This is a genomic window from Halomonas sp. DQ26W (assembly GCF_003339685.1).
Taxonomy (GTDB): domain Bacteria; phylum Pseudomonadota; class Gammaproteobacteria; order Pseudomonadales; family Halomonadaceae; genus Halomonas.
Window position 1 is genome coordinate 1 of record NZ_QPKI01000030.1, and the last position, 48,956, is coordinate 48,956.

Sequence of the window (48,956 nt, forward strand, 5' to 3'; positions counted from 1 at the left end):
CGGCTATACGCCGCTGATCGCCTCGCGCATCCGCTCGGGCCTGCCCATCGTCGGCCTGGCCCACAGCCCGGTAGCGCAGCGGCGCATGGCGCTCTATCGCGGCGTGGTCTCGCTGCCCTTCAACACCAGCGACATGGCGCCCACCGAACTCAATGAGCGGGCGCTGGCGCTGCTGGTGAAGCAGGGCATTGCCAAACCGGGGGAAGATGTCATTCTGACCCGGGGCGATCACATGAACGCCCATGGCGGCACCAACACCCTGAAGATACTCGAGGTGGGAAGACCATGACCGACCCGCGTCCGCGGCGCACCGTGCAGCGCACCCTCCCGGCCCGCAAGCGCATCGCGCTGATCGCCCACGACGGCAAGAAAGAGGAACTGCTGGAGTGGGCCACACGCTGGCAGCAGACCCTGGCCGACCATGAACTGGTCGGCACCGGCACCACTGCCGGACGCATCTCGGCGCAGCTGGGCCTGACGGTGGAAGGCCTGATGAGCGGCCCGCTGGGAGGCGACCAGCAGATCGGCGCTCGCATCACCGAACAGCGGCTGGACCTGCTGGTCTTCTTCTGGGACCCCTTCGCACCCCAGCCCCACGACCCCGACGTCAAGGCGCTGCTTCGGCTCGCTGCCCTGTGGAACATTCCCGTGGCCTGCAACGCCGCCAGTGCCGACTTCCTGATCAGCTCTCCTTGGTTGTCAGAGCCCTACGAGATGACCATTCCCGATGCCCAGGCATGGGTGGCATCACGCAATTCACAGGGCTGACAGGCGGCCCGCGCCAGCCTCGCCCGACTATCGCGTCTGAGGAAACCGCATGTTCCAACTTACCCGCAGCGTCACCTGGCAAGCCCTGAAGCGACTACAGCAGGAAACCGCCAACGACCGGATCAAGGATTACTTCACCGCCGACCCCCAGCGCTTCGAGAAGATGAGCCTGCGAGTCGGCGGGCTGTTTCTCGATTACTCCAAGCATCAGGTCTCCGATGCTGTGCTGGCCAAGCTGCTCGAGCTCGCCGACCACTCGGCACTGGTCCAGCGGCGCGCCCAGATGTTTTCCGGCGACATCATCAATGTCACCGAGGACCGCCCGGTACTGCACGCCGCCCTGCGCAACCTGGGCGACAGCCCGGTGATGGTCGATGGCAAGGACGTGATGCCGGAGATCCGTCGCTCCTGGGAGCAGCTGCGCCAGTTCGCCGACGCCGTACGCAGCAGCGAGTGGAAGGGCTTCAGCGGCAAGCGCATCAAGGACGTGGTCAACATCGGTATCGGCGGGTCGGACCTGGGGCCCAACATGGCGTGCCGGGCGCTGCTCAAGCACCGCCACCCGGAGCTCGCCTTCCACTTCGTATCCAATGTCGACGGCGCCCATATCCAGAAGGTGCTTTCCCGCCTCGACCCGGCCACCACGCTGTTCATCGTCTCGACCAAGACCTTCTCCACCCAGGAGACGCTGCTCAACGCCAAGACGGCCCGCCGCTGGTTCGTGGAACAGGCCGGCGAAGACGCCGACGTGGGTGCCCACTTCGTCGCCGCCTCGACCAACCGCCGTGCCGCCATGGAGTTCGGCGTGCGCGAGGAGAACGTCTTCGAGTTCTGGGCCTGGGTCGGCGGGCGCTACTCCATGTGGTCCTCCATCGGCCTGCCGATCGCCCTTTCCGTGGGCTTCGACGGCTTCATGGAGATGCTCGAAGGCGCCTACGAGATGGACCAGCACTTCCTCTCCGCCCCCTTTGACCGGAACATGCCGGTGCTGATGGCGCTGGTCGGCATCTGGAACCTCAACTTCCACGGCGCCGAAACCCAGGCCATCGTGCCCTACGACCAGGCACTGCATCAGCTGCCCGCCTTCCTGCAGCAGCTGGACATGGAATCCAACGGCAAGTCGGTGGATATCTTCGGCCACCCGGTGGACTACAAGACCGGCCCCATCGTCTGGGGGCAGACCGGCTCCAACGGCCAGCACGCCTTCTTCCAGCTGCTGCACCAGGGTACCCGCTACGTGCCCATCGACTTTATCGCCTCACTCAAGCCGGAGCCCGGCGTCGAGGAGCACCACTTCGCCCTGCTTACCAACATGCTCGCCCAGGCCAACGCCTTCATGGAGGGCAGCCAGACCGGCGGTCGACTCGACCCCTACAGCTGCCCCGGCAATCGCCCCTCCAGCGTGCTGCTGCTCGACGAGCTGACACCCAAGAACCTCGGCGCGCTGATCGCGCTCTACGAGCACAAGGTCTTCGTCCAGGGAGTGATCTGGAACATCAACTCCTTCGACCAGTGGGGGGTGGAGCTGGGCAAGCGTATCGCCGGCGAGATCAGCGAGCGCCTGGACACCCAGACCCAGGACTTCGATGCTTCCACCCAGGGGCTGCTGGCCCTGGTGCGCGAGCATTTCCACGCCACGCCCTCGACCACTCCACCACCTGCAAGGAGTGAGAACAAGGCACGCAAGAAGAAGAGCTGAGTCTACCCAGGACGACCGAGCGCCAACCGCGTCCGGACCGTGCGGTCGCCCAGCCAGGCGGCGGCGAGCCACAGCGGCACGCTGCCCAGTCCATAGAGCAGCGCCAGCCACGGCAGGCCGGCCTCGATCAGGTAGAGCGTCTCGAGGCTGAACAGCGAAAAGGTCGTGAAGCCGCCACAGAAGCCGGCCACCAGGAAGGGCTGCCAGCGTGCCACCCGCCCTCCCTGGCGGCAGGCCGCATAGGCGGCGAAGACGGCAATCAGCCAGGAGCCGGCCAGGTTCACCACCAGCGTGCCCCAGGGAAAGGCCGGACCCAGTGCCGCCAGCGAGGCAACCGACATCAGATAGCGCAGGGCGCTGCCCAGGGCGCTGCCCACCCCCACCGCCGCATAATCGCGCCAGCCGCTCACAGCACCCCTCCTGCCAGCCACCAGCCCAGCCAGGCCAGTACGAGACCCGCCAGGCAGGTAGCGCCGACATTGGCCAGCGCCGCCGGTGTCCTGCCGCTCTGCCACAGCATCAGCGTCTGCAGGCTGAGCGAGGACACCGTGGTATAGCCGCCCAGCACGCCGATCATCAGGCCCAGCCAGGCCGAAGAGAGATCGAGACCCTGCGGTACGCCCAGGCGGCCGGCGAGCCAGCCGGCCAGCAGCGCCCCGCTGAGATTGACCGCCAGCGTGCCCCAGGGAAAGCGGGTGCCCAGCCAACGGGCCAGGAGCCGGGAAGCCGCCAACCGGGCCATGCCCCCCGCGGCCCCTCCCACCGCCACCAGCAATACCGCGGCCCATCCGACGCTCATGCTGTATCCCCAGCGGACCCTATGATGCCAACCAATGCCAGGCTATGTACGAAAACTGCCTGCGCTCGGCCATGCTGCGTTAAAAACCGGCTCAAAATACTCATTTACACCCCGTAAACTCCGCTTTTTCGCCGATTTTTGCCTTGCCTGACCTTCGCTCGCCGACTTTTCGAACATAGCCTAACGAAGTCATTGCGAACACACAAAGAAAAGCCACCCGCAATACGGGTGGCAAGAGGATCGAGCATACTCAAGGGAATCATGCCTAGGGGACAAGCAACCGAAATATGACACACATTGCATTACATGTACAATTTATGTATCGGAAAAACACAACCCCACCGCCGTTCGCTCCGTGGTGACAAAGTCCGTATCATATGCGAACGGGAACATGACGAATTCCTGCCTACACGCCCGAGATGGAGGCCCCCGCGTGATGCTGACACGTTTCATCCCCTGGCTGCTTGGCTGGCTGCTGCTGGCCTGCCTCGCTGCGACGCCCGCCCTGGCCCAGCCGATCGAGGCCGCCAATGGCCCCGCCTATTCGACGCTGGCCGACTTGCTCGAAAATGAGTCATCTCGGCAGCAACTCATTGACCACTTGCGTCAACAGGCGATTGATGAGGGCGCCCTGGCAAGCACCGAAGCCGTCCAGATGGGACATCCCCCGGAACAGGTATCACTGCCAAGGCAGCTGGCGGAGATGACCAGCCGCATTGTCAGCGATATCGGCGGGGAGTTCCGCAACCTGGTGAGTATCGTGACCGGCCTGTTCTCCGGTGAGACCAATGCCACCGCCTTCGACACGGCGGCCTTGGCCACTGCAACGATCAACCTGGGCCTAGTGATACTTGCCACGTTCTTTTTCTTCATTGCATTCCGCCGCCTGGTAAAGCCACTGTTCACACGCATCAGCGGCTGGTCGTTGCAGGCCAGCAGCCTTACGCCGGTGGTGCGTCTGGTACTCTGCGTGGCCCTGGCAGCCCTGGTGGACGTACTGGTCGTGGTGCTGGCCTATATGGCTGGCAATCTGATCGCCACCTTTGCCATCGGCGAGGCCGGTGAACTTTCTACGCGCGCGTCACTGTTCCTCAACGCCTTTTTGATCATCGAGCTGCTCAAGGCTGCCGTGCGGATGCTGTTCTCGTCACGCTACGAGGGGCTGCGCCTGCTGCCCATCTCGGCCGCGGAAGCCTTTTACTGGAACCGCTGGATAGCCCGGCTCATCGGTCTGGTGGGCTATGGCCTGATGGTGGTGGTGCCGCTAGCCAATTTCTACCTCGCCCCGACCCTGGGGCAGGGTATCGGCGCCCTGGTCATCTTCGGTGCCTTCTTCTACGCCGTGGCCGTAGTGCTAAAGAATCGGGTGCGAATCCGTGACAATCTCGACCAGTTGGCAGCCCGCAGCGACCTGACAGCGAGCCGGGTCTCTCTGCAGCTGTTCGCTCGCACCTGGCACCTGTTCGCCATGGCGTACTTCCTGATGGTGCTGGTGCTAACCCTGACCCGGCCAGCGGATGCCCTGCCCTTCGTGCTTCTCGCAACGCTCAAGACACTGGCCATCGTGGTGGTCGGAATGCTCTTATCGAGCCTGCTGACCCAGACCATCGGGCGCCGCATACGCCTTTCCGACGACTTGCGCCGCAAGCTTCCTCTTCTGGAGCCACGCCTCAACAGCTATGTACCCAATGCCCTGCGTGTCATTCGTACCGTCATCCTGATCGCAGTGATTCTGCTGGTACTCAACGCCTGGGGGGCCTTCGACCTTCTGGCCTGGTACGCTTCCGAACCGGGTCGTGGTCTGGTGGGCATGCTGGCAAGCGTCGCGACGATTCTGGTCGTCGCCATCGCCGTCTGGCTGGGCCTGGCCAGCCTGATCGAGCACAAGCTGAACCCGGAGACCGGCACCGGCGAGCCCACGGCGCGTGCCAAGACCCTGCTCTCGCTGTTCCGCAACGCCCTGGCCATCGCCCTGATCACCATGACGATGATGATCGTACTGGCCGAGATCGGTATCAACATCGGCCCGCTGATCGCCGGTGCCGGTGTGCTCGGCCTGGCCATCGGTTTCGGTGCCCAGAAGCTGGTACAGGACATCATCACCGGGATCTTCATCCAGGTGGAGAACGCCATGAACACCGGCGACGTGGTCACGGTCGGCGGCATCACCGGCACCGCCGAACGGCTCAGCATCCGCTCGGTGGGTATTCGCGATATCTCGGGCACCTACCATATCGTGCCCTTCTCCAGCGTCGACACCGTCTCCAACTATATGCGTGAGTTCGGCTACCACGTGGGTGAGTACGGCATTGCCTACCGCGAGAGCATCGATGACGCCATCGTCACCCTGCGCGAAGCCTTCGATGAACTGGCGGCCGACGAAGCGCACAAGATGAACATCCTGGCTCCTCTGGAAGTGGCCGGGGTAACCGGCCTCGGCGACAGTTCGGTGAATATCCGCGTGCGGATCAAGACTACACCGGGCACCCAGTGGAGCACCGGCCGGGCCTTCAACCGGCTGGTCAAGCTGCACTTCGATGGCAAGGGCATCGAGATCCCCTTCCCCCATACCACGCTCTACTTCGGCGTGGGCAAAGAGGGCGAGGCGCCCCCGGCCAACCTGCGTGTCATGCAGCAGCCCTTCGATATCAACGGGCGTCCGGGCGGCCAGCCAAGTTCCGGTGAGAGCAGTCGTTCCGGCGAGGAGGACCCGCGCTCGAAGCCCAACCCTACGTTCAAGGGCGACTACGAAGACAAGGACTGATAGCGTCGGCAAACGAAACCGCGGGGGCTGCCATTGGCAGCCCCCGCGGCGTTATGGGCACGTAATACGGATAGGTGAAAGGGGCACCTGGGCGCCCCTTTCCATGACGGTTTCCCCATGACGGTTCTACGGTTTCTTCTTGCCTGCCTTGCCGACTTCATCCTGTGGCTGAGGCTCGACCGGCTGAGGCAGCGATGGCAGCGACTTGTCGAGCAACTCGACGCTCTGGCGATAGTAGAGTTGGCTCTTGTTGTGCTCGCCCAGGTTGGCGAAGAGCCGCGCCAGCTCGGCGCAGACCACGCCGCTGGGGCGCTGACGCTGACTCGTCTCGAAATACTCCTGCGCCTTGCCCCAGTAGGCGTTGCGGAGCGCCAGTCGGCCCAGCGTGAGGAGCAGGTCCGGATCGTTGGGACGCTCCTGCAACCATTTCTCGGCATGCACCAGTTGACGCGCCGGGTCCACGTTGAGCAGGCCGTAGCGCAGCACCAGGCGGTTGTCCCAGTGCTCTTTGAGCGAATGCCTAAGTAGACGCTCGGCGATACCCTCCTCGTTGCCGCGCACCAGCGCCTCGGTGTAGAGCACCACCAGCTCGACGTTGTTGCGCAGCGGGTCCGGCATGTCGGCCCACAGGCTGCGTACCCGCTCCACGTTGCCGGGATCGCGAGCCTCGTGAATCAGCAGCTCCTTGTAGGCGCGCTGCTCCAGTTGCTGGCGCTCCTGAGGGGAGATCAGCTGACGCGCTGCGAGCCGGGGCATCAGGCGACGCAACCCTTCCCAATCGCTGACGCTCAGATAGGCCTGCTTGAGCTGCTTGAGTACCTGCGGATGGTTTGGCAGCTGACGGTCCAGCCGTGTCAGGATCGCCAACGCCTCCTCATACTGCTGGCGATCCAGCATCAGTTGCACCTGCATCAGGCCGACCGGGGTCTCGGCCCCCTCGGTGCTGAGATGGGCCCGCTTCAGCAGCTTGTCCGACTGCTCATAGTGACCCTGATAGTGGGCCGCCAGCGCGGCGGATAGGTAGTTGACCAACGGCGTGCCGGAATCATCGGCGGCCTTGACCAGCGATTTCTCGGCTCGCTTCCAGCGCCCTTCGGCCAGGGCCACCAAGCCTTGCACGGTCCGTTTCATGGCATTGCGATGACGGGTCCGGCTGTTCCATACCTTCAGCCGGCTAACCGGATGACTCATGCGCATCAGCAGCCGTAGTGCAAAATGCAGCACCAGGAATAGCGCCAGCAGCAGTATCAAACCGAACCAGAAGGAGGTTTGGAAGGAAGTGTCGCCGACTCGCACCAGCCAGTAGCCGGGCACTGAAACCATCAGCTGGCCGAACAGCGCTCCCAGCGCCAGCCCCAGGAGTACGATCAGAAGCAGTTTTCTCATGCGTCATTTCCCCGCTCGCCACGCGTACCGAATCGACGCTCGATGAACTGGGCCAGCGCCTGCTGGGAGCCGCTGATGTCGGGTAGTTCGGGGCGAATGACTTCTTTCTTGAGCGCTTCCAGCCGCTCGATCACGGCCTGAACTTCGCTACGCTCGGTGTCATAATAGCCATCTATCAGCGTCAACGCCTTGTCGAGACTGGCCTCATAGAGCTCCTGATCTTCCTGTAGCAAGGCCAACTGGGCCTGTTCCAGTATCAGGCGGGAGCTCTGGCGCAGGTAGGATTCCTGCTCGGGCGTGACCAGGGTTTCCAGTGCCTCGTCATGATGACGAATGACCACCAGATCCTTGAGCTCCTGGCCGAAGCGCGAGAGCTGATCCTGCCAGCCACCGGCGGGCGCCTCCTGCATGCCGGAACGGGCCGGGATCTCCTCCAGCTCGCGGGAGAGCGGCAGCTGTGCCAGGCGCTCCTGCTGGGCGTTCAGCGCCATATAGAGCCCGGAGCGGTCGACCCGCGGCACGCTGTCCAGCACCGACAGCTCCGAGGCTATGGCACGGCGAACGGAGAGCAGCGCCGGGTTGTCGGCTTCGTTCAGGCGATCGTCGGCGGTACGCAGAAGAGCCGCTGCCCCTTCCACGTCACGCTCCAATTGGAGACGCTGATTGGCCAGGCGCAGCAGGTAGGCGGCTTCGGCATGTAGCCATTCGCGCTCGTCGGGCTCCTGCTCGCGGGAGAGCTCGTCGAGGACGTGGTCCAGGGCCGAATCGACTTCGTTGCGATAGCTGGCGAACTCGCTGCGCACCCCCTCAACGGCTTCGACGCTCTCGCTCTCGGCACTATCCAGGCGACTCTCCACACGGCTTTCCAGCTCAGCGAACTGGTCGGCCGAGGCGGCGGAGCCGGCACGCTCTTCGAGTTCTGCCAGGTGCTGCTGCTGGCTGTCCATACGCTCCCAGGCCTTCCAGGCAAACAGCCCCGCCCCGATGCCAAGGAACAGCACCAGCACCAAGGCCAGGGTACCCTTGCCGCCGCCATTGCGGCCACCCGTGGTGGCGCCAGCTGCCGGGGGCGCAGCGCTGCCCACTCCGGAAGCAGCCGGCTTGGGCCTGCCATCGCCAGGCTTATCGCTCGGCTTGGGACTCGCCTTACCGGCCGAGACCTTGTCGTCGGCGGGCTTGTCGTCGGCGGGCTTGTCGTTTGGCTTGTCGTCCGGTTTAACTGCGGACGACGTATCGGTAGGGGCGTTGGTCTCGGCGCTCCCGGCGGGGGGGGCGGCCGGCTGGTCGACGCCACCCCCAGGCTGCGACGATTTGCCGCGCTTCTTCGAGCGATATTTTTCCGCGGAGCCACCGGCCTTGCCGGTGGCGTCGGCCTTGCCGGTGGCGTCGGCCTTGCCGGTGGCGTCGGCCTTGCGGCGACTGCCGTCTTGAGCCTCACCGGATGGCGACTTCTGTTCGTCCTGCTCGTTAGTTTGCTTGCTCATCTGTCGCTAGCCCTTTTCGAGATCGTCGTGATCGACATCGGCATCCTCCGGTTCGCAGGCTTCTGCCACTGCAGCGGCTAATGCAGCCGGCGTGGCACCCGATGCCACCACAGGTGTGCAAAACCCCAAGTCGTCAGCCAGTGTAGCTAAACGGCGACTGGACACGATTAGCGGTTGGTTCAAGGTAGTCTCGGAACACCATCTTGCCAGATGTTCCAGCAATTCTCCGCTACTGACCACCAGGGCGAGAAAATCGCCCTTGGCGAGCCTGGCCTGCATGGCTGTAGATGGGGGGAGGAGACGGCGCCGATAGAGGGAGAAGCGGGTCACGCGACCGCCACGGGCTGACAGGGTATCGGCCAGCAGGGTACGCCCCCCCTCGCCGGCCACCAACAGAATTCGCTGGCCCTCGAGATCACGCAGCGATGCCAGCTGCAGCAGCGCTTCACTGGTGTCCTCGCCGGCCTGCACCGGCGGCACGTGCACCCGCACACCTAGCCGGTCATGCAGCGTTTCTGCCGTAGCCGCCCCCACTGCATACCAAGTCGCTCCCTGCGGAAGTGCGGGCCAGTAGCGATCGAGCGCCTCGCAGAGACAGTCTGCGGCAAAGGGGCTAACTACCATGACCTTGTGGAAATGGTCAAAATCGAGCCAGGCACTGCGCAGCACCGGGGTTTCCGGCACGGGCTCCAGAGACATCACATCGAGGTTGGCCACCGGCAGGCCGATGCCCTCGATGGCTGCGGCCAGGGCGCGGGAGCGCTCGCCCGGGCGGCAGATCAATACCGGCCGAGTGGCAGGCATCAGCCGCCGTACACCTTCGCCAGGATCTCGCCAGCGCCCTGATCCAGCAGCTCTTCGGCTACCCGGATGCCCAGCGCCTCGGGCTCGTGAATGGACCCGCGGCCTTCAGCACGCAGCACCTCGGTCCCCTCGGGGTTACCCACCAGCGCACGCAGCCAAAGGGTTTCACCGTCGTTCTCGAAGGCGGCGTAGCCGCCGATCGGGACCTGACAGCCCCCTTCCAGGCGCGTGTTCATGGCACGTTCGGCGCGTACCCGGGTCGCCGTGATGGGATCGTCCAGCGGGGCCAGCAGGCTGACCAGTTCGGGGTCGTGGATGCGACACTCGATGCCCAGTGCGCCCTGCCCACAGGCGGGCAGACACACTCCCGGCGGAAGCTCCTGGGTGATGCGCGCCTCGAGACCCAGTCGCTTGAGCCCCGATGTCGCCAGCAGGATGGCATCGAACTCGCCGGCATCGAGCTTGCCCAGGCGGGTCTGAACGTTGCCGCGCAGGTTGAGAATTTCCAGGTCGGGGCGCGCCTCACGCATCTGCAGGCCGCGACGCAGACTGGCGGTGCCGATACGCGCGCCCTGAGGCAGCTCGTCCAGCGAGGCGTAGTGGTTGGAGACGAAGGCGTCGGTGGGCTCGGCTCCGGCCAGGATCACCGATAGCCCGAGTCCCTCCGGAAAGTGCATGGGCACGTCCTTCATCGAATGCACGGCGATATCGGCCCGACCATCGAGCAACGCCTCTTCCAACTCCTTGACGAATAGCCCCTTGCCGCCGATCTTGGCCAGCGGCGTGTCGAGGATCTTGTCGCCGCGGGTCGACATCGCCACCAGCTCCACCTCCAACCCTGGATGCTGGGCCATGAGCAGGTCGCGAATGTGTTCGGCCTGCCACATGGCCAGTTGGCTCTTGCGGGTCGCAATGCGCAGCGTATTAATGGATCGCACGTGGTTCTCCCCATGCAGCGGGCCCGAGAGGGCCTTGTTCTGCTGTTGGCGCCGCAAAATAGTCGCGGCCAATGATAGTCTCTGTCTCTCATCATAAAGCACCTGGCGAGACAGGAAAAACTGACGTGATGTCGGGCAGCCCCACTATTTGGCGCCCCTCGCCACTTTCGCCGACTCTGGTACACTGCAAAACCATGATCCGGGGCCGCTGCGCGCAGCCCCCTCCGTGAATACATAGCATGCACCACGCAGGATGCCCACGCCGATGAGCCTTAGTTCCACAACCCCCGGGACCAACCAGTCCTGGGGCGGTCGCTTCAGCGAACCCACCGACGCCTTCGTCGAACGCTTCACCGCTTCGGTCACTTTCGACCAGCGCCTTGCCCTGCAGGACATCCAGGGCTCCGTCGCCCATGCCACCATGCTGGCCCAGGTTGGCGTGTTGACCGACCAAGAGCGCGACGCCATCGTCACTGGCCTTGCCGAGATCCGTGGTGAAATCGAGCGCGGTGAGTTCCAGTGGTCGGTGAAGCTCGAGGACGTGCACATGAACATCGAGGCGCGACTCACCGAGAAGATCGGCATCACCGGCAAGAAGCTGCACACGGGCCGCTCACGCAACGACCAGGTGGCCACCGACATCCGCCTGTTCCTGCGCGACGAGATCGATGTGGTGGAGGCAGAGCTGATCCGGCTGCGCGAGGGCCTGATCGCACTCGCCGACCGCGAGGCAGACACCATAATGCCCGGCTTCACCCACCTGCAGACCGCCCAGCCGGTGACTTTCGGTCATCACCTGCTGGCCTGGCAGGAGATGCTGGCCCGCGACCACGAGCGGCTGCTTGACTGTCGCAAGCGCGTCAACGTGTTACCACTGGGCGCCGCGGCGCTGGCCGGCACCACCTACCCCATTGATCGTCACGTCACCGCCGAGCTGTTGGGCTTCGAGCGCCCCGCCGAGAATTCGCTGGATGCCGTGAGCGACCGCGACTTCGCCATCGAATTCACCGCCTTCGCCAGTATCCTGCTGATGCATCTCTCGCGCATGAGCGAGGAACTGGTGCTGTGGACCAGTGCCCAATTCGACTTCATCGACCTGCCCGACCGCTTCTGCACCGGCAGCTCGATCATGCCGCAGAAGAAGAATCCTGACGTGCCCGAGCTGGTACGCGGCAAGACCGGGCGCGTATATGGCCACCTGATCGGCCTGCTGACGCTGATGAAGTCCCAGCCGCTGGCCTACAACAAGGACAACCAGGAGGACAAGGAGCCGCTGTTCGATACCCTCGACACGGTGCGTGACTGCCTCAAGGCCTTCGCCGACATGACGCCGGCTATCACACCGCGCAAGGCGAGCATGTATGAAGCCGCACGCCGCGGCTTCTCCACCGCCACGGACCTGGCCGACTACCTGGTACGTCGCGGCGTGGCCTTCCGCGACGCCCACGAGATCGTCGGCCAATCGGTGGCCTTCGGCCTGCGTGAAGGGCGGGATCTGTCCGAGATGAGCCTCGACGAGCTGCGCCAGTACTCCGACATGATCGACGAGGACGTGTTCGAGGTACTGACCCTGGAGGGCTCGGTGGCGGCGCGTAATCATATCGGCGGCACCGCGCCCGACCAGGTGCGCGCCGCCGCCCAGCGTGCCCAGGATGCCCTGGCCGCACTCTGCTCCCACGGCCGCCAGGTCAGCCGGGCATGAAGCGCCAACCGACCCTGGCTGTGCTGATGCTTGCCACGCTGATGCTGCTGGCCGGCTGCGGCCAGAAAGGGCCGCTCTACCAGCCGGACGACGAGCAGGCCGCCGAGCGCTACGGCAGCCCCGCCTCCTCCGTTGAGGCCAACTCCGAAGACGAGAGCTGAACATGGACCACTTCGAATACCGCGACGGCGTGCTCTACGGAGAGGAGGTCCCGCTGTCGCGGGTGGCCGACGAGGTCGGCACCCCCTGCTATATTTACTCCAAGGCAACTCTGGCCAGACACTTCCGTGCTTACACCGAAGCGCTGGGCAGCCACCCGCACCTGATCTGCTATGCGGTGAAGGCCAATGCCAACCTGGCGGTGCTGGACCTGCTGGCCCGCCTCGGCGCGGGCTTCGACATCGTCTCCGTGGGCGAACTGGAGCGAGTGCTGGCGGCGGGCGGCGATCCGGCCAAGGTGGTCTTCTCCGGCGTGGCCAAGCAGGAAGCCGAGATGGCTCGCGCGCTGGACGTGGGCATCAAGTGCTTCAACGTGGAGTCACGGCCGGAACTCGAGCGTCTCAGCGCCGTGGCCGAACGGCTGGGCAAGGTGGCTCCGGTGTCGCTGCGGGTCAACCCGGACGTCGACGCCGGCACCCACCCCTATATCTCCACCGGCCTGAAGGGCAACAAGTTCGGTATCCCAGTGGAGGAGGCGCTCTCAGTCTACGAACTGGCCAGCACCCTGCCCGGCATCAAGATCGTCGGCTTGGACTGTCATATCGGCTCACAGCTTACCGAGCTCGCCCCCTTTCTCGACGCCCTGGACCGACTGCTGCTGCTGCTGGAGCGCCTGCGCGAGCGTGGCATCACGGTGGAACACCTCGACCTGGGTGGCGGCCTGGGCGTGCCCTACCGTGACGAGCGCCCGCCCCAGCCCTTCGATTACGCAACCTCGCTACTGGAGCGCCTGGCACAGTGGCCCCATGGCGCAAACCTGACCCTGCTGTTCGAGCCGGGCCGCTCGATCGCTGCCAATGCCGGCGTGCTGCTGACCCGGGTGGAGTACCTCAAGCACGGCGAGACCAAGAACTTCGCCATCATCGATGCCGGCATGAACGACCTGATTCGCCCATCCCTTTATCAGGCGTGGCAGGCGATCATGTCGGTGGACACGCGTCACCGCCGGAACAGCGCGCTCTACGACGTGGTGGGCCCGGTGTGCGAGACCAGCGACTTCCTGGGCAAGGATCGCGAGCTTGCCATCGCCGCGGGTGACCTGCTGGCGGTACGCTCGGCCGGCGCCTACGGCTTCACCATGGCATCGAACTACAACAGCCGACCACGCCCCGCCGAGGTCATGGTGGACAACGAGCGCTACCACATTGTGCGCCGACGCGAGTCGATCGAGGACCTGTGGGCCGGCGAGTCGCTGCTGCCCGACGCCGCACCCGAGGAGACACGCTGATGCTGCTCCACTTCACCAAGATGCATGGGCTTGGCAACGACTTCATGGTCATCGACCTGGTCACCCAGCGCGCCCGGCTGCGGGACGAGCAGGTTCGACAGTTGGCCGATCGCCGTTTCGGCATCGGCTTCGACCAGCTGCTGGTGGTCGAGCCGCCGCGGGACCCGGACATGGATTTCCGCTACCGCATCTTCAATGCCGACGGCAGTGAAGTGGAGAACTGCGGCAACGGGGCGCGCTGCTTCGCCCGCTTCGTGCGTGACCAGCGCCTGACCCACAAGCACGAGATCCATGTGGAGACCGCCGGCGGCCCCCTGACCCTGCTGGTCGAGGACGACGGCCAGGTGACGGTGGACATGGGCGTCCCGCGCTTCGCCCCCCAGGCGCTGCCCTTCGAGGCCGACGGGGACCTGCTGCGTCATGAGCTGGAGGTGGACGGTGAACGCGTCGAGGTGGGCGCGGTCTCCATGGGCAACCCTCATGTGGTACTGCGGGTCGACGACGTCGAGCGGGCGCCCGTCGAGCGCCTCGGACCCGCCATCGAACATCACCCGCGCTTTCCACGCCGGGTCAATGTAGGCTTCATGGAAGTCGTGTCGCCCCACGAGATTCGTCTCAGGGTTCATGAGCGCGGTAGCGGGGAGACGCTGGCCTGCGGCACCGGCGCCTGCGCCGCGGTGGCCTGTGGCATTCGGCAAGGGCTGCTGGAGAGCCCGGTCACCGTGCACCTGCGTGGCGGCGACCTGCGTATCGAGTGGCCCGTCGAGGAGGCCCCGCTGCGCATGACCGGCCCCGCCGAGAGCGTCTTCGACGGGCGCGTCGCCCTGGCTTGAGCCGCCTGAAGCCCATCAATTCGAAGGAGCACCTGCATGACCCGAGTCGCCCCCGAACCGCGCAAGACCCTGGATCCTGATCGGGTAGCAGAATGGCTGGCACGCCATCCGGACTTCTTCGTCGGCCGCGAGGGGCTACTCCAGCAGCTTAAGGTGCCGCACCCCGAGGCCCAGGGCACCACCTCGCTGCTGGAACGCCTGGTCTACGATCTGCGGCGGCGTGCCGAGCAGGCCGAATGGCGCCTGGAGCAACTGCTGGAGTCGGCGCGCCACAACGAGTCCCAGTTCCGCCGCACCCGCGAACTGGTGCTGGCGCTGCTGGAAGCCGAGGATGCCGACGCCCTGGGCCAGGCCCTCTCCACCCAGATGGCCGAACGCTTTCAGATTCAAGCGGTGGCGCTGTGGTGTCCCGCGGAACTCACCGACCATGAGCCGATGCCGCCCCAGGCTCCGCGCCAGATTCTCGACGATCATGCCGGCGTTCGCCTGGCCGCCCTGCTCGACGGCCGCGCCAGCCGTTGCACGCGGTTGACGCAGACCGACTGGAGCCGACTGCTGCCCCATGCCCCGGCGCCCCGTCAGGCCGGCTCCTGCGCACTGGCGCGCCTGACCCTGGGGGAGCCGATGGGCTATCTGGTACTGGCCAGCCCCGACCCGGACCACTTCCGCGCCAGCATGGATACGCTATTCACCGAGTACCTCGGCGACGTGCTGGCACGGCTGCTGATGCGCCTGAGCCCTTCGCCCCATGGCTGACAACGCCCTGCGCCGCCAGCTCGACGCGTGCCTGGGCGAACTGGCGCGCACCGCGAGCCCCGCCACCGTCAAGGCGTATCGCCAGGACCTGGCGGCCCTGGCCGCCTTCCTGGACACCCACGGCATCGACGACGGGGCCGAACTGAAGGTCGGCATAATCCGCCGCTTCCTGGGGGCCGAACGTGGCCGTGGGCTGGCGCCACGCAGCCTGGCGCGACGCCGTGCGGCCGCCTCCCACTTCGCCAACTTCCTGCGCCACGCCGGCCTGCTGGGCCACAACCCGGTCGAACTGGTGCCAACACCGCGCCAGCCCGGTCACCTGCCCAAGCCATTGGACGTGGACCAGTTGGCCCACCTGCTCGACACCCCCCACGACGGCTCTCCGCTGGCGACCCGCGACCAGGCGATGCTGGAGTTGTTCTACTCCAGCGGGCTGCGCCTGGCCGAGCTGGCCGGACTCGACCTGAGCGACCTGGAGCCGCGCCGGGTCCGGGTGATGGGCAAGGGCAGCAAGCCGCGTCAGGTGCCGGTAGGCAGCAGTGCCAGGCAGGCGCTCGAACGCTGGATGAGCTTGCGCCCCGCGCTGGCGGCACCCGGAGAAGCGGCGCTGTTCGTCGGCTCGCGGGGAGCCCGGCTGGGTCATCGTGCCATCCAGAAGCGCCTGGCCGAACTGGCCCGGCGCCGCGGCCTGCCGGAGCACCTTCACCCGCACCGGTTACGCCACTCCTTCGCCAGCCACTTGCTCGAATCGAGCCAGGACCTGCGCGCCGTTCAGGAGCTGCTGGGGCATGCCAACCTCTCCACGACCCAGGTCTACACCAAACTCGACTGGCAGCACCTGGCCGCCACCTACGACGCGGCCCACCCCCGCGCCCGCCGACGCCCCGCCGACCGGCCCGGGGAGTGACCATCATGTGCGCAGCAATCCGACTCCAGGCCCTGACCTTCGACCTCGACGATACCTTGTGGGACAACCATCAGGTGATGGTCGAGACCGAGACCGGACACTACGCCTGGCTCGACGAGACGCTGGAGGTGTGGCAACGCAACCGCGGCCGGGCGCCAGTACGGCGATTCGCCGAGCGTTTTCCGCTGAAAGCCTTCTTGGACCGACGCCGGGAGCTGGCCGCTGCCTACCCGCTGCGCCGAGGGGATTTCACCTGGCTGCGTGAACAGGCCCTGCAGTGGCTGCTGCAAGATTATGGGCTGGACGGTGACGACGCCCGGTCGTGGGCCAGTGCAGCCATGGATCGCTTCATGCTGCTGCGCCATCAGGTCACGCCACATCCGGAAGTTGAATCGCTGCTGTCGATGCTCGGCCAGCACTATCGGCTCGCCAGCATCACCAACGGCAACGTGGACATACGTCGACTACCACTCGGCCGCCACTTTCCGGTGGCCATCGCCGCGGGAGAGCTGCTCGCCCCCAAGCCAGATCCACGCCCCTTCCTGGCCGCCCTGGCTCGGCTCGGCGCATCACCCGCCCGAACCCTCCATGTGGGCGACTCCTGGCGAGAGGACGTCGAACCGGCTCGCCGCCTGGGCATGCAGGTTGCCTGGATTTCACCACATATCGATGACACGCCCCTGCCAGCCGGCATCCACCGGCTGGACCACGTGAGGGAGTTGCCCGAACTGCTGCGTTCGCTGGTCGGGCCGAGGCAAGGCTGTTAACGTACCGTGACGACTATTCGGGACCGGACAACCAGCCGTCGAGTCGCCGGCTGGCCTCGTCGACGCCTTCGCGCTTGAGCGAGGAGAAGAGCTGGAGGCTCACCAGGTCCTCCCACTCGCGAAGGCGGGTTCGCACCTGCTGAAGCGCGCTCTTGGCGGCACCGGACTTCAGCTTGTCCGACTTGGTCAGCAGGATATGTACCGGCATCTCCTGTTCATCGGCCCAGCCCAGCAGAGTCTGGTCGAACTCGGTGAGCGGATGGCGTACGTCCATGACCAGCACAACGCCCTTGAGCGACCGACGCGCGCGCAGGTACTCCGCCAGGTGGCGCTGCCACTCGCGCTTGACCTCCTCGGGCACCTTGGCATAGCCGTAGCCGGGCAGGTCGACCAGCCGTCGCGTGGTGTCGTCGCCCAGCGAGAAGAGATTGATCAGCTGCGTGCGCCCCGGGGTACGCGAGGTTCGCGCCAGGGACTTCTGCTGTGTCAGGGTATTGATGGCGCTGGACTTTCCCGCATTGGAGCGCCCGGCAAACGCGACCTCGGCCCCTTCGTCTGGCGGGCACTGGGCGAGAGTCGGCGCACTGGTCATGAAGCGTGCAGTCTGGTAGTTGAATTGGGCCATGGCGTCGAGGTCCTGCCAAAAGGAGTAGATGTATCGCGTCGCCGGGGGCTTGACCTGCATTCCCGAGACGGGCTTGATTCGTTATAATGCAGCGTCTTTTTCTCTGCGACCTGGGCGCGCTAGTGTACCACCGCGCTCTTGCCATCAGCGACCGGCGCAACCGGCGCTTCGACAGCAGGGCGAACCCGGCCTGGAATCTGCCAGGCCCGGTGGCGCTCAGGATGCGTACTGGTAAACAACACAACGGCATAGTGAAACTGCGATGAGAAAGTTACTGGCAAGCCTGGCACTGACCATGGGCGCCGTTGGCGCCGTCCACGCGGATCTTGAAGCGGATGCCGATGCGGCAGCCGGACGCGAACTGGCGCAGCCCTGCGCCGCCTGTCATGGAGAAAGCGGCATCAGCCCTTCCGGTGCCTTCCCGAACCTGGCCGGCCAGCAGATGAGCTACACGGCCAAACAGATCATGGATATCCGTGACGGCAAGCGGCTGGTCCCGGTGATGGTCGGCCAGGTGGACGACTTCTCCGATCAGGACGCCTGGGACGTGGCCGCCTTTTATGCCGGACAGGATACCAACATCGGCCAGGCCAACCCCGACGAAGCGCTGATCGCCCGCGGTCAGGAACTCTACCGCGCCGGCGACATGGCCAAGGGCATCCCGTCATGCGCAGCCTGCCACGGCCCTGCGGGCGAGGGCATCCTGACTGCCATTTACCCGGGCCTCTCCGGCCAGTACGCGGAATATACCATTGCCACCCTGCAGGACTTCGCCTCAGGCGAGCGAGCCAACGACCCCGGTAACATGATGGGCGATATCGCCGCCAAGATGAGTGACGATGACATGGAAGCCGTTGCCAACTACATCCTCGGCCTGCACTGATTTTGACGTCAGCATGGCCAGACTAACCGTCCGAGACAGCGAAGGCGGCTCATGGCCGCCTTCGCTGTCTCGGACGGGTTCGGAACACTGGCCGCTCGCGAGGCTCCAAGTCACCAGCGCAACCTGCGCTGACCCACTATTCGCCAGGCGAACACGGCACCTCCAAGGAGTGACAACGCAATGCCCCAGTCTTTCCGTTTCATTCAGACAGCAGTGATGGCCCTGGCCGGTATCGGCCTCTCGACGCTGGCTTCGGCCGCCACCCTAGTGGAAGGCCAGCACTACGAGGTGCTACCGGAGCGCGTCGAGACTCGTGTCGCCGACGACCAGATCGAAGTCACTGAGGCGTTCTGGTACGGCTGCCCGCACTGCTACAACCTGCAGGGCTCCGTCAAGGCCTGGTACGAAACGCTCGACGACGACGTCAGCATCGTTCATCTGCCGGCCACCATGGGCGGTGACTGGAACACCCATGCAGCGGTCTTTTATGCCGCCGAAGAGCTGGGTATTCGCGAAGAGGCGCATGCCGACATCTTCGACGCTATTCACCAGAATGGCCTAAAAATGACCGATCCCGACAGCATTGCCACCTTCTTCAGTGACTACGGGGTCAGCGAGGACGAAGCCCGTCAGGCGCTGGACGCCTTCGCCGTCAAGTCCCAGGTCAACCAGGCCCATGCCCGCATGCGTGCCATGCGCCTGATGGGCGTTCCGGCGCTTATCGTGGATGGCCGCTTCTTGGTGACCCCCAGCAGCGCCGGCAGCCTGGACAACATGCCCCAGATCGCCGATGCCCTGGTCGAAAAGGTTCGTCAGGAACGCGACGAATAAGCGGTATCGAAAGCGATGTCCCGGCTGGCCGACGCGAAGACACCGCCACTCGATGGCGGTCACCTGAAGCTCCTCACCTTCAATATGCAGGTGGGGATACAGACGTCGGCCTACCATCACTATCTGACCCGCAGCTGGCAGCACCTGCTGCCGCACCCCCAGCGCATGAACCGTCTCAACATGGTCAGCGAGGTACTGGGGCGCTTCGACATCGTGGGGCTGCAGGAAGTCGACGGTGGCAGCTTTCGCTCCAGCCATGTCAATCAGGTCGAGTACCTGGCCACCCATGGCGGCTTCCCCCATCACTACCAACAACTGAATCGCAACCTGGGGCGCTTTGCCCAGCATAGCAACGGGCTGCTCTCGCGCCTTACTCCCACACAGGTCGAGGAGCATCGCCTTCCCGGCACGCTTCCCGGACGGGGCGCCATCCATGCTCGCTATGGGGACGGGCCGGATGCGCTCCACCTGTTTGTTGCCCACCTGGCCCTGAGCCATCGCGGCAGGGTTCGCCAGCTCGACTATCTCAGCGAGATCATCAAGCCGCTGCGTCATGTGGTGGTGATGGGTGATCTCAACTGCACCCCGGACCAGTTGCACAGCCATACCCGCTTCTGTGCCTCGCTGTCGTTGCACACGGTGCGCCCGCTGCTCAGCTACCCGTCCTGGCAGCCTCGTCGTGCTCTGGATCACATTCTGATCTCCAACTCGCTGGAGGCTCGAGACGTGCGCGTACTCGATCACCTCTTCTCCGACCACCTGCCAATCGCCGTCGATCTGGCGCTTCCTGCGGCCTGCCGGGATATTCTCAACGATCTTCTCAAGCACCATACCCGCTGGCACTCGGCCTGAGTCTGACGCCTATTGTTGAGACGCAGGGATGACGCATCACGCCGAATCGGCGATGATGCGACCCCTATCCGTTTCGACAACGAGAGACCCCCATGCCAACCGCGACCCGTGATCCGGTCCTGCTCGCATGGCTCGACGGCTTTACCGAGGTCGTGGGCCGCTTTATCGCCTGGCTGGTCATCGCCATGATGCTGGTGCAGTTTGCCATCGTGGTGATGCGCTATGTGCTGGGCATTCATAGCGTCGTGATGCAGGAATCGGTCATGTATATGCACGCCATGGTCTTCATGCTGGGTGCCGCCTGGACCCTGCGCCACGATGGCCATGTGCGCGTCGACATCTTCTATCGCAAGCTGTCAGACCGTGGCCGCGCCTGGATCGACCTGCTGGGAACGCTTTTCCTGCTGTTCCCGGTGGTGCTCTTCATCGGCATCGGCAGCTACGGCTACGTCCGGAGCAGCTGGGCCATTCTCGAGCGCTCGCCGGACGCCGGCATACCCGGTGTCTATCTGCTCAAGTCGCTGATCCTGATGATGATGGCCCTGTTGCTGATCCAGGGCGTTGCCCAGGTGATCCGTCAGGTGCTGATACTGCGTGGCAAGGCGCCCGGCAATACTCCCGACCACGGGGAGGTGCTCTGACGTGGAATTCCTGCTCGATTTCATGCCGCTGATTCTCTTTTTCACCGTCTGCCTGGTGCTGATGCTGGGCTATCCGGTGGCGCTGGCGCTGGCCGGTACCGCGCTGATGTTTGCCGGTCTCGGCATGCTGCTGCAGAAAATGGGGGTGCCGGTCCATTTCGAGTCGCGGATGCTGGGCGCCATGCCCAACCGACTCTACGGGATCATGACCAATAGCACCCTGCTGGCGGTGCCACTGTTCGTATTGATGGGCGTGCTGCTGGAAAAGTCGCGGATCGCCGAAACGTTACTCGACGCCATGGCGCTGCTGTTCGGTACGCTTCGCGGGGGGCTGGGTATCTCGGTGATCCTGGTCGGCATGCTGATGGCCGCCTCCACCGGCATAGTCGGTGCCACTGTGGTCACCATGGGTCTGCTGTCGCTGCCCACCATGCTCAAGCGCGGCTATTCACCCTCCCTTGCGACCGGCACCATCTGTGCCACCGGTACCTTGGGGCAGATAATCCCTCCGTCCATCGCCCTGGTGCTGCTGGGGGATGTACTCTCCAACGCCTATCAGCGGGCGCAGTTGGCCATGGGCGTGTGGAGCCCCAAGACGGTGTCGGTGGGCGACCTGTTCGTCGGCGCACTGATTCCCGGCCTGCTGCTGGTGGTGGCCTACATCATCTACTTGACCATTACGGCCTGGGTGAAACCCGAAACCGCCCCCGCCGCCGACCGTGAATCACTGATGGTGGAACTGGGACACCGCGGTAGCGTCTGGCCGCTGTTGATCAAGGGCTTGATCCCCCCGGTGCTGCTGATCGTCGCGGTGCTCGGCTCGATACTCGGCGGTTTCGCCACACCAACCGAAGCCTCGGCGGTCGGTGCCATGGGCGCCTTCCTGCTAGCCCTGGTCAACCGCCGCCTGAATCTGCCAATGCTGCGCGAAGTGGTGAAAACCACCGCCCAGGTGACCAGCATGGTCTTTCTGATCCTGATCGGTGCGGCACTCTTCTCGCTGGTGTTCCGCGCCTATGGCGGCGAAGAGCTGGTCACCGGTCTGTTCGAGGCGATGCCTGGCGGCGTGGTGGGAGCCACCCTGATCGTGATGCTGGTGATCTTCCTGCTGGGCTTCATTCTCGACTTCATCGAGATCACCTTCGTGGTGGTGCCGATCGTCGGGCCGGTACTGCTGATGATGGGGCTCGACCCGATCTGGCTCGGCATCATGATCGCGGTGAACCTGCAAACCTCGTTCTTGACCCCGCCGTTCGGCTTCGCTCTGTTCTACCTGCGCGGGGTAACGCCACAGTCGGTGCCAACTTCGGCGATCTACCGGGGCGTGATTCCTTTCATCCTGATCCAGTTGGGCATGCTGGTGGCGCTGGCCCTGTTCCCGGGCCTGGCAACCTGGCTGCCTTCGGTACTGTAATTCGCCTGCGGCTGACTGGCCTGGGATTCATTGACCGGGGATTCATTGACCGGGGATTCATTGACCGGGGGTTTATTGACCGGGGGTTTATTGACATAGAGGAGCCAGCCAGGCCTGCGCCAGGTAAAGCACCACGGCATAGCGGGTTCCCTTGGCCAGGGTAATCAGCAGGATGGCCCGCCACCATGGCAGCTTGAAGACGCCAGCCAGCACGGTGAGCGGGTCGCCGATCACCGGCGCCCACGAGATCAGCAGGCTCCATTCGCCGAAGCGGTGATACCAGCGCTCGGCCCGGGCCAGGCCCTGCGGCGACGCCGGAAACCAGCGTCGGTCCTGGAAGCGACGCGCATAGCGTCCCATCCAGACGTTGATCAAGCTGCCCAGGGTATTGCCGGATGTGGCCACCAGCCACAACATCATGACCGGCTCGCCCAGGCACCAGAGCCGGGCCAGCCACACCTCGGAGCCACCCGGCAGCAAGGTGGCACTGACCAGCGCCACCACGAACAGACTCAACATGGCGCCCCCTGACTACTCCAGACCCGCTTGCGAGACGATGACGTCATGACCTCAAACCGCTCCATTCCCAATGTGTTGACCATTGCCGGCTCCGATCCCAGCGGCGGCGCCGGGATCCAGGCCGACCTCAAGACCTTCTCCGCGCTGGGCGCCTATGGTACCAGCGTCGTCACCGCCCTGACCGCCCAGAACACCCGCGGTGTGCGCGGCGTGCACCCGGTGCCGGAGGACTTCATCCGCCTTCAGCTCGACACCCTGCTCGATGATGTCGCCCTCGATGCCGTCAAGATCGGCATGGTCGCCTCCCGCGAGGTGGCCGAGACCCTCCGCCATGCGCTGGAGGCCAGGCGGCCCCGCTGGATCGTGCTCGATCCGGTGATGGTCGCCAAGAGCGGCGATATCCTGGTCGATGATGTGGGCATTGCCGCTGTACGCGAGGTGCTGGTACCGCTGGCCGACCTGATCACCCCAAACCTGCCGGAAGCCGCGGTACTGCTGGGCTGTGATGCGCCCATGACTCGCGCTGACATGGAAGCCATGGCCCCGCGCCTGTCTGCCCTGGGCGCAGGTGCCGTGTTGCTCAAGGGTGGGCACCTGAACGGCGAAAGCTGCCCCGATCTGTTGATAACGGCGAGCGAGATACAGTGGCTGGAAGGCACGCGTATCGCGACCTCGAACCTGCACGGCACCGGCTGCTCGCTCTCATCGGCCATCGCGGCTCGCCTTGCTCTAGGTGACCCGCTGCCCGAAGCAGTGGCCAGCGCCAAGCAGTGGCTGGAAACGGCGCTGGCGGAAAGCCGTCGGCTTGATGTAGGTCATGGCCATGGCCCGGTACACCACTTTCACCGCTGGTGGTAACAAACACGCCTTGCAGGCTTGCCGGCTCCCACCCATGCTGATACCTGTCCCCGTCAGGCCCATCTTCACGGAGAGATACATCATGACCCAGACGCTGCTGTTTGCCTGTGATCTCTCGGAAGAGAATCGCGCCGCCTACGCACGAGCCATTCGTCTGGCCAATGATGGTGGTGCGCGTCTCGATGTCATTCATGTGCTGGACCCCTACCTGCCGCGGCGGGTCCTCCATGATCTTGAGGAGGCAGTGGTGGCCGACATGCAGGCCATGCTGACCGATATCCGCGAGGACTACGCCCTGCCTGAGCCGCGCACGCTGCTGCAGACAGTAGCCGGCGCCACCTATGCCGAGATCATCCGCGAAGCCCACGATCGTGAAGTGGACATGATCGTACTCGGCTCCCACCGCAAGCGCGGCCAGCCCGACCTGGTCGCCGGCACCACCCTGGCACGAGTGCTGCGCAGTGCCCCATGCCCGGTGCTCTCGGTCAGCCAGCCGGCCAACCGCGACTGGGAGGACATCCTCGTCCCGGTGGATTTTTCGCTGGGCAGCCGCCATATACTTCGCGAGACGCTCAAACGCTTTCCCGAGGCACGACTGACGCTGCTGCATGCCTGGGACATCCCCGGCGAGCGGGAGCTGGGCTCGGACAAGGAGTATGCCCGCTGGCGTGACCGAGAGGTGGAGCGCCTGCGCTGCCAGCTGGAGCGTGAAACCGAAGAGCTGATGAACGAGCTCGACAGCGTGCCGGACCTGGAGTTGGTGCTGGAGCAGGGCGACCCCCTGGAGGTGCTGCTGACCCGGCTGCGCCGCCAGCCGCCGGACCTGCTGGCGCTGAGCAGCCGTGGCCAACTCGGCCGCCACAGCCATATCACCGAGGCGCTGCTCTCCGAGCCGCATTGCGACATCATGTTGTGCCGTGCCTGGTAAAGCCTCTTCGTTCTTCTTTGCGGGTGCGTGCTACCCTTCCGGCTGATCCACAGCCAGAGGGAAGCTTGCCGGATGAAAGCCCTGATACAGCGTGTACGGCGCGCCAGCGTAGTGGTCGACCAGCGGACCGTGGGGGCCATCGATCGAGGCCTGCTGGCCCTGGTCGGCGTGGAGAAGGGGGACGACGAGGCCGCTGCCGACAAGCTGTTGCACAAGCTGCTGCATTACCGGGTCTTCGCCGACGAGGCCGACAAGATGAACCTCGACCTGCAGCAGGTCGACGGTGGGCTACTGCTGGTCTCCCAGTTCACCCTGGCCGCCGATACCCGCAAGGGGCTGCGCCCCAGCTTCTCCAGCGCCGCGCCGCCGGCCGAGGGCGAGCGGCTGTTCCACTACCTGCTCGAACGCGCCCAGGCGGCCTGGCCGAAGGTCGCCTGCGGTGAGTTCGCCGCCAACATGCAGGTCGAGCTGATCAACGATGGGCCGGTGACGTTTTTGCTGGAGAGCTGAAGCAGCGCCGCCGAAACGAGCGGCGCCGGGGGCAGACCGAAGAGGAGGTCATTTGCCATGGATGGCAAATGTAGCGCCCATGGATGGGTTCACAGCGCCTCCTCTTCGGCCTGACGCCGGATCAGCCGCGGGCCACACAGACTCGGCTCGCTCTGCTGACGGTCGGTGACATAGCCGGTCAGTCAGGCCCCGCTTTCTTGCAGCTCCGCCTCCATCGCTTCCAGCTCCTCTTCGGCGGCCAGCCATTCGGCCTCCAGCCCATCGAGACGCGACTTCAGCTCGCCCTGGCGCGCTAGCCGCTCGGTGAGCTCGGCCTTGCGCGCCGGATCGGTGTAGAGCTCGGCATCGCCCAGCGCCTCCTCCACCGTGGCGAGCTCGCCCTGGACCTTCTCCATGGCCTGCTCAGCGCGGTCGCGCGCCTTCTTCAACGGTCGCAGCTTCTCGCGCAGTTCGGCGGCAGCGCGGCGGGCCGCCTTGCGGTCCTCCTTCGGTGCAGCGCTCTCCGCCTGTCGCTCGGCCTTGTCGGCCCGCGCCTCACGCCGCACGCCCTCCAGCCGCGCCTTGAGCCAGGCGCGGTAATCCTCCAGGTCGCCGTCGAAGGGCTCGACCCGGTGGTCCGCCACGCACCAGAATTCATCCACGGTGGCCCGCAGCAGGTGGCGGTCGTGGGAAACGATGATCACCGTGCCCTCGAAGGAGGCCAGGGCTTCGGTCAGCGCCTCGCGCATCTCCAGGTCGAGGTGGTTGGTCGGCTCGTCGAGCAGCAGCAGGTTAGGCTTCTGCCAGGCCACCAGCGACAGCGCCAGACGCGCCTTCTCGCCACCGGAGAAGCTTCCCACCTCGGCGAAGACGGTATCACCGTGGAAGCCGAAGCCACCGAGGAAGTTGCGGATCGCCTGGTCGCTTGCCGTGGGCGAGAGTCGCAGCACGTGCTGGAACGGCGTGGAGGTCAGGTCCAGGCTCTCGAGCTGATGCTGGGCAAAGTAGCCGATGGCCAGGTGCTCGCCCGGGATGCGCTTGCCGGCCAGCAGCGGCAGGTCACCGGTCAGCGATTTGATCAGCGTCGACTTGCCGGCCCCGTTGGGGCCCAGCAGGCCGATTCGCTGCCCCGGCAACAGGCTCACCTTCACCCCGTCGAGCTGCACCTTCTCCCCTTCTGGCTCGCTGCCCGACTCGTCCCGATAGCCGAGCCGGGCCTCATCGAGCACCAGCAGCGGATGCGAGGTCTTGTCGGAGGAGGGAATGGTGAAGTGAAAGGGTGAATCGGCATGGGCGACGGCGATGTCGCCCATGCGCTCGAGCATCTTCAACCGGCTCTGAGCCTGGCGCGCCTTGTTGGCCTGATACCGGAAGCGTGCCACGAACTGCTCGATCTCCGCGCGGCGGGCCTGCTGCTTGGCGGCTTCGGCCTGCTGCAGCGCCAGTTTCTCGGCCCGGGTACGCTCGAAGGTGGAGTAGTTGCCACGGTAGAGCACCAGGGAGCAGCGATCGAAGTGCACGATGTGGTCACAAACGGCATCGAGAAAATCGCGGTCATGGGAAATCAGCAGCAACGTCCCGGGGTAGCGCGTCAGCCACTGCTCCAGCCACAGCAGTGCATCCAGGTCCAGGTGGTTGGTGGGCTCGTCGAGGAGCAGTAGATCCGACGGCATGAACAGCGTGCGCGCCAGGTTGACGCGCATCCGCCAGCCACCGGAAAAATCCGATAGCGGCCGTTCCAGGTCCGCCTGCGTGAAACCCAGCCCGATCAGCAGCTGGGCGGCACGGGCCGGGGCACTGTAGCCGTCGAGCGCTTCGATGGCACCGTGCAGCTCGGCTTCACGATGCGCCTCACCCCGCTCCTGAGCACGCTCCAGGGCCGCCTCGGTCTGGCGCAGCTCCCGGTCGCCATCGAGTACATAGTCGACGATGGGGCGCGTGAGCGCCGCCACATCCTGGGCCATATGGGCGATGCGCTGGCCGCCGCTCATCTCGACTTCGCCCCGGTCCGGCGCGAGGCTTCCCAGCAACAAGCTGAACAGGCTCGACTTGCCGGCGCCGTTGGGCCCGACGATCCCGGCCTTGTGGCCGGCGTGCAGGGTCAGCTCTGCCCCCTCGAGCAGGGTCTGGGTGCCGCGTTGCAGGGTGACCTGGCGCAGTGCAATCATGCAGACTCCAATTAGGGAAACACTGAACAAATGACTGTGCGAGCGAATCGCTTCGTTGCGCGGTGCGCGGAATCCTCACATATACCCCATATGCTCCGGTTCCTGTGCTCCGTGCGCCTTGCGCTTCATCTCGCTCGTCGATTTGTTCAGCATTTCCTTAGCAGATAACGATGCTGCCGCCCGTCGGCGGCAATCCCGCACAGAAGGCGGTAATGGCAAGTGGCGACAGCCTGATCATGAGTGACGATTCTACCCGATTGGAGACGGCTCTGCGGCGCCGACTGGCCGCGGATTCGCTATGGGATTTCGCCCTGGCACTCTATGCACGTCCCGGCGTGGAGGCCGCCTGCCTTACGCTGCAGGATGACGCCGGCGTGGACGTCTGCGAGCTGCTGTGGCACTGCTGGCTCCACCACCATGGCCTGGTGCTGTGCGCTGAGCCCGCAGGACTCGCGGCGATTCGCCAGTGGCAGGGCGAGGTCACGTCAGTGATGAGAGCCCTGCGCCGGCAACTGAAAGTCCAGGCGGCTAAAAACCCCGGCGTGGCCAAGGTGCGTCGTCAACTGCAGCGCACCGAGCTTGCCGCCGAGCGGGAAACCCTCGCTCGCCTGCAGGCCCTGGCAGAAAGCGGTGATGGTATCGTCCGGGATTCGAGTTCTCGCTCAAAACTGGCATTTTCTCTTGCATCACGCTGGCAATTGCAGAAAAAAGCACAACTTTTAGCGCTTCAAACCATTGAATGCCAGCTTGACCCCCCCTAGGCGCCACGCTAGCCTGAAAAAAGCTATGCAGTCCCGCGTGGCTGCAAGATGCCTGGAAATGTGATCGAGTTTCACAGGCCCAACCTGCGAGGAGAACACAATAATGAAGGCAACCAAGCTGTTGACCACTGCCAGTATTGGCGCTCTGATGTTCGGCATTTCGGCTGCCGCACAATCCGCCGAGTGGCGCTATGCGCACGAGGAATTCGAAGGTGATGTTCAAGACGTGTTCGCCATCGCTTTCAAGGAGTATATCGAGGAAAATTCCGATAACACCGTCCAAGTCTATCGCTTCGGCGAGTTGGGTGAGTCCGACGACATCATGGAGCAGGCGCAGGCGGGTATCCTCCAGTTCGTCAACCAGTCGCCCGGCTTCACCGGTGCGCTGATTCCCGAGGCGCAGATTTTCTTCATTCCCTACCTGCTGCCCACCGATCAAGAAGCGGTTGTCGAATTCTTCAACACCAGCACGGCCATCAACGAGATGTTCCCCGAGCTCTATGCCGAGCAAGGTCTCGAACTTCTGCAGATGTACCCGGAAGGCGAGATGGTCGTCACACTGGACGAGCCCTTCACCAGCCCGCAAGACCTGCGCGGCAAGAACATCCGCACCATGACCAACCCGCTGCTCTCCGAGACCTATCGTGCCTTCGGTGCCACTCCGACCCCGCTGCCCTGGGGTGAAGTGTACGGTGGCCTGCAGACCGGCATCATCCAGGGTCAGGAAAACCCGATCTTCTGGATCGAGTCCGGTGGTCTCTACGAGGTCTCGCCACACCTGGTCTTCACCGGCCATGGCTGGTTCACCACCGCCATGATGGCCAACCAGGACTTCTTCGACGGCCTTTCCGCAGAGGAACAGCAGTTGGTGCGTGACGCCAGCGATGCGGCCTATGAGCACATCATCAACCACATCTCCGGGCTCGCCGATGAGTCCCTGGAAAAGATCCAGGCGGCATCCGACGAGGTTACCGTGACCCGCCTCGACGAAGACCAGATCCAGGTCTTCCGCGAGCGTGCCCCGCAGGTCGAGGAGCGGTTCATCGAAATGACCGGTGAGCGTGGTCAGGAGCTGCTCGAGCAGTTCAAGGCCGACCTGGAAGCCGTGACCAGCGAGTAAGCTTTCGGGTAACTCATCGTGAGTGAGCGAGGGGGTAGCCGGCCGGCTACCCCCCTTGTTGTCTGGTAATCTCGTTACTTGTGGCCCTGGCGCTTGAACACCCGCTTTCGCTCCGCGTCCCGGCTAATCAGCGTTGACGCCCCGCAGGACACAACCAACCCGCGCTGCTTACCCTTGAGGATGGCGAAGGAATTTAACTCCCTTGCAGGAAAACACTCAGGAGTCCGGTCGCATGACAGAAGAAGAATCCGAGAAGAACTATCGCTCGACGCTCCCCGGCCCCCTGGGTATCGTCGATACCTGGATCAGCAAGGCCGAGTCAATGATCCTGGCCATGGGTGTGATACTGATGGCCGTCAATACGGTAGCCAATGTGCTCAGCCGCTTCCTGCTCGGCGAGAGCCTGCATTTTTCCGAAGAGGTGAATCGCATCCTGATAGTGATGATCACCTTCGCCGGGCTCGGCTACGCCGCACGACACGGTCGGCATATCCGCATGTCCGCCTTCTATGACGCCCTGCCCACCGGTGGCCGGCGCTGGCTGATGATCTTCATCTGCCTTTTCACGTCGGTGGTGATGTTCGTGCTCTGCTACTACTCCATCGGCTATATCAGCACGCTGTACGGCCGCGGACGCGTGCTCCCCTCTCTGAGCATCCCGGTATGGATCATCTACCTTTGGGTGCCGGTCGGATTCACCATCACCGGCATTCAGTACCTGCTCACCGCCATCAAGAACCTGACCTCCCGTGACGTCTATCTGTCGACCCATGTGGTCGATGGCTACAAGGACACGGAAACCGAAGTCTGACGCTGAGCACGAGAGGACTACACCACCATGACAACCATCATCGTTTCCCTCATGATCGTGTTGCTGTTGCTCGGCTTCCCGATGATGATCCCCCTGGCCACGGCGGCGTTCGTCGGTTTTTTCATGACTTTCGGCGGCACCGGCCAGATGGAGACTCTCATCCAGCAGATGATGGGCGGCATACGCCCCACGGCACTGATCGCCGTCCCCATGTTCATCCTGGCGGCCGACATCATGACCCGCGGCCAGTCCGCCGGCCGGCTTATCGACATGGTCATGAGCTTCGTAGGCCACGTCAAAGGGGGGCTGGCGGTAAGCACCGCTGCTTCATGCACCCTGTTCGGTGCCGTTTCCGGCTCCACCCAAGCCACCGTGGTAGCAGTGGGCTCGCCGCTACGCCCGCGCATGCTCAAGGCCGGCTACAAGGATCCCTTCACCCTGGCGCTGATCATCAACTCCAGTGATATCGCCTTTTTGATCCCCCCCAGCATCGGCATGATCATCTACGGGGTCATTTCCGGCACCTCGATCGGCGAGCTGTTCATTGCCGGTATCGGCCCGGGCCTGCTGATTTTGCTCCTGTTCTCGATCTACTGCGTGTTCTACGCCATCTATCACAAGGTGCCCACCGAGCCCAAGTCGAGTTGGAAGGAGCGCGCCCTAGCGGTACGCGATGCGCTATGGCCCCTCGGTTTCCCGGTGCTGATCGTCGGCGGCATCTATGGAGGCATCTTCAGCCCAACCGAAGCAGCCGCCGCCTGCGTGCTCTATGCGGTACTGCTGGAATTCGTGATCTTTCGCTCGTTGAAAATGCCGGACATCTACACCATCGCCAAGTCCACCGGCCTGATCACTGCGGTGGTTTTTATCCTGGTCGCCGTGGGCAACGGTTTCTCGTGGATAATCTCCTTCGCCCAGATTCCTCAAGCCCTGCTTGCCGCCTTCGGTATCAACGAGGCCGGGCCGGTCGGCGTGCTGATCGCGATCTCCATCGCCTTCTTCGTCGCCTGCATGTTCGTCGACCCCATCGTTGTCATTCTGGTGCTGACGCCCATCTTCGCACCGGCGATCGCCGCTTCGGGACTGGATCCCGTGCATGTGGGTGTGTTGATCACCCTGCAGGTGGCGATAGGTTCGGCGACGCCACCCTTTGGCTGCGACATCTTCACGGCCATCGCCATCTTCAAGCGACCCTATTGGGAGGTGATCCGCGGCACGCCACCCTTTGTCTTCATGCTGGTGCTGTCGGCGGCCTTAATCATCATGTTCCCGCAGATCGCGCTGTTCCTGCGTGACCTGGCCTTCCGTTGATCGGTGCGACCGACCCCGCTTAAGGAGATGGTGATGTTCAATCGGATACTGGTACCTGTGGATGGCTCGAAGGGTGCGATGAAGGCGCTGCAAAAGGCCGTAGGGCTGCAAATGCTGACCGGCGCCGAACTCTATGTCCTGTGTGTGTTCAAGCACCACAGCCTGCTGGAGGCCTCGCTTTCCATGGTGCGCCCCGAAAAACTGGATATTCCCGATGACGCGCTCAAGGAGTACGCCACAGAGATCGCCGTACATGCCAAGGGCGAAGCAGTGGAACTGGGGGCCGATCCGGCGCGGCTGCGGGCTTTCGTCAAGGGTGGACGCCCTTCACGCACCATCGTGCGCTTTGCCCGCAAGCGTGAGTGCGACCTGATTGTGATCGGTGCCCAGGGCACCAACGGGGAGAAGAGCCTGCTACTGGGCAGCGTCGCCCAGCGCGTGGCCGGCTCCGCCCACTGCCCTACCCTGGTGGTCTGATCCACTCTGCCGGCCCGGTCGCACCCGTTTGTCAGCGGGTGCGGAACCAGACCGGCCCTGTTAGAGTCCGAATAGCTGCCAACAGGCTCACGCCTCACTGCTTCTAATTCAAAGGATTCTGCATGAAGACACGCCTGACTTCCGCCTCCTTGGTCACCTTGATGGCCGCAGCTCCTCTCGCACTGGCCTCACCTGAGACCGAAGACGAGCGTCTCAGCTACAGCCTGGGTATTGCCTATGGCCAGAGCATCGCACAAGAGTATGCCAACCTGGACGTAGATGCCTTCGCCGACGCCATACGCGATGTCATCGAAGAGAATGAACTGGTCATGAGTGCCGATGAGATGGCCGAGACCCTGAGCCGGTTTCAGGAGCAGGCCATTGCCAACCGTCAGGCCGAAACCCAAGAAATTGCCGAACGCAACCTTGCCGAAGGTGAAGCCTACCTGACCGAGAATGCCGACCGGGACGCGGTCGAGACCACCGACTCAGGCCTGCAATATGAGGTCCTGGAAAGCGGCGATGGCCCAAGCCCGGGACCGACCTCCCACGTGGAAGTCCACTATGAGGGTACGCTGGTCGACGGCACCGTCTTCGACAGCTCCTTCGATCGCGGCGAACCGGTCAGCTTTCGGGTCGACCAGGTCATTGAGGGATGGCAGGAAGCGTTGCAGTTGATGAGTGTCGGCGATACCTGGATGCTCTATATTCCCCCCGAGCTTGGCTATGGTGCACAGGGGCAGGGTCCCATCGGACCCAACGAGACGCTGATTTTCCAGGTCGAACTGCTCGACGTGATGGATTGACAGCCAACCAATGAGAGCCTTACCTCCCTTTATCGCCAGCCTCCTCTTTTCGGTTGGCGCTCTAGCTGACGACCCGCTGCCGGAGCTACCGCGTCTCGGCACATCACCCGACGACATCAGCGTGATCGGTATTTCATCGGGAGGCTATATGGCCACCCAACTCGCCGTGGCCTGGCCTGAGCGCATCAAGGGCCTGGCAGCACTCGCCACCGGCCCGTGGAGCTGCGCCCAGGGCGGCCTGGGCCGTGCCCTGGGCCAGTGCATGTCGACCCGGCGAGGCCCACCGAACCTGGAGAGTCTGAACCTAAAGCTGCGTGACTACCAGGCACGTGATCTGGTGGGTGATGCCGCCGACCTGGCCCAGCTGCGTGCCTATGTCTGGCACGGCGGAGCCGACAATGTCGTCGATCCTTCCCTGGGAAACGCCCTGGCCAAGCAGCTGTCCGGCTGGCTTGCCAACCCCGCGGAACAACTAAAGGTGGAGCTAGGTCCGGAAGCCGGCCACGGCTGGCCCATACGCTCCGATGAGCAGATTCCGCCCAGCTGGCTGGCCGAGTGTCGCGGCGGTGGCGGGACTCACCTGCTGGCCTGCGGCACGGATATCGTCAGCGATGCATTGGCCTGGCTCCACGGCGAGCTTGCCCCGGCGCAAGAGGTCGATATGGCGCAGCTGCTGCGCTTCGATCAGGAAGACTTTGCGGTGCGCGGGATGGGGGCGGTGGGCTATGCGCTGATACCCGAGGAGTGCGCGGCGGGTGGCTGCGACCTGACTCTCGCCCTGCATGGCTGTGGCATGGACAGCGAACAGATCGGCGAGGCCTTCGTACGCCACAGCGGTCTCAACGAGTGGGCCGTGGCCAACCAGCGGGTCGTGCTCTATCCCCAGGCGGAAACCAGTCTGGCCAACCCCCAGGGGTGCTGGGACTGGTGGGGCTTTACCGAGAGCACCTGGCAGCTCAACCCCCTGCACGATACCCGGGAAGGGGTCCAGGTACGGGCGCTGATGTCCATGATCGACCGCCTGGAGGAGCAACCGGCCGGGGACGAATGACCTACCCGCCCAGCTCGCTCTCCAGCGCCGAGCGCAGCGGGTGCGGGGTCGGCGAATAGAGCACCCGCTGCAGGATCTGGCCGTCACGGTCGACCAAATAGAGCGAGGAGCTGTGGTCGACGGTATATTCCATCGCTGAATCGGGTGTTTCCACCCGGCGCCACACCACATTATAGCGTCTGGCCAGCTCCTCGAGCTGCGCCTCGCTGCCGGCCACACCGATGAAATCGTCGCCGAAGTAGCCCACGTACTCTTCCAGGCGCTCCACGGTATCTCGTTCGGGGTCCACCGTGATCATCACCGGTACCACCCGCTGGCGCTGCTCTTCATCCAGCCCCTGTATGACCTGACGAATCACTGCCATGCTCATGGGGCAGACGTCCGGACAGTAGGTATAGCCGAAGAAGAGTATGGCGAGCTGATCGTCATCCATCTGGGTCAGCGAGAAATCGCCCCGGGTCGAGGGCAGCTCTACCGGGCCGCCCCTTGGACCGCCTATATCCGCCGCCCTCTGCTGCTCGTACCAGCCATAGCCACCGAGCGCAACGGCCAGCACGAGCGCGACGCCCAACACTTTCCAGATACCTTTTCGGCTCATGGCACACGTCGCTCCACCGTAAAATCGAACCGGCTACCCAGCCGGCCATCGCCGGTTTCCACCACGACGTTGGCGAGCCAGGGCATGGTCGATTCAGTGCAGATCGGCACCTGGGCCATACCCTCATAGCGGCCATTATCCTGCGCATCGAGGGGAAAGCGATGCAAGCCCATATCCATATCACGGCCCACGAAGTCGACATGAACGGCAGTGGCTTCCACGCCCTCCAGCGTTACCGTCAGGGGCAACAGGTCCAGTGCCCGGATCCCCCGCGGTGCATCAGCCGCCAGGCTCAAACGGCGGGAGTTCCCCAACAGCGCCTGACAGGATGAGCGGTGCAACTCGCAAGGTGCAGCCGCAGGGTACCAGGCGACACCCTGGTCACCTCGCTCCAGATGCGAAACCACATACCATAGTGCCGCCGCCAGTGCCAGCAGGGTGGCCAGCATCATCAGGCGGAGTCCGGGAAAGCGAGTATCCCGTGGCTCTGGCAGCGTGGATGAACTCATGACAGCGAAAGCAGCACTCCAATGAGAGTCGACAGAGGGGTAAGCTTAACAGCATTTGCCGAGCGTCAACCGTGGATGGATGTCGCAGGGCAGTGGCCTGGCATGGCTTGAAAGGAGTTGGAATGGAAGGTGTAGCGCAGGCATTGGGACCGCTGTTTCTCTTGATTCTGCTGGGGGCCGTGCTTGGCTGGCGTCGCCTGCCTGGCGGCGACTTCTGGCCCGACATGGAGCGGCTGATCTACTTTCTGCTGTTTCCCGCCATGTTGGTGGCCACGCTTGCTACCGCCGATGTCAGTCAGGTGCCCGTGGCGCGTTTGGCCTTGGTGCTGCTCGGCACCCTGCTGCTCTTCGCCGCCCTGCTATGGGCCGTGCGGCCGAAGCTGGGGCTCGACTCGGCCGCCTTCACCTCGGTATTTCAGGGCGCTGTGCGCTTCAATACCTACGTGGGCGTTGCCGGGGCGGCGGCGCTGCACGGCTCTGCAGGTGTCACCGTGGCAGCGGTGGCCGTGGCGCTGATGGTACCGGTGGTCAACGTCCTCTGCGTGGCGAGCTTTATCGCCGCCGGTACCCTGGGTCCCTCCAGTCTGGGAAAGAGCCTGCTGGCACTGATGCGCAATCCACTGATACTCGCCTGCCTGATCGGTATCACCCTGAACCTGACCGGCATCGGGCTTCCCGGCTGGAGCGGCGCCACGGTGGAATTGCTGGGACGAGCCGCCCTGCCGCTAGGCCTGGTCGCGGTAGGCGTGGCCCTGCGCCCCCGGGCGCTGATGCGCCTGGACCGCGGCGTCTGGACAGCCAACCTGGTGAAGCTGGCGCTGATGCCGGCCGTGGTGCTGCTACTCGCCATGGCGCTGGGGCTGGACCCGGTCAGTCGTGACGTGGCGCTGCTGTTCGCCGCGCTGCCTACCGCCACTTCGGCCTATATCCTGGCCCGCCAGCTGGGGGGAGACGCCGAGCTGATGGCCGCCCTGATCACCGGCCAGACGCTGCTGGCCATGGCCACGCTGCCGCTCTGGCTGCGACTGGCCGGCTAGAGAATGAAACTTGATGAAAAGTATTCGCATTTGTGTTGACGGCGTAAACGAGAATGATTACAGTGCGGATGTGGCGTTTGATGAGGCGCCACACCCATAAGAGGATCGCCAGTTCCTCGTTATGGTTTCTCCCCCCTCATTTGCTAGTCACGGTCTTGCCTGCGCCCTCCCTGAGGGCGCTTTTTTTGTTTCTGATTGCGCCTTTTCATTCAAGAGATGCTGTTCACCGGCGTTGCCGCCTCCGCAGGCTATTACCATCTTGTAGGAGTAGCTTCAGCTCACGACTGGAGGCCGAAGGGCTCCCGGCGGTGTTGCCAGCATTGGCGATGACCACCCACGTTGCCGCCTCCGCCTCCCTCAGGGCACGCCAGCACCGCGCCAGGGCCCGCGATGGGTCAGGCGATCGCGCAGCAGGTGGGCCATCGCTTCTGCCGCCGGCTGGGAGGCGGGGGCGATATGAGGGGCGAAATGGAGCCTCGCCTCGCAGCGCTTGAGCGGTGGCATATCCTCCGCGGGCCCCAGTTCGCGCATCGCCCCGGTCAGCCGCTCACGATCGAGTACGCTGATCGCCAGGCCCATTTCCACCGCCTTCTCGACGGCGTGGATGCTGGTGCTGGTAAAGACCGCATGCCAGGGCCGGCCGATCGCCTCGAGTGCCTCGATGGCCAGGGCCCGATAGGGGCAGTCCACCTCGTGCATGGCCAGGGGAAGGCGCGGCCTGTCGCTCAGGTCACCGACCCGGGGGCCGGCCCACACCGGCGAGGTGTGCCACAGCACCTCGCCGCCCGGCAGCGGGTTGGGGCGGTCCAGCAGCACCGACAGCGTCAGCTGGGAGCGGCTCAGCTGTCGGGCCAGCTCGCCACTGGTGGCGGTCACGATCTCGAGCAGGACATCGGGGTGGTGCGCCATGAACTCCGGTAGCACGCTGCCCAGCAGTTCCCGCGCATAGTCTTCCGGCAAGCCCAGGCGCAGCTTGCCCCCCAGGCCGCGGCCGGTGAAGCGCGAGAGCATGCCGTCATGCAGCCGCAAAAGCTCGCGGGACTCCAGCAGCAGGGCCTCGCCTACCGCCGTGGGCTTCACGCCCCGGGAGCCCCGCTCGAGCAGCCGAGACCCCAGCGCCTCCTCGAGGCGCTTGATCTGCATGCTGATGGCGCCGACGGTGCGATGGCGCTGCTGTGCCGCGGCGGCCAGCGACCCCAGCTGGGCGGCCGCCTGAAAGCTGCGCAACAGCTCCAGGTCCAGCGCCGCAGACGAGACTTCAGACATATTGAATGCTCACTCGAATAGTTATCGATTCATTGAAATCCATTTCTCCCTCATGCTCAAGGCTGTTCACCCAGGAGGGAGGAGAAATGCGAGCGTCATGGGTTTCACCGCTTATCGCCATGGGCTTCGTGGTGTGCTGGAGTTCCGGATTCGTCGGAGGCAGGTTGGCGACCGAGGCCGATACGCCCGTTCTGTCGCTGTTCGCCTGGCGTTTTCTGCTGGCGAGCCTGCTGGTCGCGCTCTGGTGGCGACTGGTCGGTGGTGTTCGACTGGCCCAGCGCGATGTGGTGCGGGAAATGGCCGTCGGCAGCCTGACCATGGGCGGCTACCTGCTGGGGGTGATACTGGCGCTCGAGCAGGGCGTCAGCACCGGCGTGACCGCCCTGATCACGGCGCTGCAGCCATTGCTCGCCGCGTCGCTTGCAGGGCCTTGGCTCGGTGAACGCCTGTCGGCCCGGGGCTGGGCGGGCATGGCCATCGCCACGCTGGGTGTATTGCTCTATGTGGTGGATGATATCGAGCATGGCGGCGGCAGTGCGCCGCTGTGGGCCTATGCGCTGCCGCTGGGTTCGGTAGTGGCCGTGACTCTCGGCAGCCTCCTCGCCGTTCGCTGGGCGACCGCCATGCCGCTGGCGGCGACCCTGATGGTACAGCTGTTCGCCGCCACCGGGATATTCACCCTGGCGGCAATGATCGTGGCGGGTGGCGCGCCGGCTCTGCCCACCGATCGGCTCAGCATCTCCGCGATCGGCTGGCTGGTCGTGCTCTCAAGCCTGGGGGGATACGGCTTCTTCGTCGCGAGCCTGCGCCGGCTGGGCGTGACCCTGACCTCATCACTGGTCTACCTCACCCCCGCGGTGACCCTGCTCTGGGCGGCGGCCATGTTCGGCGAGCAGCCGAGTGCCCAGGGCATCGCCGGCATGGCGATCGCCATCGCCGGCGCGGGCCTGGCTATGCACAGCGTCGATACAGCAGGTCCCAGACCCCGTGCCCCAATCGCTCGCCACGAACCTCGAACTTCGTGAGCGGGCGAAACGACGGGCGCGGCACATAGGGCGCGGTCTCCGGCGAGGCGGTGTTGGCATAGCCGGGGGCCGCCTCCATGACCTCTGCCATCCACTCGGCGTAGGCCTCCCAATCGGTGGCCATGTGCAGCGTACCGCCCATCTTCAGACGCGTGCGGATCAGCTCGACGAAGGCGGGCTGGACGATGCGCCGCTTGTGGTGCTTCTTCTTCGGCCAGGGGTCGGGGAAGAAGAGCTGCAGTGTATCGAGGCTGGCTTCCGGCAGGCACTGCTCGAGCACCGCCAGCGCATCCTCGCGATAAACGCGGATATTGCTCAGGCCACGCTTGTCGGCCTCGTCGAGCAGCTTGCCCACACCGGGGGGATGTACCTCGATACCGATGAAGTCGGTGTCAGGGTGGCTCTCGGCCTGCTCGATCAGCGATGCCCCCATGCCGAAGCCGATCTCCACTACCCGGGGCGCCGCGCGCCCGAAGCGGGCATCGAGATCCTGGCGCCCATCGGCCAGAGTCAGTCCCAGGCGAGGCCAGACCTCCTCCAGCCCTCGCGTCTGGGCCTGGGTCATGCGTCCCGCACGCAGCACGTAGCTCTTGATGCCGCGGCGGTGCAAGGGGGCATCCGGCCCTTCCGGGCCGGTGCTCGAGGTGACGGTGTCGTGGGACTGGTCGCTCATGGAATCGATTGGGCTCTGGTAGGTAGCTCAGCCGTTGATGCGGCCGGCAAAGGGCGACGAGGGGTCGGCGCTCTGGCGGCGCGGCATGCGCCCGGCCAGGAAGGCTTCACGACCAGCTTCTACGGCTTTCTTCATGGCACTCGCCATCAATATCGGCTGACGGGCATGGGCGATGGCCGAGTTCATCAGCACGCCGTCGCAGCCCAATTCCATGGCCATGGCCGCATCCGAGGCGGTCCCGATGCCGGCGTCGACCAGTACCGGCACGCCGGACTGTTCGATGATTAGCCGAACGTTGTGCGGGTTCTGGATGCCATGACCGGAGCCGATCAATGAGCCCAACGGCATGATGGCACAACAGCCCATCTGCTCGAGCTCGCGGGCAACGATCGGGTCGTCGCTGGTGTATACCATGACATCGAAGCCGTCCTTGAGAAGCACGTCAGCCGCTTTTAAAGTCTCGACCACATTGGGATAGAGGGTGTGGTCGTCGCCCAGCACTTCCAGCTTGACCAGCTTGTGGCCGTCGAGCAGCTCTCGGGCCAGCTTACAGGTGCGCACGGCATCCTTGGCCGTATAGCAGCCCGCAGTATTGGGCAGCAGGGTGAAGCGCTCCGGGGGCACCGCGTCCAACAGGTTTGGCTCGTCGGCCTCCTGCCCCAGGTTGCTGCGACGCACGGCAAAGGTGACCACCTCGGCGCCGGAAGCCGCAATGGCTTCGGCCGTCTCGTCGAAATCCTTGTACTTGCCGGTACCCACCAGCAGCCGAGACGTGAAGGTGTGGCCGGCGATTCGCAGCGGTTGATCCTGAAAGAAGTCTGTCATCGAGTATGCCTTCGTATGGAGTCTGGAAAACGGCAGCTCATCTATCCCATCATCGACCCACTCATCCGCCGCCGATGGCATGGACGATTTCGATTCGATCACCCTGGCCGAGGCGGATCGTCCCATGCTCGCTCCGGGGCACGATCTCCTCGTTGCGCTCGACGGCTATCCGTCGTCCTGTCAGGCCAAGGCTGTCGATCAGTTGCGCCACCGTGAGGTCGGCGGCCAGATCATGAGCCTCACCGTTGAGCTGGATCTGCATGGCGTCCTCTCTGGATTGACGGGCCGACATTGTAGCCGGTTACGCTCCCTCGGGGTACGGGGTGCAACGTTACCAACTGGCAGGAAGAGACATCATTGCAGGAGCGATCCTGGTGGGGCATGGCGGCGCTGTCGGGTGCCTTCGTGGCCATGGCGCTGACCGGCATGCGCGGGCTGGGCATGATCACCCCGGTCGGTGGCCTGCTGATGATCGGCGGCTGGCTGACACTGGCGGTATACGCCCTACGTGACCGCGCCTAGTCGTTGTCGGGCAGCACATAGGTAGCCGTGACCAGTGCCACCGGCGCCTCGTCACCGGCGGAGAACAGCTGCACCTCGCCCACCGCCAGGCGACGGCCCAGCTTCATGATGCGAGCATTGGCGATGACATCACGATCCCCCCGGGGCCGGCGTAGGAAGCGGCAATGCAGATCGCTGGTAACGGCCATGGGCTCCGGGCCGATCTGGGCCAGGATGGCCACGTAGAGGCAGACATCGGCCAGCCCCATCAAGGTGGGGCCCGATACACTGGCCCCCGGCCGCAGGTGCTCATCCTCGATAGCCAGACTCATGGTCGCCCGCATATGGTCGACGCCCTCAATGGTCCCGGTGCGCTGGGGGAATATTTCGTCGAGAAAGTCTTCGATGGCGGCGGCAGTCATCACGGTCATCGGCGGGCTCCTTGTGGATCGGCTAGTGTGGTTGGCCGCGAGGGAAACGCAGTCAACATAACCCAAAGCGCCCCAGGCGGGTACCCGGGGCGCTGCTGGCGTCTTTCGTCAATCGCAGTCACACTCGAGGCTGCTTTGGCGACAGGTCCGTGCTTTTCTCTATAGCACGCCCCCGGTACCTCTCATCACTTGGCCTTGTGCACGGCACGCCAGTGGTGCAGCAACGGTTCGGTGTAGCCGGAGGGTTGGTCGCGCCCCTTGAAGATCAGGTCGCTGGCTGCCTTGAACGCTGTCGAGGCCTCGAAATCGGCACTCATGGCGGTATAAGTCGGGTCGTCGGCATTCTGTTCATCGACCACCTTGGCCATGCGCTCCAGCGTCTCCTGGACCCGTGCCGCATCAACCACGCCATGATATAGCCAGTTGGCGATATGCTGGCTGGAGATGCGTAGGGTGGCGCGGTCCTCCATCAGGCCGACATTGTGGATGTCTGGCACCTTGGAGCAGCCCACACCGTGTTCGACCCAGCGCACCACGTAGCCGAGAATACCCTGACAGTTGTTGTCGAGCTCCTGCTGGATTTCATCGCTGGACCAGTTGACCTCGCCAGTCACCGGCACGGTGAGCAGTTCGTCGAGGAAGTCGGGTTCGCCCTGAGCCTCCAACTCGCGCTGGATCTCGGTGACGCTGACCTGATGGTAGTGCAGGGAGTGCAGGGTGGCGGCGGTGGGCGACGGCACCCAGGCGGTGTTGGCGCCGGCCTTGGGATGACCGATTTTCTGCTCCAGCATGGCGGCCATCAGGTCCGGCATGGCCCACATGCCCTTGCCGATCTGGGCACGGCCGCGCAGGCCACAGGCCAGACCAACCTGGACGTTGTTCTTCTCGTAGGCACCGATCCAGGCGGCGTTCTTCATGTCGCCCTTGCGGATCATCGGTCCCGCCTCCATGGCGGTGTGCATCTCGTCGCCGGTACGGTCAAGGAAGCCGGTATTGATGAACACTACCCGTGAGGTGGCCTCGGCGATACACGCCTTGAGGTTGACTGTGGTACGGCGCTCCTCGTCCATGATGCCCATCTTCAGGGTATCGCGAGCCATGCCTAGCAGGTCTTCCACGCGACCGAACAGCTCGCTGGAGAACGCCACTTCCTTCGGCCCATGCATCTTCGGCTTGACGATGTAGACAGAGCCGGTGCGTGAATTACGCGGTGCGTCAGTGCCCTTCTTCAGGTCGTGGAGGGCAAGCAGGCCGGTAACAATGCCGTCGAGGATGCCTTCAGGCAACTCGTTGCCATCCGCGTCGAGCACCGCCGGGGTGGTCATCAGGTGGCCGACGTTGCGCACGAACATCAGCGAGCGGCCCGGCAGGGTCAGGCTTCCACCATCGGGTGCGGTGTAGTCACGGTCGCCATGCAAGCGGCGGGTGATGGCCTTGTCGCCCTTGGCGACCTGCTCTTCCAGGTCGCCCCGCATCAGCCCCAGCCAGTTACGATAGACGCCGACCTTATCCTCGGCATCCACCGCGGCAATGGAGTCTTCGCAATCCATGATCGCGGTCAGCGCGGCCTCCACCACGAGATCCTTGACCCCGGCCGGATCGGTCTTGCCGATCGGATGTGTCGGATCGATCTGGATCTCGAGATGCAGCCCGTGATTGGTCAACAGGACCGCTTCGGGCCGGGCGGCATCACCGCGATACCCCACCAGCTTTCCGGGATCCTTGAGGCCGGTCTCGCGACCACCCTCCAGCGACACCACCAGATGGCCGTCGCGCAGCGCGTAATTGATGGCGTCGCGATGGGAGCCGGTGGCCAGCGGAGCCGCACGATCCAGCACCCCGCGGGCATAGGCAATGACCTTCTCGCCGCGCTTGGGGTTGAAGCTGGGGCCTTTCTCGGCGCCACCCTCTTCTGAAATGGCGTCGGTGCCGTACAGCGCATCGTAGAGGCTGCCCCAGCGGGCGTTGGCGGCATTCAGCGCATAGCGGGCGTTGCTCACCGGCACCACCAGTTGGGGTCCGGCCTGAATGGCGATTTCGCTATCGACATTGCCGGTGGTGACCTTGACCTGGGCAGGCACATCCACCAGATAGCCGATCTCCTTCAGGAAGCTGCGGTAGGCGGCCATGTCGCTTACCGGGCCGGGGTTTTCCCGGTGCCAAGTGTCGAGCCGCTCTTGCAAATTCTCGCGTTCGGCGAGCAAATTCCGGTTTTTTGCTGTCAGATCTTGAAAGATGGCGTCGACACCGGCCCAGAAGGTTTCTGCGTCGATGCCGGTGCCCGGCAGGGCCTGTTCGGTAATGAAGCCGTCCAGCTGGGCGGCCACCTGAAGACGGTGGCGAGTGACGCGTTCTGACATGGGAGTCTCCTCATGATGGCGACGGACGAGACACAGTCCGCAGCCGCAATCCGTGGGGGTGAAACCACTCTATGGAGTCGATTTTGTGGAAAATTGTTCCATATGTAAACCCGAATGAAGGGTTCAGCGCACTAGACATAGGGTTAAGAGACATGGTCTCTCGCTAGGCTAGACGACTCCTGTGTAAACTGCGCCTTCAGCATTATTCGACTGCCAGCAGCCATGAACGGCTCGCAAGACGATCGGCTTACCTGTCGGAGGACATGATGACCGACTTCACGCCCCTGCAGGCCCTGGGGCCAATCGCCCCCTTTGGCTCGGACGCCGGAGAACCGCTGGCTGACTACCTCGACTACTATGGGCTGTCGCCCTTGCTCACCGAGCACGTAGGACTCAACGTCGGTTACCTGGATACGCAGCGCTATCAGCTCTGGACCCAGGTTTGGAGCCCCCGGCAGGCAATCGGCACCGCCTTCGTGGTACACGGCTACTTCGATCATCTGGGGTTGTATCGCCACCTGCTGGAGTGTCTGCTGGAGCGCGGCTGGCGCGTGGTGCTATGGGACCTTCCGGGCCACGGTCTCTCCAGTGGCCGCCGCGCCTGTATCGACGATTTCGACCATTATGGCGAGTGTCTGCGTGCCATGCAGGATCAATTGAGCGACCGGGGTTTGGCGCCCAAGCCCTGGCTCGGAGTCGGCCAGAGCACTGGCGCTGCGATCCTCGCCACCGATGCTCTCAGCCGCCCCGACGATGGACACTGGTCGGGCCTGGCCTTGCTGGCGCCGCTGGTACGCCCCTCGGGCTGGTCGCAGTCGAGCTGGCTGCACCTGCTGTTCGGCCCGTTCGTGCGCACCCTGCCCCGGCGGTTCCGGGAAAATTCCACCGATAGCGAGTTCGCCCTCTTTCTGCGTGAACAGGACCCGCTGCAGCCCGAGCACCTGTCGATGAACTGGGTCAGCGCCATGCGTCGCTGGATGCCGCAATTGCTGGCATTGCCTCCCAGCGAGCTGCCCACCCTGATCCTCCAGGGGGAACAGGACCTGACGGTGGACTGGGAGTGGAACCTGTCGGTACTTGAACGCAAGTTCCCCAATGCGCGCATACATCGCCACCCCGACGCGCGGCATCATCTGGTCAATGAAGCAGAGGCCATTCGCCATACGCTGTTCGCGGCCCTGGACGAATTCATCGTCGATCTTGAGCTTCCTCCCCAGGTCATCGAAGAGCCTTCGCCCCGATGCTGAAATATGCCACGATTCTATTGACGGCCCTGCTGCTCACCGGCTGCGCCGCCCAGCCCCCCGAACCCGATCCGATTCGCAGGGCCCTGCAGAACCTGAGCGATCGTGCCGCCGACCGCTTGATGGATGTTGCCGAAATGCAGCCGCCCCAGGAGCAGGTACTACTGCTCGCTGCGCCATCGGTGGATACCAGCCTGAACATCGCCTCCGAACACTTTCTGGAGAACCTGACCCGGGCCATGCTGAGGGTCTCCGACGGTCCTCAGGTGCTCGACTGGCGCCCCGCCATGGCCGGCGACAGTGGCGGTCATCAGTGGCGTCTGGAAACCCAGCTGAAAGCCACTGCGCCACGTTTGCAACTCTCCGACCGCGAACTGCTGCCCTACCGTCTTACCCTGTCGCTCTATCGCCCCGACGCCGACAACGCGCTGTGGGCGACCGAGATCGAGGGCGCCTTCGACGCCACGGCGCTATAGGCCTCAGTGCAGTCGCGTGTAAACAGCCTCTTAGCCCTGGCGCTGACGATCCAGTTGCCGATAACCGATCGCCTCCATCAGCTCGGCGCGCTCGGGCTGCGGCTTGCCGAGCAGGTCAGCTAGCGTCAGCGCCACCCGCAACACCCGGTGGTAGGCCCGTGCGGAGAGCCGTAGCCGCTCGAGCACCCCAGCAAGCCAGGCCCGGTCGGCCGTCGACAGGGCACAGGCCGACTCCAACTCCCGACTGCCCAGATGGGCATTGAGCGCCCCCCGGGCGTACTGGCGTTCGCGCGCCGCCATCACCCGCTCGCGCACCTCGACCGAGCTTTCCCCCGTCTCACGAGAGGTCAGCTGCTCCGGGGGTAGCGCCGGCACCTCCACCTGCAGGTCGATTCGATCCAGCAACGGCCCCGAGAGCCGCGACTGATAGCGCTGAATCTGGGCGGCGGTGCACTGGCAGGCCTGGCGTGGATCGCCCAGGTGTCCGCAGGGGCAAGGGTTCATGGCGGCGACAAGCTGAAATCTAGCGGGAAAGCGCCTTTCATGGTTGGCACGGGCGATATGAATCTGTCCCGACTCCATGGGCTCGCGCATCACCTCCAGGACATGGCGACTGAATTCGGGCAGTTCATCGAGAAACAGCACCCCCTGGTGGGCCAGGGATATCTCGCCGGGACGCGGCCACGAGCCGCCGCCAACCAGGGCTACGGCGCTGGCGGTATGGTGGGGCGCACGAAAGGGACGTCGCCCCCACTGCTCGGCCAGCGGCAGACCACAGACCGAACGGACGGCGGCCACTTCCAGAGCCTCCTCATCGGTCAGCGGTGGCAGAATGCCCGGCAGACGGCTGGCCAGCATGGTCTTGCCGGTACCTGGCGGGCCCGAGAAAAGCAGGTTGTGGCCCCCTGAGGCAGCGATCTCCAGCGCCCGGCGCGCCTGATGCTGCCCCCGCACTTCGGCAAGATCCCCCTCGATGACCGATGACACCGGCGGCGCTTCCAATTGATGCGCCACAATCGGTGTCTGGCCCAGCAGGTGAGCCACCACCTCCAGCAAGTGGTCAGCGGGAAGCACCTGAAGGTCGCCGGCCAGGGCGGCCTCGTTGGCACACCCCCGCGGCACGATCAGCTTACGGCCGGCACGCCGTGCGGCCAGCGCAAGAGGCAACACACCACTGATCGGGCGCAGTCGACCGTCCAGCGCCAGCTCGCCGACACTTTCGATGCCATCGAGGGCGTCGCCGGGCAACTGGCCGGAGGCCACCAGAATGCCCAGGGCTATGGGTAAATCAAAGCGCCCTCCGACCTTGGGCAGATCGGCGGGCGCCAGGTTGAGCACGATACGGCGGGTATTGGGGAAATCGAACCCGGCATTGACCAGGGCGCTGCGGACCCGTTCGCGACTCTCCTTGACCGCGGCCTCGGGCAGGCCGACCAGGGTCATACCCGGCAGGCCGTTGGCCAGATGTACTTCGACGAGTACCTCGGGGGCTTCCAGCCCCAGTCCAGCCCGTGTGGCAACGATTGCCAGCATCATGCGCTCCCTCGCAGTCAGTGTGCTTGATCGCTACAGATTAGCACCTCTGCATTAAGACCGCCGAGCGGGCCATCAACGCCCGGCTTCGCCGCCTCCGGCGTCTTCCTCGGGATGGCCGTCATCGACTTTCGGCGCCTTGCCTGCTGTTGTTGCCTCGTCTGAGCGAGCCGCCAGCGCCGCTTCGAGTGCGGTTACCTGCTGTTCCAGCGCTTCCACGCGGATGCGGGTGCGCTGCATGACGTCCATGAGGATATCGAAATCCTCTCGCGACACCAGGTCGAGGCGGTCGAAGGCGCCGCGCACGACCTGCTGAACGCCCTTGTGGATCTCCTCGGGAGCCTGTGAGGCGCCCTGGAGACGTTCGCCGAGCTGCTGGGCCAGCCGGCTGATGGGATCTTGACTCGCCATGGTTCTCTCTCCAACGCAAAGGGTTGCCTACAGGATACGCAACGCCTGCCAGTGACGCATTCCCCTTCGCCGCCCCACCGTGAAGCGCCTGCACCATGACCCGGCACCAGCTTGGTGCATCGACCGCCACCGGTTCTCGACAGCGACAGCAATGTGGCCAGCAGTATCATCACAACATATTGATAGATATTGCATTAAAGTCATCCCGGCATGCATCTCGCTTGGCAAGCATAATCCATTCGGCGGCCAATTGCCGTCGTGCCTACCAAGCCGGGAGATTCGAGATGAAGCTCATTACCGCCATCATCAAGCCATTCAAACTGGACGACGTCCGCGAGGCCCTGGCCGACAACGGCGTCCAGGGCATCACCGTGACCGAAGTGAAGGGGTTCGGCCGCCAGAAGGGTCACACCGAGCTCTACCGTGGCGCGGAGTACGTGGTCGACTTCCTGCCCAAGGTAAAGGTCGAGATCGCCGTGGACGACGCGCGCCTGGAAGGTGTACTGGAGGCCATCTGCGGTGCTGCCAACAGCGGCAAGATCGGCGACGGCAAAGTCTTCGTCACCCCGCTGGAGGATGTCATCCGCATTCGTACCAGCGAGCGCGGTGCCGATGCCGTCTGACAACTGATATCTGACAATAGCACCGCCGTGCAATGACAAGTTGTTTTCAAGGACTCTGGAGAAATTCCAATGACTGAACTGGCAGAGTTGAGTTACGCACTCGACACCTTCTATTTCCTGATCTGTGGCGTACTCGTAATGTGGATGGCCGCCGGCTTCTCGATGCTCGAGGCCGGCCTGGTGCGCTCCAAGAACACCGCCGAGATCCTGACCAAGAACATCGCCCTGTTCGCCATCGCCTGCACCATGTACCTGCTGGTGGGCTATACCATCATGTATTCGGGCAACGAAGGCGGCATCCTTCCCAACCTCGGCTTCCTGATCGGCGGCGAGAACAGCGTGGCGGCAGTCACTGCTGGTGGAGACGACGCACCGTACTACTCGATGCGTGCCGACTTCTTCTTCCAAGTGGTGTTCGTGGCTACCGCCATGTCCATCGTCTCCGGTGCCGTCGCCGAACGCATGAAGCTTTGGGCCTTCCTCGTCTTCGCCGTGGTGATGACCGGCGTCATCTATCCGGTATCGGGATACTGGACCTGGGGTGAAGGCTGGCTGGACGCCATGGGTTTCTCCGACTTCGCCGGTTCCGGCATCGTCCACCTGGCCGGCGCCGCCGCCGCCCTGGCCGGCGTTCTGATACTCGGCCCGCGCAAGGGAAAATATGGCAAGGACGGCAGTATTCACGCCATACCCGGCGCCAACCTGCCGCTGGCCACCCTGGGTACCTTCATCCTGTGGATGGGCTGGTTCGGCTTCAACGGCGGCTCGGAGCTGAAACTCTCCGACGTGGCCTCTGCCAACAACGTGGCCCAGGTATTGGTCAACACCAATGCTGCCGCCGCCGGCGGGGTGATCACCGCGCTGATCCTCGCCAAGGTATGGTTCCGCAAGGCCGACCTGACCATGGCACTCAACGGCGCTCTGGCCGGCCTGGTGGCGATTACCGCCGAGCCGCTGGCGCCGACGGCCCTGGGCGCCACCCTGATCGGTGCCGTGGGCGGTGCCATCGTCGTCGCCGCCATCGTCGGTCTCGACAAGCTGAAGATCGATGACCCCGTTGGTGCCATCTCGGTCCACGGCGTCGTCGGAATCTGGGGGCTGATGGCCGTACCGCTCACCAACGGCGACGCGAGCTTCGGTCCGCAGATCGTCGGCGGCCTGGCCATCTTCCTCTGGGTCTTCCTTGCCAGCCTAGCTGTCTGGCTGATCCTCAAGGGTGTGATGGGCATTCGGGTCAGTGAGGAAGAAGAGTACGAGGGCGTCGACCTTGCCGAGTGCGGCATGGAAGCCTATCCCGAGTTCAGCGTCGCCAACAAGTAACGACGCTACCCTGTGAACTGGCGTGCTCCACCTGGCCCCCTTCCTGGGGGCTTTTTTATTCCCACTCGTCGCGGTGTATGCTTGAACCCAACGAACCCCTACACTGCGAAGGGCTGCAACCAGCGAGCCCACCCTGGATTACGAGGAAAAGACCATGAAACTGGTGACCGCCATCATCAAGCCATTCAAGCTCGACGACGTTCGCGAATCGCTCTCAGAAATCGGCGTTCAGGGTATCACCGTGACCGAGGTGAAGGGCTTCGGCCGCCAGAAGGGCCACACCGAGCTCTACCGCGGCGCCGAGTACGTGGTCGACTTCCTGCCCAAGGTGAAGGTCGAGATCGCCGTGGATGACGAGATGTCCGAGAAGGTGATCGATGCCATCACCCAGGTCGCCAACACGGGCAAGATCGGTGACGGCAAGATCTTCATCACGCCACTGGAACAGGTGATTCGCATCCGCACCGGCGAAACCGGCAAGGATGCCGTATAGACCCAGGTCGCGCCTACACATTCAGCAAGATC

The 48,956-nt window shown here is 64.3% G+C and carries 53 protein-coding genes; 34 read left to right on the top strand and 19 right to left on the bottom strand.

Features of this window, described 5'->3' with window-relative positions; translation table 11 throughout:
• The 3 genes from DU490_RS14260 to pgi form a co-directional block, all read left to right on the top strand.
• A partial coding sequence (locus tag DU490_RS14260) for a pyruvate kinase alpha/beta domain-containing protein (protein ID WP_309485746.1) occupies positions 1-289 on the top strand: 289 nt, incomplete at its 5' end.
• Positions 286-768, top strand: coding sequence for a methylglyoxal synthase (locus DU490_RS14265; protein ID WP_114574948.1), 483 nt, complete (start codon positions 286-288; stop codon positions 766-768). The genes DU490_RS14260 and DU490_RS14265, both read left to right, overlap by 4 nt.
• A gap of 49 nt (positions 769-817) precedes the next feature.
• The gene (gene pgi, locus DU490_RS14270) at positions 818-2,467 is read left to right on the top strand and encodes a glucose-6-phosphate isomerase (protein WP_114574949.1); all 1,650 of its coding nucleotides are present in this window, start codon (positions 818-820) and stop codon (positions 2,465-2,467) included.
• Positions 2,468-2,469: 2 nt separating this feature from the next.
• Here the strand turns inward: pgi and DU490_RS14275 are convergent, their stop codons facing one another.
• Together DU490_RS14275 and DU490_RS14280 are read right to left on the bottom strand one after the other, a co-directional pair.
• The gene (locus DU490_RS14275) at positions 2,470-2,877 is read right to left on the bottom strand and encodes a CrcB family protein (RefSeq protein ID WP_114574950.1); all 408 of its coding nucleotides are present in this window, start codon (positions 2,875-2,877) and stop codon (positions 2,470-2,472) included.
• Positions 2,874-3,266, bottom strand: coding sequence for a CrcB family protein (locus DU490_RS14280; RefSeq protein WP_114574951.1), 393 nt, complete (start codon positions 3,264-3,266; stop codon positions 2,874-2,876). Before DU490_RS14280 ends, DU490_RS14275 begins: the two co-directional genes overlap by 4 nt.
• 436 nt (positions 3,267-3,702) lie before the next feature.
• Between DU490_RS14280 and DU490_RS14290 the strand changes: the two genes are divergently transcribed.
• Positions 3,703-6,030, top strand: coding sequence for a mechanosensitive ion channel domain-containing protein (locus tag DU490_RS14290; protein ID WP_404872850.1), 2,328 nt, complete (start codon positions 3,703-3,705; stop codon positions 6,028-6,030).
• Between the two features lie 126 nt (positions 6,031-6,156).
• Here the strand turns inward: DU490_RS14290 and DU490_RS14295 are convergent, their stop codons facing one another.
• Genes DU490_RS14295 through hemC form a run of 4 tightly spaced genes read right to left on the bottom strand, consistent with a single transcriptional unit; the run spans position 6,157 to position 10,642 of the window.
• A complete protein-coding gene (locus DU490_RS14295; protein ID WP_114574953.1) occupies positions 6,157-7,416 on the bottom strand; it encodes a heme biosynthesis HemY N-terminal domain-containing protein in 1,260 nt (419 codons plus the stop codon).
• Positions 7,413-8,900: a uroporphyrinogen-III C-methyltransferase gene (locus tag DU490_RS14300; protein WP_114574954.1), complete on the bottom strand. Its 1,488-nt coding sequence runs from the start codon at positions 8,898-8,900 to the stop codon at positions 7,413-7,415. Before DU490_RS14300 ends, DU490_RS14295 begins: the two co-directional genes overlap by 4 nt.
• A 6-nt stretch (positions 8,901-8,906) precedes the next feature.
• The gene (locus tag DU490_RS14305) at positions 8,907-9,704 is read right to left on the bottom strand and encodes a uroporphyrinogen-III synthase (protein WP_114574955.1); all 798 of its coding nucleotides are present in this window, start codon (positions 9,702-9,704) and stop codon (positions 8,907-8,909) included.
• Positions 9,704-10,642 carry a hydroxymethylbilane synthase gene (gene hemC, locus DU490_RS14310; RefSeq protein ID WP_114574992.1) on the bottom strand — a complete coding sequence of 313 codons (939 nt, stop codon included), beginning with the start codon at positions 10,640-10,642 and terminating at the stop codon, positions 9,704-9,706. Before hemC ends, DU490_RS14305 begins: the two co-directional genes overlap by 1 nt.
• A 265-nt stretch (positions 10,643-10,907) precedes the next feature.
• Here hemC and argH point away from each other — a divergent pair, with 265 nt between their 5' ends.
• Genes argH through DU490_RS14345 form a run of 7 tightly spaced genes read left to right on the top strand, consistent with a single transcriptional unit; the run spans position 10,908 to position 17,054 of the window.
• A complete protein-coding gene (gene argH / locus DU490_RS14315) occupies positions 10,908-12,344 on the top strand; it encodes an argininosuccinate lyase (protein WP_114574956.1) in 1,437 nt (478 codons plus the stop codon).
• Positions 12,341-12,505, top strand: a complete 165-nt coding sequence (gene lptM, locus DU490_RS14320) for an LPS translocon maturation chaperone LptM (RefSeq protein WP_114574957.1) — start codon at positions 12,341-12,343, stop codon at positions 12,503-12,505. The genes argH and lptM overlap by 4 nt, the downstream gene beginning before the upstream one ends.
• A gap of 2 nt (positions 12,506-12,507) precedes the next feature.
• Entirely contained in the window at positions 12,508-13,791 is a 1,284-nt protein-coding gene (gene lysA / locus DU490_RS14325) for a diaminopimelate decarboxylase (protein WP_114574958.1), read from the top strand.
• Entirely contained in the window at positions 13,791-14,624 is an 834-nt protein-coding gene (gene dapF, locus DU490_RS14330; protein WP_114574959.1) for a diaminopimelate epimerase, read from the top strand. The genes lysA and dapF overlap by 1 nt, the downstream gene beginning before the upstream one ends.
• A gap of 36 nt (positions 14,625-14,660) precedes the next feature.
• Positions 14,661-15,380, top strand: a complete 720-nt coding sequence (locus DU490_RS14335; RefSeq protein ID WP_114574960.1) for a DUF484 family protein — start codon at positions 14,661-14,663, stop codon at positions 15,378-15,380.
• Entirely contained in the window at positions 15,373-16,287 is a 915-nt protein-coding gene (locus DU490_RS14340; protein ID WP_114574961.1) for a tyrosine recombinase XerC, read from the top strand. Before DU490_RS14335 ends, DU490_RS14340 begins: the two co-directional genes overlap by 8 nt.
• A 5-nt stretch (positions 16,288-16,292) precedes the next feature.
• On the top strand, positions 16,293-17,054 hold the full coding sequence (locus DU490_RS14345; protein ID WP_114574962.1) for an HAD family hydrolase: 762 nt from the start codon (positions 16,293-16,295) through the stop codon (positions 17,052-17,054).
• A gap of 13 nt (positions 17,055-17,067) precedes the next feature.
• On the opposite strand, the gene yihA is transcribed toward DU490_RS14345, so the two are convergent.
• Positions 17,068-17,679, bottom strand: a complete 612-nt coding sequence (gene yihA, locus DU490_RS14350; protein ID WP_114574993.1) for a ribosome biogenesis GTP-binding protein YihA/YsxC — start codon at positions 17,677-17,679, stop codon at positions 17,068-17,070.
• 262 nt (positions 17,680-17,941) lie between these two features.
• On the opposite strand from yihA, the gene DU490_RS14355 reads away from it, so the two are divergent.
• The 5 genes from DU490_RS14355 to DU490_RS14375 all read left to right on the top strand — a co-directional run bounded on the left by DU490_RS14355 (position 17,942) and on the right by DU490_RS14375 (position 22,300).
• Entirely contained in the window at positions 17,942-18,562 is a 621-nt protein-coding gene (locus tag DU490_RS14355) for a cytochrome c (protein ID WP_114574963.1), read from the top strand.
• Positions 18,563-18,742: 180 nt separating this feature from the next.
• A complete protein-coding gene (locus tag DU490_RS14360; protein ID WP_114574964.1) occupies positions 18,743-19,393 on the top strand; it encodes a thiol:disulfide interchange protein DsbA/DsbL in 651 nt (216 codons plus the stop codon).
• A gap of 15 nt (positions 19,394-19,408) precedes the next feature.
• Positions 19,409-20,245, top strand: coding sequence for an endonuclease/exonuclease/phosphatase family protein (locus tag DU490_RS14365; protein WP_114574965.1), 837 nt, complete (start codon positions 19,409-19,411; stop codon positions 20,243-20,245).
• A gap of 92 nt (positions 20,246-20,337) precedes the next feature.
• On the top strand, positions 20,338-20,886 hold the full coding sequence (locus DU490_RS14370) for a TRAP transporter small permease subunit (protein ID WP_114574966.1): 549 nt from the start codon (positions 20,338-20,340) through the stop codon (positions 20,884-20,886).
• Between the two features lie 10 nt (positions 20,887-20,896).
• Positions 20,897-22,300, top strand: coding sequence for a TRAP transporter large permease subunit (locus DU490_RS14375; RefSeq protein WP_181870055.1), 1,404 nt, complete (start codon positions 20,897-20,899; stop codon positions 22,298-22,300).
• An 87-nt stretch (positions 22,301-22,387) separates the two neighbouring features.
• On the opposite strand, the gene DU490_RS14380 is transcribed toward DU490_RS14375, so the two are convergent.
• Positions 22,388-22,819, bottom strand: a complete 432-nt coding sequence (locus tag DU490_RS14380; protein ID WP_114574967.1) for a YqaA family protein — start codon at positions 22,817-22,819, stop codon at positions 22,388-22,390.
• A gap of 45 nt (positions 22,820-22,864) precedes the next feature.
• Between DU490_RS14380 and thiD the strand changes: the two genes are divergently transcribed.
• From thiD to dtd, 3 genes are all read left to right on the top strand, one after another.
• Entirely contained in the window at positions 22,865-23,677 is an 813-nt protein-coding gene (gene thiD / locus DU490_RS14385) for a bifunctional hydroxymethylpyrimidine kinase/phosphomethylpyrimidine kinase (protein WP_114574968.1), read from the top strand.
• An 82-nt stretch (positions 23,678-23,759) separates the two neighbouring features.
• Positions 23,760-24,605, top strand: coding sequence for a universal stress protein (locus DU490_RS14390; RefSeq protein WP_114574969.1), 846 nt, complete (start codon positions 23,760-23,762; stop codon positions 24,603-24,605).
• 72 nt (positions 24,606-24,677) lie between these two features.
• Positions 24,678-25,115: a D-aminoacyl-tRNA deacylase gene (gene dtd / locus DU490_RS14395; protein ID WP_114574970.1), complete on the top strand. Its 438-nt coding sequence runs from the start codon at positions 24,678-24,680 to the stop codon at positions 25,113-25,115.
• A gap of 182 nt (positions 25,116-25,297) precedes the next feature.
• Here dtd and DU490_RS14400 read toward each other — a convergent pair whose 3' ends face one another.
• Positions 25,298-27,262 carry an ATP-binding cassette domain-containing protein gene (locus DU490_RS14400; protein ID WP_114574971.1) on the bottom strand — a complete coding sequence of 655 codons (1,965 nt, stop codon included), beginning with the start codon at positions 27,260-27,262 and terminating at the stop codon, positions 25,298-25,300.
• Between the two features lie 170 nt (positions 27,263-27,432).
• Here DU490_RS14400 and DU490_RS14405 point away from each other — a divergent pair, with 170 nt between their 5' ends.
• The 7 genes from DU490_RS14405 to DU490_RS14435 all read left to right on the top strand — a co-directional run bounded on the left by DU490_RS14405 (position 27,433) and on the right by DU490_RS14435 (position 33,599).
• The gene (locus DU490_RS14405) at positions 27,433-28,023 is read left to right on the top strand and encodes a TIGR02444 family protein (protein ID WP_258801675.1); all 591 of its coding nucleotides are present in this window, start codon (positions 27,433-27,435) and stop codon (positions 28,021-28,023) included.
• Between the two features lie 103 nt (positions 28,024-28,126).
• Positions 28,127-29,143, top strand: coding sequence for a TRAP transporter substrate-binding protein DctP (dctP, locus tag DU490_RS14410; protein WP_114574972.1), 1,017 nt, complete (start codon positions 28,127-28,129; stop codon positions 29,141-29,143).
• A 232-nt stretch (positions 29,144-29,375) separates the two neighbouring features.
• The gene (locus DU490_RS14415; protein WP_114574973.1) at positions 29,376-29,954 is read left to right on the top strand and encodes a TRAP transporter small permease; all 579 of its coding nucleotides are present in this window, start codon (positions 29,376-29,378) and stop codon (positions 29,952-29,954) included.
• Between the two features lie 27 nt (positions 29,955-29,981).
• Positions 29,982-31,265 carry a TRAP transporter large permease gene (locus tag DU490_RS14420; protein WP_114574974.1) on the top strand — a complete coding sequence of 428 codons (1,284 nt, stop codon included), beginning with the start codon at positions 29,982-29,984 and terminating at the stop codon, positions 31,263-31,265.
• Positions 31,266-31,298: 33 nt separating this feature from the next.
• A complete protein-coding gene (locus DU490_RS14425) occupies positions 31,299-31,742 on the top strand; it encodes a universal stress protein (protein WP_114574975.1) in 444 nt (147 codons plus the stop codon).
• Positions 31,743-31,864: 122 nt separating this feature from the next.
• A complete protein-coding gene (locus DU490_RS14430) occupies positions 31,865-32,548 on the top strand; it encodes an FKBP-type peptidyl-prolyl cis-trans isomerase (RefSeq protein ID WP_114574976.1) in 684 nt (227 codons plus the stop codon).
• Between the two features lie 148 nt (positions 32,549-32,696).
• Positions 32,697-33,599: a PHB depolymerase family esterase gene (locus DU490_RS14435; protein WP_258801676.1), complete on the top strand. Its 903-nt coding sequence runs from the start codon at positions 32,697-32,699 to the stop codon at positions 33,597-33,599.
• Position 33,600: 1 nt separating this feature from the next.
• On the opposite strand, the gene DU490_RS14440 is transcribed toward DU490_RS14435, so the two are convergent.
• Entirely contained in the window at positions 33,601-34,197 is a 597-nt protein-coding gene (locus DU490_RS14440; RefSeq protein WP_114574977.1) for an SCO family protein, read from the bottom strand.
• Positions 34,194-34,706 (bottom strand): hypothetical protein, encoded by a 513-nt coding sequence (locus tag DU490_RS14445; RefSeq protein ID WP_114574978.1) that lies wholly within the window; start codon positions 34,704-34,706, stop codon positions 34,194-34,196. Before DU490_RS14445 ends, DU490_RS14440 begins: the two co-directional genes overlap by 4 nt.
• Positions 34,707-34,828: 122 nt before the next feature.
• On the opposite strand from DU490_RS14445, the gene DU490_RS14450 reads away from it, so the two are divergent.
• Positions 34,829-35,743, top strand: a complete 915-nt coding sequence (locus DU490_RS14450) for an AEC family transporter (RefSeq protein WP_114574979.1) — start codon at positions 34,829-34,831, stop codon at positions 35,741-35,743.
• Positions 35,744-36,100: 357 nt separating this feature from the next.
• On the opposite strand, the gene DU490_RS14455 is transcribed toward DU490_RS14450, so the two are convergent.
• The gene (locus DU490_RS14455; protein ID WP_114574980.1) at positions 36,101-37,009 is read right to left on the bottom strand and encodes a LysR family transcriptional regulator; all 909 of its coding nucleotides are present in this window, start codon (positions 37,007-37,009) and stop codon (positions 36,101-36,103) included.
• An 86-nt stretch (positions 37,010-37,095) separates the two neighbouring features.
• Here DU490_RS14455 and DU490_RS14460 point away from each other — a divergent pair, with 86 nt between their 5' ends.
• Positions 37,096-38,034, top strand: coding sequence for a DMT family transporter (locus DU490_RS14460; RefSeq protein WP_181870053.1), 939 nt, complete (start codon positions 37,096-37,098; stop codon positions 38,032-38,034).
• On the opposite strand, the gene trmB is transcribed toward DU490_RS14460, so the two are convergent.
• The 3 genes from trmB to thiS form a co-directional block, all read right to left on the bottom strand.
• Positions 37,961-38,707 (bottom strand): tRNA (guanosine(46)-N7)-methyltransferase TrmB, encoded by a 747-nt coding sequence (gene trmB, locus DU490_RS14465; protein ID WP_114574982.1) that lies wholly within the window; start codon positions 38,705-38,707, stop codon positions 37,961-37,963. The genes DU490_RS14460 and trmB overlap by 74 nt on opposite strands.
• Positions 38,708-38,734: 27 nt before the next feature.
• Positions 38,735-39,532, bottom strand: a complete 798-nt coding sequence (locus DU490_RS14470; RefSeq protein ID WP_114574983.1) for a thiazole synthase — start codon at positions 39,530-39,532, stop codon at positions 38,735-38,737.
• Positions 39,533-39,593: 61 nt separating this feature from the next.
• Entirely contained in the window at positions 39,594-39,794 is a 201-nt protein-coding gene (gene thiS / locus DU490_RS14475; RefSeq protein WP_114574984.1) for a sulfur carrier protein ThiS, read from the bottom strand.
• Positions 39,795-39,889: 95 nt separating this feature from the next.
• Here thiS and DU490_RS14480 point away from each other — a divergent pair, with 95 nt between their 5' ends.
• Positions 39,890-40,054 (top strand): hypothetical protein, encoded by a 165-nt coding sequence (locus DU490_RS14480; protein ID WP_181870054.1) that lies wholly within the window; start codon positions 39,890-39,892, stop codon positions 40,052-40,054.
• Here DU490_RS14480 and DU490_RS14485 read toward each other — a convergent pair.
• Both DU490_RS14485 and DU490_RS14490 read right to left on the bottom strand, forming a co-directional pair.
• On the bottom strand, positions 40,051-40,464 hold the full coding sequence (locus DU490_RS14485; RefSeq protein WP_114478078.1) for a PaaI family thioesterase: 414 nt from the start codon (positions 40,462-40,464) through the stop codon (positions 40,051-40,053). The genes DU490_RS14480 and DU490_RS14485 overlap by 4 nt on opposite strands.
• Positions 40,465-40,649: 185 nt before the next feature.
• Positions 40,650-42,824 (bottom strand): malate synthase G, encoded by a 2,175-nt coding sequence (locus DU490_RS14490; RefSeq protein ID WP_114574985.1) that lies wholly within the window; start codon positions 42,822-42,824, stop codon positions 40,650-40,652.
• Positions 42,825-43,090: 266 nt separating this feature from the next.
• On the opposite strand from DU490_RS14490, the gene DU490_RS14495 reads away from it, so the two are divergent.
• Complete coding sequence (locus DU490_RS14495) at positions 43,091-44,071, top strand: alpha/beta hydrolase (protein WP_114574986.1); 981 nt, start codon at positions 43,091-43,093, stop codon at positions 44,069-44,071.
• Entirely contained in the window at positions 44,065-44,544 is a 480-nt protein-coding gene (locus tag DU490_RS14500; protein WP_114574987.1) for a hypothetical protein, read from the top strand. Before DU490_RS14495 ends, DU490_RS14500 begins: the two co-directional genes overlap by 7 nt.
• A 30-nt stretch (positions 44,545-44,574) precedes the next feature.
• On the opposite strand, the gene DU490_RS14505 is transcribed toward DU490_RS14500, so the two are convergent.
• Both DU490_RS14505 and DU490_RS14510 read right to left on the bottom strand, forming a co-directional pair.
• Positions 44,575-46,080: a YifB family Mg chelatase-like AAA ATPase gene (locus DU490_RS14505; RefSeq protein ID WP_114574988.1), complete on the bottom strand. Its 1,506-nt coding sequence runs from the start codon at positions 46,078-46,080 to the stop codon at positions 44,575-44,577.
• Between the two features lie 72 nt (positions 46,081-46,152).
• Entirely contained in the window at positions 46,153-46,488 is a 336-nt protein-coding gene (locus tag DU490_RS14510; RefSeq protein ID WP_114574989.1) for an accessory factor UbiK family protein, read from the bottom strand.
• Positions 46,489-46,772: 284 nt separating this feature from the next.
• On the opposite strand from DU490_RS14510, the gene DU490_RS14515 reads away from it, so the two are divergent.
• The 3 genes from DU490_RS14515 to glnK all read left to right on the top strand — a co-directional run bounded on the left by DU490_RS14515 (position 46,773) and on the right by glnK (position 48,924).
• Positions 46,773-47,111, top strand: coding sequence for a P-II family nitrogen regulator (locus tag DU490_RS14515; protein ID WP_114574990.1), 339 nt, complete (start codon positions 46,773-46,775; stop codon positions 47,109-47,111).
• Positions 47,112-47,180: 69 nt separating this feature from the next.
• On the top strand, positions 47,181-48,431 hold the full coding sequence (locus DU490_RS14520) for an ammonium transporter (protein ID WP_114574991.1): 1,251 nt from the start codon (positions 47,181-47,183) through the stop codon (positions 48,429-48,431).
• 154 nt (positions 48,432-48,585) lie between these two features.
• The gene (glnK, locus tag DU490_RS14525) at positions 48,586-48,924 is read left to right on the top strand and encodes a P-II family nitrogen regulator (RefSeq protein WP_043518541.1); all 339 of its coding nucleotides are present in this window, start codon (positions 48,586-48,588) and stop codon (positions 48,922-48,924) included.
• The last annotated feature ends 32 nt before the right edge of the window (positions 48,925-48,956 follow it).

What these genes read in the sequence shown, in the direction of transcription:
- DU490_RS14280 (WP_114574951.1), bottom strand. Translation starts at nt 3,266, where the DNA reads ATGAGCGTCGGATGGGCCGCGGTATTGCTGGTGGCGGTGGGAGGGGCC.
- DU490_RS14510 (WP_114574989.1), bottom strand. Translation starts at nt 46,488, where the DNA reads ATGGCGAGTCAAGATCCCATCAGCCGGCTGGCCCAGCAGCTCGGCGAA.
- DU490_RS14520 (WP_114574991.1), top strand. Translation starts at nt 47,181, where the DNA reads ATGACTGAACTGGCAGAGTTGAGTTACGCACTCGACACCTTCTATTTC.
- DU490_RS14400 (WP_114574971.1), bottom strand. Translation starts at nt 27,262, where the DNA reads ATGATTGCACTGCGCCAGGTCACCCTGCAACGCGGCACCCAGACCCTG.
- argH (WP_114574956.1), top strand. Translation starts at nt 10,908, where the DNA reads ATGAGCCTTAGTTCCACAACCCCCGGGACCAACCAGTCCTGGGGCGGT.
- DU490_RS14360 (WP_114574964.1), top strand. Translation starts at nt 18,743, where the DNA reads ATGCCCCAGTCTTTCCGTTTCATTCAGACAGCAGTGATGGCCCTGGCC.
- dapF (WP_114574959.1), top strand. Translation starts at nt 13,791, where the DNA reads ATGCTGCTCCACTTCACCAAGATGCATGGGCTTGGCAACGACTTCATG.
- DU490_RS14300 (WP_114574954.1), bottom strand. Translation starts at nt 8,900, where the DNA reads ATGAGCAAGCAAACTAACGAGCAGGACGAACAGAAGTCGCCATCCGGT.
- DU490_RS14405 (WP_258801675.1), top strand. Translation starts at nt 27,433, where the DNA reads ATGCTGCCGCCCGTCGGCGGCAATCCCGCACAGAAGGCGGTAATGGCA.
- DU490_RS14380 (WP_114574967.1), bottom strand. Translation starts at nt 22,819, where the DNA reads ATGTTGAGTCTGTTCGTGGTGGCGCTGGTCAGTGCCACCTTGCTGCCG.
- yihA (WP_114574993.1), bottom strand. Translation starts at nt 17,679, where the DNA reads ATGGCCCAATTCAACTACCAGACTGCACGCTTCATGACCAGTGCGCCG.
- DU490_RS14440 (WP_114574977.1), bottom strand. Translation starts at nt 34,197, where the DNA reads ATGAGCCGAAAAGGTATCTGGAAAGTGTTGGGCGTCGCGCTCGTGCTG.
- DU490_RS14355 (WP_114574963.1), top strand. Translation starts at nt 17,942, where the DNA reads ATGAGAAAGTTACTGGCAAGCCTGGCACTGACCATGGGCGCCGTTGGC.
- DU490_RS14365 (WP_114574965.1), top strand. Translation starts at nt 19,409, where the DNA reads ATGTCCCGGCTGGCCGACGCGAAGACACCGCCACTCGATGGCGGTCAC.
- DU490_RS14455 (WP_114574980.1), bottom strand. Translation starts at nt 37,009, where the DNA reads ATGTCTGAAGTCTCGTCTGCGGCGCTGGACCTGGAGCTGTTGCGCAGC.
- lptM (WP_114574957.1), top strand. Translation starts at nt 12,341, where the DNA reads ATGAAGCGCCAACCGACCCTGGCTGTGCTGATGCTTGCCACGCTGATG.
- DU490_RS14305 (WP_114574955.1), bottom strand. Translation starts at nt 9,704, where the DNA reads ATGCCTGCCACTCGGCCGGTATTGATCTGCCGCCCGGGCGAGCGCTCC.
- DU490_RS14500 (WP_114574987.1), top strand. Translation starts at nt 44,065, where the DNA reads ATGCTGAAATATGCCACGATTCTATTGACGGCCCTGCTGCTCACCGGC.
- trmB (WP_114574982.1), bottom strand. Translation starts at nt 38,707, where the DNA reads ATGAGCGACCAGTCCCACGACACCGTCACCTCGAGCACCGGCCCGGAA.
- dtd (WP_114574970.1), top strand. Translation starts at nt 24,678, where the DNA reads ATGAAAGCCCTGATACAGCGTGTACGGCGCGCCAGCGTAGTGGTCGAC.
- DU490_RS14415 (WP_114574973.1), top strand. Translation starts at nt 29,376, where the DNA reads ATGACAGAAGAAGAATCCGAGAAGAACTATCGCTCGACGCTCCCCGGC.
- DU490_RS14345 (WP_114574962.1), top strand. Translation starts at nt 16,293, where the DNA reads ATGTGCGCAGCAATCCGACTCCAGGCCCTGACCTTCGACCTCGACGAT.
- lysA (WP_114574958.1), top strand. Translation starts at nt 12,508, where the DNA reads ATGGACCACTTCGAATACCGCGACGGCGTGCTCTACGGAGAGGAGGTC.
- DU490_RS14430 (WP_114574976.1), top strand. Translation starts at nt 31,865, where the DNA reads ATGAAGACACGCCTGACTTCCGCCTCCTTGGTCACCTTGATGGCCGCA.
- DU490_RS14490 (WP_114574985.1), bottom strand. Translation starts at nt 42,824, where the DNA reads ATGTCAGAACGCGTCACTCGCCACCGTCTTCAGGTGGCCGCCCAGCTG.
- DU490_RS14495 (WP_114574986.1), top strand. Translation starts at nt 43,091, where the DNA reads ATGACCGACTTCACGCCCCTGCAGGCCCTGGGGCCAATCGCCCCCTTT.
- DU490_RS14370 (WP_114574966.1), top strand. Translation starts at nt 20,338, where the DNA reads ATGCCAACCGCGACCCGTGATCCGGTCCTGCTCGCATGGCTCGACGGC.
- DU490_RS14450 (WP_114574979.1), top strand. Translation starts at nt 34,829, where the DNA reads ATGGAAGGTGTAGCGCAGGCATTGGGACCGCTGTTTCTCTTGATTCTG.
- DU490_RS14515 (WP_114574990.1), top strand. Translation starts at nt 46,773, where the DNA reads ATGAAGCTCATTACCGCCATCATCAAGCCATTCAAACTGGACGACGTC.
- DU490_RS14460 (WP_181870053.1), top strand. Translation starts at nt 37,096, where the DNA reads ATGCGAGCGTCATGGGTTTCACCGCTTATCGCCATGGGCTTCGTGGTG.
- DU490_RS14390 (WP_114574969.1), top strand. Translation starts at nt 23,760, where the DNA reads ATGACCCAGACGCTGCTGTTTGCCTGTGATCTCTCGGAAGAGAATCGC.
- DU490_RS14340 (WP_114574961.1), top strand. Translation starts at nt 15,373, where the DNA reads ATGGCTGACAACGCCCTGCGCCGCCAGCTCGACGCGTGCCTGGGCGAA.
- DU490_RS14485 (WP_114478078.1), bottom strand. Translation starts at nt 40,464, where the DNA reads ATGACCGTGATGACTGCCGCCGCCATCGAAGACTTTCTCGACGAAATA.
- dctP (WP_114574972.1), top strand. Translation starts at nt 28,127, where the DNA reads ATGAAGGCAACCAAGCTGTTGACCACTGCCAGTATTGGCGCTCTGATG.
- pgi (WP_114574949.1), top strand. Translation starts at nt 818, where the DNA reads ATGTTCCAACTTACCCGCAGCGTCACCTGGCAAGCCCTGAAGCGACTA.
- DU490_RS14425 (WP_114574975.1), top strand. Translation starts at nt 31,299, where the DNA reads ATGTTCAATCGGATACTGGTACCTGTGGATGGCTCGAAGGGTGCGATG.
- DU490_RS14420 (WP_114574974.1), top strand. Translation starts at nt 29,982, where the DNA reads ATGACAACCATCATCGTTTCCCTCATGATCGTGTTGCTGTTGCTCGGC.
- DU490_RS14295 (WP_114574953.1), bottom strand. Translation starts at nt 7,416, where the DNA reads ATGAGAAAACTGCTTCTGATCGTACTCCTGGGGCTGGCGCTGGGAGCG.
- thiS (WP_114574984.1), bottom strand. Translation starts at nt 39,794, where the DNA reads ATGCAGATCCAGCTCAACGGTGAGGCTCATGATCTGGCCGCCGACCTC.
- DU490_RS14435 (WP_258801676.1), top strand. Translation starts at nt 32,697, where the DNA reads ATGGCCACCCAACTCGCCGTGGCCTGGCCTGAGCGCATCAAGGGCCTG.
- DU490_RS14290 (WP_404872850.1), top strand. Translation starts at nt 3,703, where the DNA reads ATGCTGACACGTTTCATCCCCTGGCTGCTTGGCTGGCTGCTGCTGGCC.
- glnK (WP_043518541.1), top strand. Translation starts at nt 48,586, where the DNA reads ATGAAACTGGTGACCGCCATCATCAAGCCATTCAAGCTCGACGACGTT.
- DU490_RS14470 (WP_114574983.1), bottom strand. Translation starts at nt 39,532, where the DNA reads ATGACAGACTTCTTTCAGGATCAACCGCTGCGAATCGCCGGCCACACC.
- DU490_RS14445 (WP_114574978.1), bottom strand. Translation starts at nt 34,706, where the DNA reads ATGAGTTCATCCACGCTGCCAGAGCCACGGGATACTCGCTTTCCCGGA.
- DU490_RS14505 (WP_114574988.1), bottom strand. Translation starts at nt 46,080, where the DNA reads ATGATGCTGGCAATCGTTGCCACACGGGCTGGACTGGGGCTGGAAGCC.
- DU490_RS14335 (WP_114574960.1), top strand. Translation starts at nt 14,661, where the DNA reads ATGACCCGAGTCGCCCCCGAACCGCGCAAGACCCTGGATCCTGATCGG.
- DU490_RS14265 (WP_114574948.1), top strand. Translation starts at nt 286, where the DNA reads ATGACCGACCCGCGTCCGCGGCGCACCGTGCAGCGCACCCTCCCGGCC.
- thiD (WP_114574968.1), top strand. Translation starts at nt 22,865, where the DNA reads ATGACCTCAAACCGCTCCATTCCCAATGTGTTGACCATTGCCGGCTCC.